The 57671-nt window shown below is 46.8% G+C and carries 58 protein-coding genes, 1 tRNA gene, 1 pseudogene and 1 riboswitch (1 of these 61 running past the window's edge); of the genes and pseudogenes, 15 read left to right on the forward strand and 45 right to left on the reverse strand.

Going from position 1 to position 57671, the window contains the following annotated elements; all coding sequences use genetic code 11:
* Positions 1–246 precede the first annotated feature (246 nt).
* Positions 247–1629: a DUF2254 domain-containing protein gene (locus ACTTK6_RS11715; protein ID WP_462833511.1), complete on the reverse strand. Its 1383-nt coding sequence runs from the start codon at positions 1627–1629 to the stop codon at positions 247–249.
* Positions 1630–1811: 182 nt separating this feature from the next.
* Positions 1812–2264: a universal stress protein gene (locus ACTTK6_RS11720; protein ID WP_462833512.1), complete on the reverse strand. Its 453-nt coding sequence runs from the start codon at positions 2262–2264 to the stop codon at positions 1812–1814.
* Between the two features lie 327 nt (positions 2265–2591).
* Here ACTTK6_RS11720 and ACTTK6_RS11725 point away from each other — a divergent pair, with 327 nt between their 5' ends.
* Positions 2592–2948, forward strand: a complete 357-nt coding sequence (locus tag ACTTK6_RS11725; protein WP_462833542.1) for a thiol-disulfide oxidoreductase DCC family protein — start codon at positions 2592–2594, stop codon at positions 2946–2948.
* A gap of 61 nt (positions 2949–3009) precedes the next feature.
* Here ACTTK6_RS11725 and ACTTK6_RS11730 read toward each other — a convergent pair whose 3' ends face one another.
* The 5 genes from ACTTK6_RS11730 to ACTTK6_RS11750 form a co-directional block, all read right to left on the reverse strand.
* Positions 3010–3993 (reverse strand): aldo/keto reductase, encoded by a 984-nt coding sequence (locus ACTTK6_RS11730; RefSeq protein WP_462833513.1) that lies wholly within the window; start codon positions 3991–3993, stop codon positions 3010–3012.
* 96 nt (positions 3994–4089) lie between these two features.
* On the reverse strand, positions 4090–5910 hold the full coding sequence (locus ACTTK6_RS11735; RefSeq protein ID WP_462833514.1) for a UbiD family decarboxylase: 1821 nt from the start codon (positions 5908–5910) through the stop codon (positions 4090–4092).
* 101 nt (positions 5911–6011) lie between these two features.
* Positions 6012–6944 carry a DMT family transporter gene (locus ACTTK6_RS11740; RefSeq protein ID WP_462833515.1) on the reverse strand — a complete coding sequence of 311 codons (933 nt, stop codon included), beginning with the start codon at positions 6942–6944 and terminating at the stop codon, positions 6012–6014.
* A gap of 144 nt (positions 6945–7088) precedes the next feature.
* Positions 7089–7997 carry a proline dehydrogenase family protein gene (locus ACTTK6_RS11745; RefSeq protein ID WP_079475648.1) on the reverse strand — a complete coding sequence of 303 codons (909 nt, stop codon included), beginning with the start codon at positions 7995–7997 and terminating at the stop codon, positions 7089–7091.
* A 147-nt stretch (positions 7998–8144) separates the two neighbouring features.
* On the reverse strand, positions 8145–9548 hold the full coding sequence (locus ACTTK6_RS11750; protein WP_079475647.1) for a sigma-54 interaction domain-containing protein: 1404 nt from the start codon (positions 9546–9548) through the stop codon (positions 8145–8147).
* 410 nt (positions 9549–9958) lie between these two features.
* Here ACTTK6_RS11750 and putP point away from each other — a divergent pair, with 410 nt between their 5' ends.
* A complete protein-coding gene (gene putP / locus ACTTK6_RS11755) occupies positions 9959–11440 on the forward strand; it encodes a sodium/proline symporter PutP (RefSeq protein ID WP_462833516.1) in 1482 nt (493 codons plus the stop codon).
* Positions 11441–11493: 53 nt separating this feature from the next.
* Here the strand turns inward: putP and metK are convergent, their stop codons facing one another.
* Positions 11494–12708: a methionine adenosyltransferase gene (gene metK, locus ACTTK6_RS11760; protein WP_079475645.1), complete on the reverse strand. Its 1215-nt coding sequence runs from the start codon at positions 12706–12708 to the stop codon at positions 11494–11496.
* 152 nt (positions 12709–12860) lie between these two features.
* A riboswitch (SAM riboswitch) is annotated at positions 12861–12968 on the reverse strand.
* A 47-nt stretch (positions 12969–13015) separates the two neighbouring features.
* Complete coding sequence (locus ACTTK6_RS11765) at positions 13016–13411, reverse strand: thiol-disulfide oxidoreductase DCC family protein (RefSeq protein ID WP_079475644.1); 396 nt, start codon at positions 13409–13411, stop codon at positions 13016–13018.
* A 178-nt stretch (positions 13412–13589) separates the two neighbouring features.
* Here ACTTK6_RS11765 and pckA point away from each other — a divergent pair, with 178 nt between their 5' ends.
* The gene (gene pckA / locus ACTTK6_RS11770; RefSeq protein WP_462833517.1) at positions 13590–15173 is read left to right on the forward strand and encodes a phosphoenolpyruvate carboxykinase (ATP); all 1584 of its coding nucleotides are present in this window, start codon (positions 13590–13592) and stop codon (positions 15171–15173) included.
* Between the two features lie 84 nt (positions 15174–15257).
* Here the strand turns inward: pckA and ytkD are convergent, their stop codons facing one another.
* From ytkD to ACTTK6_RS11790, 4 genes are all read right to left on the reverse strand, one after another.
* A complete protein-coding gene (gene ytkD / locus ACTTK6_RS11775; protein WP_079475642.1) occupies positions 15258–15749 on the reverse strand; it encodes an RNA deprotection pyrophosphohydrolase in 492 nt (163 codons plus the stop codon).
* A 55-nt stretch (positions 15750–15804) separates the two neighbouring features.
* Positions 15805–16275 carry a YwpF family protein gene (locus tag ACTTK6_RS11780; protein WP_079475641.1) on the reverse strand — a complete coding sequence of 157 codons (471 nt, stop codon included), beginning with the start codon at positions 16273–16275 and terminating at the stop codon, positions 15805–15807.
* Positions 16272–17459, reverse strand: coding sequence for a MalY/PatB family protein (locus tag ACTTK6_RS11785; protein WP_233133424.1), 1188 nt, complete (start codon positions 17457–17459; stop codon positions 16272–16274). Before ACTTK6_RS11785 ends, ACTTK6_RS11780 begins: the two co-directional genes overlap by 4 nt.
* Before the next feature lie 90 nt (positions 17460–17549).
* On the reverse strand, positions 17550–18314 hold the full coding sequence (locus ACTTK6_RS11790) for a C40 family peptidase (protein ID WP_462833518.1): 765 nt from the start codon (positions 18312–18314) through the stop codon (positions 17550–17552).
* A gap of 83 nt (positions 18315–18397) precedes the next feature.
* Between ACTTK6_RS11790 and ACTTK6_RS11795 the strand changes: the two genes are divergently transcribed.
* Positions 18398–18937 carry a dihydrofolate reductase family protein gene (locus ACTTK6_RS11795; protein WP_462833519.1) on the forward strand — a complete coding sequence of 180 codons (540 nt, stop codon included), beginning with the start codon at positions 18398–18400 and terminating at the stop codon, positions 18935–18937.
* A gap of 167 nt (positions 18938–19104) precedes the next feature.
* Here the strand turns inward: ACTTK6_RS11795 and ACTTK6_RS11800 are convergent, their stop codons facing one another.
* The 9 genes from ACTTK6_RS11800 to yugI form a co-directional block, all read right to left on the reverse strand.
* The gene (locus ACTTK6_RS11800; protein ID WP_462833520.1) at positions 19105–19959 is read right to left on the reverse strand and encodes an aminoglycoside 6-adenylyltransferase; all 855 of its coding nucleotides are present in this window, start codon (positions 19957–19959) and stop codon (positions 19105–19107) included.
* A gap of 15 nt (positions 19960–19974) precedes the next feature.
* Positions 19975–20298, reverse strand: a complete 324-nt coding sequence (locus ACTTK6_RS11805; RefSeq protein ID WP_462833521.1) for an aspartate 1-decarboxylase — start codon at positions 20296–20298, stop codon at positions 19975–19977.
* A 146-nt stretch (positions 20299–20444) separates the two neighbouring features.
* Complete coding sequence (locus ACTTK6_RS11810) at positions 20445–20858, reverse strand: DUF3942 family protein (RefSeq protein ID WP_079475636.1); 414 nt, start codon at positions 20856–20858, stop codon at positions 20445–20447.
* A gap of 45 nt (positions 20859–20903) precedes the next feature.
* Positions 20904–21521, reverse strand: coding sequence for a hypothetical protein (locus tag ACTTK6_RS11815; protein ID WP_079475635.1), 618 nt, complete (start codon positions 21519–21521; stop codon positions 20904–20906).
* 97 nt (positions 21522–21618) lie between these two features.
* A complete protein-coding gene (locus ACTTK6_RS11820) occupies positions 21619–21855 on the reverse strand; it encodes a hypothetical protein (protein WP_079475634.1) in 237 nt (78 codons plus the stop codon).
* Positions 21856–22215: 360 nt separating this feature from the next.
* Entirely contained in the window at positions 22216–23013 is a 798-nt protein-coding gene (locus ACTTK6_RS11825; RefSeq protein WP_462833522.1) for an SGNH/GDSL hydrolase family protein, read from the reverse strand.
* A gap of 674 nt (positions 23014–23687) precedes the next feature.
* Positions 23688–23763 (reverse strand) — tRNA-Ala (locus ACTTK6_RS11830).
* A gap of 132 nt (positions 23764–23895) precedes the next feature.
* A complete protein-coding gene (locus tag ACTTK6_RS11835) occupies positions 23896–25254 on the reverse strand; it encodes a glucose-6-phosphate isomerase (protein ID WP_079475579.1) in 1359 nt (452 codons plus the stop codon).
* Between the two features lie 172 nt (positions 25255–25426).
* A complete protein-coding gene (yugI, locus tag ACTTK6_RS11840) occupies positions 25427–25858 on the reverse strand; it encodes a S1 domain-containing post-transcriptional regulator GSP13 (protein WP_079475578.1) in 432 nt (143 codons plus the stop codon).
* Between the two features lie 150 nt (positions 25859–26008).
* Between yugI and ACTTK6_RS11845 the strand changes: the two genes are divergently transcribed.
* Positions 26009–27361, forward strand: coding sequence for a sodium-dependent transporter (locus ACTTK6_RS11845; RefSeq protein ID WP_462833523.1), 1353 nt, complete (start codon positions 26009–26011; stop codon positions 27359–27361).
* 24 nt (positions 27362–27385) lie between these two features.
* Here ACTTK6_RS11845 and ACTTK6_RS11850 read toward each other — a convergent pair whose 3' ends face one another.
* The 3 genes from ACTTK6_RS11850 to ACTTK6_RS11860 form a co-directional block, all read right to left on the reverse strand.
* A complete protein-coding gene (locus ACTTK6_RS11850) occupies positions 27386–28819 on the reverse strand; it encodes a DUF2254 domain-containing protein (RefSeq protein ID WP_179124064.1) in 1434 nt (477 codons plus the stop codon).
* Positions 28820–28962: 143 nt separating this feature from the next.
* Positions 28963–30141, reverse strand: a complete 1179-nt coding sequence (locus tag ACTTK6_RS11855) for an aminotransferase (RefSeq protein WP_079475575.1) — start codon at positions 30139–30141, stop codon at positions 28963–28965.
* On the reverse strand, positions 30138–30632 hold the full coding sequence (locus tag ACTTK6_RS11860) for an Lrp/AsnC family transcriptional regulator (RefSeq protein ID WP_143745416.1): 495 nt from the start codon (positions 30630–30632) through the stop codon (positions 30138–30140). The genes ACTTK6_RS11855 and ACTTK6_RS11860 overlap by 4 nt, the downstream gene beginning before the upstream one ends.
* A 227-nt stretch (positions 30633–30859) precedes the next feature.
* Between ACTTK6_RS11860 and ACTTK6_RS11865 the strand changes: the two genes are divergently transcribed.
* The gene (locus ACTTK6_RS11865) at positions 30860–31483 is read left to right on the forward strand and encodes a cysteine hydrolase family protein (protein WP_079475574.1); all 624 of its coding nucleotides are present in this window, start codon (positions 30860–30862) and stop codon (positions 31481–31483) included.
* Between the two features lie 108 nt (positions 31484–31591).
* On the opposite strand, the gene ACTTK6_RS11870 is transcribed toward ACTTK6_RS11865, so the two are convergent.
* The 4 genes from ACTTK6_RS11870 to ACTTK6_RS11885 all read right to left on the reverse strand — a co-directional run bounded on the left by ACTTK6_RS11870 (position 31592) and on the right by ACTTK6_RS11885 (position 35199).
* Positions 31592–32068 carry an S-ribosylhomocysteine lyase gene (locus ACTTK6_RS11870; RefSeq protein ID WP_094908777.1) on the reverse strand — a complete coding sequence of 159 codons (477 nt, stop codon included), beginning with the start codon at positions 32066–32068 and terminating at the stop codon, positions 31592–31594.
* A gap of 122 nt (positions 32069–32190) precedes the next feature.
* Positions 32191–33261, reverse strand: coding sequence for a TRAP transporter substrate-binding protein DctP (gene dctP, locus ACTTK6_RS11875; protein ID WP_462833524.1), 1071 nt, complete (start codon positions 33259–33261; stop codon positions 32191–32193).
* A 91-nt stretch (positions 33262–33352) separates the two neighbouring features.
* Positions 33353–34627 carry a TRAP transporter large permease gene (locus ACTTK6_RS11880; RefSeq protein ID WP_079475571.1) on the reverse strand — a complete coding sequence of 425 codons (1275 nt, stop codon included), beginning with the start codon at positions 34625–34627 and terminating at the stop codon, positions 33353–33355.
* A gap of 29 nt (positions 34628–34656) precedes the next feature.
* The gene (locus tag ACTTK6_RS11885; RefSeq protein WP_079475570.1) at positions 34657–35199 is read right to left on the reverse strand and encodes a TRAP transporter small permease; all 543 of its coding nucleotides are present in this window, start codon (positions 35197–35199) and stop codon (positions 34657–34659) included.
* Positions 35200–35644: 445 nt separating this feature from the next.
* Here ACTTK6_RS11885 and ACTTK6_RS11890 point away from each other — a divergent pair, with 445 nt between their 5' ends.
* Positions 35645–36124, forward strand: a complete 480-nt coding sequence (locus ACTTK6_RS11890; protein ID WP_079475569.1) for a divergent PAP2 family protein — start codon at positions 35645–35647, stop codon at positions 36122–36124.
* Between the two features lie 86 nt (positions 36125–36210).
* Here ACTTK6_RS11890 and ACTTK6_RS11895 read toward each other — a convergent pair whose 3' ends face one another.
* Positions 36211–37413, reverse strand: a complete 1203-nt coding sequence (locus ACTTK6_RS11895) for an NAD(P)/FAD-dependent oxidoreductase (RefSeq protein ID WP_244897360.1) — start codon at positions 37411–37413, stop codon at positions 36211–36213.
* A 384-nt stretch (positions 37414–37797) separates the two neighbouring features.
* Here ACTTK6_RS11895 and ACTTK6_RS11900 point away from each other — a divergent pair, with 384 nt between their 5' ends.
* A complete protein-coding gene (locus ACTTK6_RS11900) occupies positions 37798–38787 on the forward strand; it encodes an NAD(P)/FAD-dependent oxidoreductase (protein WP_079475567.1) in 990 nt (329 codons plus the stop codon).
* Positions 38788–38822: 35 nt separating this feature from the next.
* Here ACTTK6_RS11900 and ACTTK6_RS11905 read toward each other — a convergent pair whose 3' ends face one another.
* Complete coding sequence (locus tag ACTTK6_RS11905; RefSeq protein WP_079475566.1) at positions 38823–39293, reverse strand: hypothetical protein; 471 nt, start codon at positions 39291–39293, stop codon at positions 38823–38825.
* 107 nt (positions 39294–39400) lie between these two features.
* The gene (locus ACTTK6_RS11910) at positions 39401–39754 is read right to left on the reverse strand and encodes a HesB/IscA family protein (protein WP_079475565.1); all 354 of its coding nucleotides are present in this window, start codon (positions 39752–39754) and stop codon (positions 39401–39403) included.
* 174 nt (positions 39755–39928) lie between these two features.
* Here ACTTK6_RS11910 and ACTTK6_RS11915 point away from each other — a divergent pair, with 174 nt between their 5' ends.
* On the forward strand, positions 39929–41554 hold the full coding sequence (locus ACTTK6_RS11915; RefSeq protein ID WP_244897381.1) for an aryl-sulfate sulfotransferase: 1626 nt from the start codon (positions 39929–39931) through the stop codon (positions 41552–41554).
* 223 nt (positions 41555–41777) lie between these two features.
* Positions 41778–42875 carry an aminofutalosine synthase MqnE gene (mqnE, locus tag ACTTK6_RS11920; RefSeq protein ID WP_094908773.1) on the forward strand — a complete coding sequence of 366 codons (1098 nt, stop codon included), beginning with the start codon at positions 41778–41780 and terminating at the stop codon, positions 42873–42875.
* 36 nt (positions 42876–42911) lie between these two features.
* Here the strand turns inward: mqnE and dapF are convergent, their stop codons facing one another.
* The 3 genes from dapF to ACTTK6_RS11935 form a co-directional block, all read right to left on the reverse strand.
* Positions 42912–43769, reverse strand: a complete 858-nt coding sequence (gene dapF / locus ACTTK6_RS11925) for a diaminopimelate epimerase (RefSeq protein ID WP_094908772.1) — start codon at positions 43767–43769, stop codon at positions 42912–42914.
* A complete protein-coding gene (locus ACTTK6_RS11930) occupies positions 43766–44020 on the reverse strand; it encodes a hypothetical protein (RefSeq protein WP_462833526.1) in 255 nt (84 codons plus the stop codon). Before ACTTK6_RS11930 ends, dapF begins: the two co-directional genes overlap by 4 nt.
* A 66-nt stretch (positions 44021–44086) precedes the next feature.
* On the reverse strand, positions 44087–44323 hold the full coding sequence (locus ACTTK6_RS11935) for a YuzB family protein (RefSeq protein WP_022794141.1): 237 nt from the start codon (positions 44321–44323) through the stop codon (positions 44087–44089).
* Positions 44324–44576: 253 nt separating this feature from the next.
* On the opposite strand from ACTTK6_RS11935, the pseudogene ACTTK6_RS11940 reads away from it, so the two are divergent.
* From ACTTK6_RS11940 to ACTTK6_RS11950, 3 genes and pseudogenes are all read left to right on the forward strand, one after another.
* Positions 44577–44744: pseudogene (locus ACTTK6_RS11940) on the forward strand (TetR/AcrR family transcriptional regulator); the annotation flags it as partial.
* Positions 44745–45146: 402 nt separating this feature from the next.
* Entirely contained in the window at positions 45147–46226 is a 1080-nt protein-coding gene (locus ACTTK6_RS11945) for an NAD(P)/FAD-dependent oxidoreductase (RefSeq protein ID WP_371862275.1), read from the forward strand.
* A gap of 241 nt (positions 46227–46467) precedes the next feature.
* Positions 46468–47925 carry an alkaline phosphatase gene (locus ACTTK6_RS11950; RefSeq protein ID WP_462833527.1) on the forward strand — a complete coding sequence of 486 codons (1458 nt, stop codon included), beginning with the start codon at positions 46468–46470 and terminating at the stop codon, positions 47923–47925.
* Between the two features lie 68 nt (positions 47926–47993).
* Here the strand turns inward: ACTTK6_RS11950 and ACTTK6_RS11955 are convergent, their stop codons facing one another.
* Positions 47994–48317, reverse strand: a complete 324-nt coding sequence (locus ACTTK6_RS11955) for a DUF1462 family protein (RefSeq protein ID WP_094908771.1) — start codon at positions 48315–48317, stop codon at positions 47994–47996.
* Between the two features lie 177 nt (positions 48318–48494).
* Here ACTTK6_RS11955 and ACTTK6_RS11960 point away from each other — a divergent pair, with 177 nt between their 5' ends.
* Positions 48495–48737, forward strand: a complete 243-nt coding sequence (locus ACTTK6_RS11960; protein WP_022793950.1) for a NifU family protein — start codon at positions 48495–48497, stop codon at positions 48735–48737.
* Positions 48738–48806: 69 nt separating this feature from the next.
* On the opposite strand, the gene thrB is transcribed toward ACTTK6_RS11960, so the two are convergent.
* From thrB to ACTTK6_RS11985, 5 genes are all read right to left on the reverse strand, one after another.
* A complete protein-coding gene (thrB, locus tag ACTTK6_RS11965; protein ID WP_233133419.1) occupies positions 48807–49736 on the reverse strand; it encodes a homoserine kinase in 930 nt (309 codons plus the stop codon).
* The gene (gene thrC / locus ACTTK6_RS11970) at positions 49729–50796 is read right to left on the reverse strand and encodes a threonine synthase (protein ID WP_462833528.1); all 1068 of its coding nucleotides are present in this window, start codon (positions 50794–50796) and stop codon (positions 49729–49731) included. Before thrC ends, thrB begins: the two co-directional genes overlap by 8 nt.
* Positions 50797–52098, reverse strand: coding sequence for a homoserine dehydrogenase (locus ACTTK6_RS11975; RefSeq protein WP_462833529.1), 1302 nt, complete (start codon positions 52096–52098; stop codon positions 50797–50799).
* A 142-nt stretch (positions 52099–52240) separates the two neighbouring features.
* The gene (locus ACTTK6_RS11980) at positions 52241–53011 is read right to left on the reverse strand and encodes a TIGR01457 family HAD-type hydrolase (RefSeq protein WP_079475554.1); all 771 of its coding nucleotides are present in this window, start codon (positions 53009–53011) and stop codon (positions 52241–52243) included.
* 15 nt (positions 53012–53026) lie between these two features.
* Positions 53027–53485 carry a DUF86 domain-containing protein gene (locus ACTTK6_RS11985; protein ID WP_079475553.1) on the reverse strand — a complete coding sequence of 153 codons (459 nt, stop codon included), beginning with the start codon at positions 53483–53485 and terminating at the stop codon, positions 53027–53029.
* A 151-nt stretch (positions 53486–53636) separates the two neighbouring features.
* Between ACTTK6_RS11985 and glpX the strand changes: the two genes are divergently transcribed.
* The gene (glpX, locus tag ACTTK6_RS11990) at positions 53637–54608 is read left to right on the forward strand and encodes a class II fructose-bisphosphatase (protein ID WP_462833530.1); all 972 of its coding nucleotides are present in this window, start codon (positions 53637–53639) and stop codon (positions 54606–54608) included.
* 28 nt (positions 54609–54636) lie between these two features.
* On the opposite strand, the gene ACTTK6_RS11995 is transcribed toward glpX, so the two are convergent.
* The 4 genes from ACTTK6_RS11995 to ACTTK6_RS12010 all read right to left on the reverse strand — a co-directional run.
* Entirely contained in the window at positions 54637–54957 is a 321-nt protein-coding gene (locus ACTTK6_RS11995; protein ID WP_462833531.1) for a YutD family protein, read from the reverse strand.
* A gap of 89 nt (positions 54958–55046) precedes the next feature.
* The gene (gene lipA, locus ACTTK6_RS12000) at positions 55047–55970 is read right to left on the reverse strand and encodes a lipoyl synthase (RefSeq protein ID WP_261763981.1); all 924 of its coding nucleotides are present in this window, start codon (positions 55968–55970) and stop codon (positions 55047–55049) included.
* A 220-nt stretch (positions 55971–56190) separates the two neighbouring features.
* On the reverse strand, positions 56191–56295 hold the full coding sequence (locus ACTTK6_RS12005) for a methionine/alanine import family NSS transporter small subunit (protein ID WP_079475549.1): 105 nt from the start codon (positions 56293–56295) through the stop codon (positions 56191–56193).
* A gap of 1 nt (position 56296) precedes the next feature.
* A protein-coding gene (locus ACTTK6_RS12010) for a sodium-dependent transporter (RefSeq protein WP_079475548.1) crosses the window boundary here: on the reverse strand, positions 56297–57671 show its 3' portion. The gene runs 137 nt beyond the window's last position; only the last 1375 of its 1512 coding nucleotides appear in the window; the start codon falls outside the window, past its right edge; the stop codon is at positions 56297–56299.

Raw genomic sequence — 57671 nt, forward strand, 5'->3', positions numbered from 1 at the left:
GAAAACAAGCTCGTGGATCCGTTCAGCGGCCAGGAGCCGCGCCCGGAATTTCTGGCCAACCGCCAGGACACTTCCGCTATTGAGCCAACGTCAGAATCTCTGACTGAAGGCACAAAATCCTTTAAATAATTCTTACACCTTTATCGGGCCGTTTCTATTGCGGCCCGATTTTTATATCATTATTGGCATTTCATGGTTTATTAATACATAAAAAAACCCGATCCAAATAAGTGGATCGGTACTGTTTTATCCCGTTTCCTGTTTTCTCCGGTCTACCAGTTTTTTATCCAGCAGCTCTTTTTCTACAAAATCGTTAAGCATCTCGTAAAATTTATCTTTGTCTCCCACAGAGCCTGAAAGCTGCTCCAAATGGTTCATAAAAGTAACCTGGTCATAGTCCTGGGGAAGCTTGCCGGAATAATTACGGGCAATACTTTTGCCGTAATGCCAGCAACAGTTTTTGTCCTTTGTCTCCAGCGCTTTTGATAAAATAACCAGTGCTTCAAGAAGCGTCAACGTTACTCCCGGCTTTTCTTCTGCGTACGACGCAATATACGTAAATGCAGAGTAAACATAGTAAGAAAACTGTTCATCTTTCATGATCAGCCGGAGTGTATCATTATCATCGGTTAAATATGAAGTAAAGCGTGTAACCTTGGAAATAGAAAAAACGAGGTCTGTTAACTGATAAATCGCATCCTGGGCGGTCATTGGCTCGTCGTTTCCAAGCGCTTTAATCGCAATTTCAGTCAATTTCCGGATGCCAAACTCGATGTCCTGCACTTCTGTTTTACTTTTCCCAAGATACATCAAGTTACGGTACTTTTTTTCATTAACCGGCAGGTCCGGTTCTTCATTCGTTTTCCAATAAGAAAATATTGGAATACCTTCAAGTACAAAATCCCCAATTCTTCGATCCAAGCGTACTACGATGCCATCCCTGGCTGCTTCTTTTACAATTTTGCCGAAATCTATGACCTGGATAAAACCGGTCGTTTCACTTGCAACGACATGCGGTTCTCCTTCGGTCTTCGGTTCGTGTACCTCACTTTTACTCTTAGCGCGATGTGCTTCAAGGTCATACAGCAGCGTGTTAAGAATGCGCTGTTGCGATTCTTCTTTCATGTTCGTTGTAATGCTTGGCACCTGCATCCATTTCGTTGCATGGTTGATAAACAATATAAAGTTTATCACCGATACGGCAGTAGCCAATACGCCGAGCACCGGAAATACCGTGTACTGCTCCATCGAAGAAGTCAAAAAGAAAAACCCGATCAGCAGGAAAAAGAAACACAGGTTAAAGACTCCGATGGAATGCTGGGTTCTGCGATCTGAAATAAAATTAAACAAAACCCGGGGCGTAAACTGGCCGGAAAAACTCGTCAAAACGACGAGAATGGAGTTAAATGTAAATGCGTTTAACGTGAGTACACCTGAGAGAAGCGTACTGTACATTGTCTGGGTTAAAGAATACCCAGTAGATAAGATAGGAGCCATGGCAAACGCAGGCTCGAGGCCGAATTCCACGTAGTACGCCCCAATGGCTAAAAGCACAGCCAAAACAATATAGATGGCCGGCAGCACCCAAAGACTCGAGCGGAGTTCATACCACCGCTGTCTTGAGGACATGCTTTTAATCTGCCGTAATTTTTTTGGCATTAATTGATGTAGATAATATTTCAATTTGTTCACCTTTCTGTTGTTTTAATCAGCTGTTTGCAGCATTCATTATGGGCCCCATACATGGAGCCTCCCTCTGTACATACAGGAGGAAGGCTCAAGAGCAATCATGCTGCTTTAGCTGGTAATTTCTATTCCCTTACTGCCTCTTTGGTTGATATGACCTTCACGTCACACTTTGCTTTTTTCTGAATGGCTTTGGCTGTGTTCCCGAGAAAGATCCGGTCCACTTTAGACGTGCCCGTTTCCCCGACAACAATCATATCTACATTATATTTTTCACATAGGTTTTCCATTTCTTTTTTCGGAATTCCTACTTCAAGCACCGTTTCCACGTCTTTGAGTCCACTCTCTTCGGCCATTTCTTTATAGCCCTTCAGCCGTGTTTCCGCCTGTTTTTTCAATCTTCTGAAACCATGCGGATCCATCCGTTCCAGGGAGGCATAGCCGTTTTTGTCCATAACAAATGCGATGATAAGCGTGGCATTATTTTCTTTTGCCAGCCCTTTCGCTTTATCAAATGCATCATGGGAGGAGCCTTCGAGAGCTTCTACTCCTACGAGTATACGATTAATTTGCGCCAATTTCATCTTTCCTTTCTTTTTCTAAATTACTTGGCTCAGCTTTCTGCTTCAGCTTTCACAAAATAGCCTGTGTTTCCTCCGTTTTTCGTCTGTTAACTTTGCTTACTATCTAAAAAAATATAAAAAGCCAGAAAAAGAACGATCATCCTTTTCCTGGCTTATGTTCTGGCTTTTATATCCATTCATTTCCGCCGCATATGAAATTGTCGTCCTGCCACACCCGGACGTTTTTGTTTTTATGGCGTTACTTAAAATTTACCCGTACAATATATGTATTAAACGTTAACGCATAAATGCATTCGAAATCTTTTAAAGGACAGATGCCTTATTCATTATTTATTTTTCGACAAATACTGCCCGCCCTGTCTTGCAGCCGTTCGCATTTTTCAATTTCTGGACCCGCATCAGCACTGCGAGTGGATTCCCATTCAGGACGCCTGGCTCCACATGGATAAATTCCCCTATTTATCCTCAAGAAACGCTGCACACGAGCTGCATATGTTTACAAACCAGGGGGTCGTCCTCCATGGTTTTTACGCCTTTCGCCGGTTGCTGCTTGCTGTTCCGGCCAGTTTCCTTCCAGCTATCGTACTTTATCTTCCGTACGCTGACCGGGTTGGCGTACCATTGTACAATGCCATTTCAAAAAGCCGTCTAAAACATATTTCTTTTAAGAATAGTTAGCTTCCACAGAGACAATAAGCCCAGCTGTCCAGGTATCTTTGGACAGCTGGGCTTGTTTTTATTACCGATTCACCGTTTTCATTCCTTCTTCAGGGTACCGCATGCCTGCGGCAGCACCTTTAGGAGCAATATCATCAATTGCTTTCATATCGGCCCTCGTAAGTTTAAGCTGCAGACTATTAATATTTTCTTGTAGGTACGTACGCCGCTTAGTCCCTGGAATCGCTATCACGCCTTGCTCCCTCAACCAGGCCAGGGCCAGCTGGGAAGCTGTGCATTCTTTTTCTTCAGCTAATTCCTTCATTTTATCCACGAGCTCAAGATTTTTGTTGAAGTTTTCTCCCTGAAACCTTGGAGAAAAGCGGCGGAAATCATCTTCTTCCAAATCCTCAAACTGCTTGATTTGTCCGGTTAAAAATCCTCTCCCCAGTGGGCTGTAAGCTACAAAGGAAACTCCGAGGTCTCTGCAAAGCGGCAGAATTTCATCCTCCACGTCCCGGCTCCATAATGAATATTCTGTCTGCAGAGCCGTAATTGGATGCGTTTCATGAGCCCTGCGAATTGTTTCCGGAGCGGCTTCCGACAAGCCCAAATACCGGATTTTTCCGGCGTCTACGAGTTCCTTCATCGCACCTACCGTTTCTTCAATTGGCACATCCGGGTCCACCCGGTGCTGATAATATAAGTCAATGGTATCAACGCCGAGCCGCTTCAAGCTCGCATCACATGCCTGCTTTACATACTCTGGCCGGCCGTTTACTTCTCCTGTGAGTTCACCCTCATTGCTGTACACGTTCCCGAATTTTGTAGCAAGCACTACTTCTTCCCGACGGTTTTGAATCGCTTCACCAACCAGTCTTTCATTAGTCATCGGGCCGTACATATCAGCCGTGTCGAGAAAATTAATCCCATGATCAAGTGCTGTGTGTATCGTTTTTTTTGACTCTTCATCGTTTAATTTTCCATAAAAAGCGGACATCCCCATACACCCCAGGCCAATAGGGGAAATATGCAGGTCACTGTTGCCAAGCTGTCGTTTTTCCATTACAGGTATTCGTCCTTTCTGGATTAATGACTCTGCTTTTTCAAACAGGTGTCTTTCTGTTCACGCTTTTGTTCCACTTTAAACATTTTCAGTAAACTATTTTTTTCTTAAGCCAGCCCTTTTTATAAGATCATCCACCCGGCGCTCTACATTTTCGTCCGGAAGCAGCGGCGGAGCATGGTGAGGCTTGATGCGGGCATCGATGATCATGCTGTCGCATCCCCAATGCTTGTTTTCATAAAAGCTGTTCACCCCATAAATATCGTGCGAAGGATTGCTGCGTGTGAAAACGGCCCATAGGAAATTGCGCATCGTCTCACTGACAAAGCTGCTGTCATCGCAGATGATAATCATTGGGGTTTCTTTAACGTCCCACTGCTCATCGAGACGTTCAGCGAAAGCGAATATTTCTTCAGCCGCCTGCCTGTAACTGAAAAACTCTGATGCTTCCACCGCTATTACACCCGGCATCACAAGTTTAGGCGAATGCATCGAACTGTCAGCTGGGAATCCTTCCGGCACGCGTTGACAAAGAGCCCGCTTCACGTCTCCATAAGCCGCGATAATTACCTTGCTTCCTTCATTCAGCCCTTCTCCGCTGTAATCAAGCGTATCAATCGTCGTTTTGGTTTGAAAGTGAAGGTCGCGGCGCAGATTAATCCGCTCAAGCATGTACGTGAAAAAATCCTCCTCCTGATGCGTATCGAGTTCTCTTTCCTGTTCCGCTGTAATAAATAAATATTTAGCCAGGCTTAACTGTCCTGTTCCGAGAATACGATTAGCAATTGTTAACAGCTCCGCCGGCTGCTTCACGCTTTGGAACGGCGTATACCGTTCACTGCCAATAGCCAGCAGAAGCGGATGCACCCCTGCAGCGTCTACAGCATGAACTTCCTTAACTCCGGTAATTTCCTGCTTAATCGCTTCCCCTGTCATTTCGTGGATCACCGCGCCAAACGACGTATCCTCCTGCGGCGGCCGGCCGACTACGGTAAACGGCAGAATAGCCTTGTCTTTGGCATACACCTTATGGACCTTCATGACCGGAAAATCATGCGTCAGGCTGTAATAGCCCAGGTGGTCGCCAAACGGCCCTTCCGGCTTCGTATCATCTGGATAAATATCACCGGTAATAACAAAATCAGCGTCATGATTAATGCAGTAGCCATCTTCATAGCTGTACTGAAAACGACGCCCTGACAGCATGCCGGCAAACATCATTTCACTCAGCCCCTCCGGAAGCGGCATCACAGCTGAAATAGTATGCGCTGGAGGACCGCCGAGAAAAATACTAACTTTCAAGGGCCCCCCCTTCGCCACAGCCTTCGCCTGATGTACCCCAATTCCCCGTTGAATCTGGTAATGCAGGCCCACTTCTTCATCAGGAATAAATTCATTGCCGCTTAGCTGCACCCGGTACATGCCCAGGTTAGCATTCATCGGCCCTGGTTTCTCCGGGTCTTCCGTGTACACTTGAGGCAGTGTGAGAAATGCGCCCCCATCCCGAGGCCAGTGCTGAATCATCGGCAGGTCACTGATGCTTACCTCCCGAAAGTTTTCCGTGCCGCTTTTCTTTTTCTTTGGAAGTGCTTTTACTGCCGTCAGTCCGCTGCTCATGTTGTGGAGTGGATGCTTCAGCGCCTGCACCGGGTCATTTCTCATCGCAATAACATTTTGAACCTGCTTCCAATTCTTGCGGAAAATGAATTTGCTGCGTTCGACGCTGCCGAACAAATTAGAAACAGCCTGGAACGGGCTTCCTTTTACGTTTTCAAATAAAATGGCCGGCCCTTCCTGTTCATAGACCCTTAAATGAATCGAAGCCATTTCCAGGTAGGGATCGACCTCTTCCTTGATTCGTACTAAATGGCCGTGCTTCTCCAGATCTTCTACGCATTCGTTGAGGTTTTGATACATATACAGTGCTTCATCCTTCCGAATAGTATTTCGCTTCTTTTCCTATCTTAGTACATTTTACCTTCCTGCTGTATTTATTCATCTTTCAGCCACTATTTTATTTATGCCGATGCAGGCTTTGTCCGCTGCTTTTGCGGCAGTGATAAATAAACGACCATCCCGAGTATCAGGCAGGCTCCCAGGCTCTGGTAGAGTCCAAATGGCACATGCAGCCACCATACCGAAGCCAAAATAGCTGCCAAAGGCTCCAGGCAGCCTAAAATACTAGTTTCCTGGGGTTTTAAATACTTTAGGCTTTCAAGATAAAACCAAAAAGCAATCATCGTACCGAAAATAACGACAAAAATTACACTCCCGGCCACGCTCCATGTCCAGCTTTCCCACTCGGCGTCCCACGGAGCATGCAAAAAGCTTACAGCTGCCCCTCCGATCGTCATCGCCCAACCGATGACGTTCATAGACCCCCACGCCGCTAAAAGAGGGCCGGCGTACAGCGTATAGAAGGCAAGCGCCATTCCGGAAAGAACACCCCAGATTACCGCTGCCGGCGGCACGGATAATCCGGCCAGCTGACCATTTGTCAGCAATAGAAATGTGCCAGAAAGTCCCATTAATACGGCACCTGTGTCGCGTATATTCCAATATGTATGCCGGACGGCAAGCAGGTATGCAAGAATGAACACCGGTGCCAAATATTGCAGCAGCGTGGCCACTGCTGCGTTTCCGCTTTCAATGGAGGCCATATATGTATACTGCACGGCAAGCATACCGAACAAGCCGAATATAATCACGGATACAGCACTCTTTTTCTGCTGCCAGATCCCGGTTACTTTTCCTTTATTTCCAAGCATTAAAGAAATGGTTAACAGGAGCAGGCCCGAGAGAAGCAGTCTTACAGCCACCAGCCATTCCACAGGCAGGTGGTGCGTTTCAAAAATATACTGCGACGCCGTACCTCCAATCCCCCAGAGAGAAGCACCAATTATTACCAGAAAAAAGCCTGCCGTCCGTCTTTTCTGTTCTGTTTGCATCATTTTTGTCCTTTCTATTGGCCATATTAGCTTTATTTTCCTGCTATTATACGCCGGAGTTCATCCTAATAAAATCATTCCCGGGTTTTCGTCTGCCAGTATATCAAAAAGCCGCCCCCTTTTCGGGAGCGGCGCTGTATGCACTTTTTATTTCGTAATCATTCCTTTAGCTACGGATACGAGGTTCTGCGGGCGTTCCGCCAGCCTTCTCATGAAATACCCGTACCATTCTTTGCCAAAGGGCACGTAGACTCTGACATTGTAGCCTTCCCGCACGAGCTGCAGCTGCAGTTCTGTTCGAAAGCCATACAGCATTTGAAATTCAAATGTGTCATAAGCTATATTCTGGTCTTCCACAAACAGCTTAACCGCGTTAATAATGCGGTGATCGTGCGTGCCGATAGCGGTAAATCCTTCCTGCAGCAGATGTTTTTGAATCATCAGAAAATAATTGGCGTCAACTTCATGCTTGTCTTTAAAAGCGACCTCTTCTTTTTCCTGGTAAGCCCCTTTTACAATTCGGAGGGGCACCTCTGCGAGACTGTCAAGGTCATCGAGTCCCCGCCTTAAATATCCCTGAAGGACAGTGCCTACATTATCATATTCCTTCCGGAGCGTTTTCAGTACCTTCAGTGTTTTTTCATAACGGGAATAGTCTTCCATATCGATGTTCACGAAATTTTGTTTTTCTTTGGCCGCCTGGAGGATTTCCTTCATATTCTCTACGCAGTAGTCCGTATCTATATCAAGACCGAGCTTCGTTAATTTCACTGTCAGCTCTGACTGTACGTTTTTCGCATGGACACTCTCTATAATCTCGATGGTTTTCTGCTTAGCTTCTTCCACCTCTGATTTTTCTGTTATAAATTCACCAAGATGGTCAATGGTCGCTAACAGCCCCTGCTCGTTCATCGATTGAATGGTCGTTAATGCTTCATCAATATCTTCTCCAGCCACTACTTTTGAAGCTCCGAGGTGAATGCCCCACTTTTTGGCGCCCTTTGTCAGCGTCTTGTTTTGGGAAAGAAATATAAAAAACGAACGTGAAATTGTCATAGGTGCACCCTCCTGATCTTTTCAGTACTACACCTAAGTGTTGCAAAATACGTGCCAATATAGCTGGGCCGTCCCCCTTAGGGTTGACCGTAAAAAAAAGCTTTTATTCATCACAACTGCAAAAAATTTTGCACTATATGCAAAAAATCACAAATGAAATTTACTCATCCGGTACTGCAGACTCTGCCGGCTGATTCCAAGCTCCTTAGCTGCCTGCATTACGTTACCGCCGCTGTGCTGAAGCGCCTCTTTAATTAGCGCAAATTCCATTTCAAGCAGACGTTCCTTTAAAGTTCCTTTGCCGCTGTTTGCCCCGGCTGGACCACTTTTCTCCATCTCTCCTGCTTCCAGAAGGTCTGTCCGTTTACGGAAATGGTCCGGCAGGTGGCTTTCCTCGATCACTTCCTCATCGAGCATCAAATTCATTGCTCCTTCGATAACATGTTCAAGCTCCCGGATGTTTCCCGGCCAGTGGTAAGATTCCAGCCTTGCTTTCACCGATGGGGAGACGCGTCCCACTTCCATTTGAAAGACCCGGTTGTACTTTTCCAGAAAGGTCTCCACCAGCGGTTCAATATCTGTTTTTCTTTCCCGGAGCGCTGGAACATACAGGGTGACGACGCCAATACGGTAAAAAAGATCTTCACGCAGCTCGTTGTTTTGAATAGCTTCTGCCGGCTCTTTGTTCATAGTTGCAATAATACGGACATTGATAGACTGCTCTTTGTGTGACCCTAAGCGTGTCACCTTTTTTTCCTGCAGAACACGCAGCAGCTTTGCCTGCAGGGCCACTGGCAGTGTATTAATTTCATCAAGCAAAAGCGTGCCGCCTTCAGCTTTTTCAAAAAGCCCCGCCCGTTCCGAGGCACCGGTAAATGCCCCTTTTACCGTACCAAACAATATGCCTTCAATTAGCGTTTCCGGAAGCGCCGCGCAGTTTTGTGATACAAACGGCTGCCCGGCCCGCTCACTTTCACTGTGAATACTCTGGGCAAACAGTTCTTTCCCTGTTCCTGTCTCACCTACAATCAATACTGAGGAAGACGTTCTTGTTGCACGTTTTGCGTTCTGAACGACCCCTGTAATTTCAGCAGAACGTCCAATGATTTGGTTAAATGTAAAAAGGCCGCTGTCCGCTTTTTTCTGGTTTTCCCGGACCAGCTTTTCCATACGGGTCACATCCTTTGCGATCTCCGCCGCTGCCACGATCCGCCCGCCTGAATAAATCGGAAAAATTTCATTAATAGTGGTAATATTTTTTCCCCGGCTGTTTGTATAATGCTGCTTTTTTTCTCTCGTTTCCACTCCTAGTTTGATGGCCTGAAGCAGCCTGCTGTCCTGTTCATGCTCGAAAAGAAAAACATCCATCATGCCTTTGTTGTCAAAGTCTTCATATGTCATGGATTCAATTTCGCGCATTTTATCATTATAAATAATTAAATTTTCATCTACATCAATGACACGAATCCCCTGATCCATTTTCACCATTAAATGATCAAATACATCGTTCAGTTCAGGATAGGATAAAGACTTTGTTCCTTGGTATCCCATAGGCCCACCCTCTTTATAATTTATTCTTGCTTTGATTTTATCATGAAGTGTGGAAGCTTCGTACGTAAATCCCGAAACTTGGGAGTGCAAAATTTTGCACTATATGCTTCTTAATTTTTCTGATTATGGTTCTATCCGGAGAAGTATTCAATTATAATAGATATTTCCGTTGATTTTCAGCATCGTTTTTTCACCATTTTTCTTCTGCCCCGCCTCCCGGCTGTATTCGTGTCTGCCGAAGTTAAGAATATTGGCACTATTCTTGCAACATATGGAAGTACATTCAAGAGGAGGTGTACTGAATGGAAGGAATAACACTACTCACATGGCTGCTAATATTAATACCTATGCCGCTTACTGTAGTTTTAGCAGCAATCAGTTATGTTAAATCAAAAAAGGAGACCACCTAAATGGATATTTCCGTACCTACAATTGTGACATTTATCGTTTACCTTGCTGTAATGCTTGGTATTGGTTTTTTATTCTACAAGCTGACCAATAACCTTTCGGATTACGTTTTAGGCGGACGTAAATTAAACGGTCCTGTAGCTGCACTCAGTGCCGGAGCGTCCGATATGAGCAGCTGGCTTCTGCTCGGCCTGCCCGGTGCCATGTATCTGGGCGGGATGAGTGAAATATGGCTGCCTATCGGCCTTACCATTGGCGCTTATTTAAACTGGCAGTTTCAGGCGAGACGACTGCGCAGATACACAATCATCGCCAATGATTCGATTACGATACCCGACTTTCTAGAAAACCGGTTCCATGATAAAACCAAAGCACTGCGTATCGTTTCGGCATTATTTATACTTATTTTCTTTACCGTTTATACTTCCTCCGGCCTGGTCGGCGGCGCCACTCTGTTCGTCAGCTCTTTCGGTCTTTCCTACCAGGCAGCCCTTTGGATCGGCGGCGCTGTTATTATTACCTATACATTCCTTGGCGGCTTTATGGCCGTCAGCTGGACGGACTTTCTTCAGGGGACTCTTATGTTTTTGGCTCTCGTCGCTGTTCCGATCGCCGCCGTCATTGAAATTGGCGGCTGGGAGAATTCTGTTCAGACTGCAGCCTCCATTAATCCGGAGGCGTTAAGTGCGTTTACGAATGTGAGCGTTATTTCAGTCGTTTCCCTGCTTGCCTGGGGGCTTGGCTACTTTGGGCAGCCACATATTATTACGAGGTTTATGGCGATCCGTTCCGAAAAAGAAATTCCAATGGCCCGGCTGGTAGGTATGAGCTGGATGGTTATTTCTCTTCTCGGTGCTATTTTCACAGGGTTTATCGGCATTGCTTACTTTTCAGGGGACGCCCAGCTCGGGGAAGGCAACCAGGAGACAGTGTTTATACTGTTTACCCAGGTACTGTTTAACCCATGGGTTTCCGGGGTACTGCTCGCAGCGATACTTGCTGCTATTATGAGCACGGTGGACTCCCAGCTGCTCGTATCTTCAAGTGCTCTCGCGGAGGACTTTTATAAAGGCCTGCTCCGGCCGCATGCTTCTGACCGGGAGCTTGTCTGGGTGGGAAGATTCGGCGTTATTGCCATCGCCCTCGTTGCTCTGCTGCTTGCCTCCACTCCAGGCAGCACGGTGCTTGAACTCGTGAGCTATGCCTGGGCCGGATTTGGTGCTGTGTTCGGGCCTGCGATGCTTTTCTCCCTTTTCTGGCGCCGTACGAGCAAGTGGGGAATTCTTGCCGGCATGATTGCCGGCGGGACAACTGTGATCATCTGGGTCCAGCTTACCGGCGGCCTGTTTGATCTATACGAGATCGTACCGGGCTTTTTGATCAATGTTCTAATCATCATTGCAGTCAGCCTGCTCGGGCCGAAGCCTTCAGACAAAATTAAAACTGAGTTTGACTCTGTCAGCACGTACAAGGAAAAAAGCTGAAAAACTAAAAAATACCCGCTTCCTGAATAAAACAGGAGCGGGTATTTTTGCAGTTATTGTTGTTTTTCAGTGAACGCCTGTTCCTGAAGCGCTGCTGCTTTATCCGTGCGTTCCCACGGAAGGTCAACATCATGGCGTCCAAAGTGACCGTAAGCAGCTGTCTGCCTGTAAATCGGCCGGCGGAGATTGAGCATTTTGATAATGCCGGCCGGGCGCAGATCAAAATGCTCGTTAGCGAGCTTTACGAGCACCTCTTCTGAGACTTTCCCTGTACCGAATGTGGCAATCGAAATGGAAACCGGCTGCGCCACGCCGATTGCATACGCAAGCTGAACCTCACATTTATCTGCAAGTCCTGCTGCAATAATGTTTTTTGCTACATAGCGCGCGGCATATGAAGCGGACCGGTCGACCTTTGTCGGGTCTTTGCCGGAAAACGCCCCGCCGCCGTGACGGGCATAGCCGCCATACGTATCAACGATAATTTTCCGTCCGGTAAGTCCGGCGTCCCCCTGCGGTCCGCCAATGACAAAACGGCCGGTTGGATTAATGAAATAATTGGTTTCAGCATCCAAAAGCTCTGCCGGCACGACCGGCTCGATAACGTATTTATGCATATCCTCTTCAATCTGGGCTAGCGTTACCTCATCGGAATGCTGGGTGGAAATAACGATCGTTTCCACCCGAAGCGGTTTCCCATCGTCTCCATATTCCACCGTTACTTGCGTCTTTCCGTCGGGACGCAGATACGAAAGATTACCATCTTTGCGAACTTTCGTTAACTGGCGTGCCAGCTTATGCGCAAGAGAAATCGGCAGGGGCATGAGCTCATCGGTTTCATTATCTGCATACCCAAACATCAAACCCTGGTCCCCCGCTCCGATTGATTCCAATTCGTCCTCGGTCATCGAGCCTTCACGAGTTTCAAGCGCTTCATCAACGCCCTGGGCAATGTCGGCTGACTGTTCATCTATTGACGTCAAAACCGAGCATGTTTCGTAATCAAAGCCGTATTTCGCCCGGGTATAGCCAATATCTTTCAAAGTTTCCCGGGCAATTTTGGGAATATCCACGTATGTAGATGTCGATATTTCACCTGCTACTAACACGAGCCCCGTGTTCACTACTGTTTCCGCTGCCACACGGGCATTCGGATCATCCTTTAAAATTGCATCTAAAATCGCATCGGAAATCTGGTCACATACTTTGTCCGGGTGTCCTTCTGTAACAGATTCCGACGTAAATAAACGTCGTCCAATTGTAGACACGCTGCTGCCTCCTTTTTAACTGCCTGCTACGGGTGTACTCTCCTATTCTCGGGGTAGACGAAAAGAAAACGGCAGTAGGCCGTTGTGTACAAGAAAAGCCCCTTGTCCCAAAAAAATTGAGGGAAAAGGAGCTGTCAGTTCAGCTTTTTCGCCTCTTATCTTTCAAGGCGCCTATCCGCCTCTCCAGGTTAGCACCTTTCCGTTCCCGGATGGTTGCTGGGCTTCTCAGGGACTGTCCCTCCACCTGCTCAGGATAAGAGTATCCGTTCGTACAAAATCGTAACGCAAACCCTATTTGATGTCAAACTTAGTGCCCTTCCCGCTGGCAGGTGCTGCTATCACAAAGGAAATGAAACCACTGGTACCGGTTTGTTGATACCGTGTGGTACAGCTTCCGGCCAAGCGCCTCTACTCCCGGCAGCAGAAACACTGCCTTTAACGGCTTTAATGCTGGAATAGTATAGCACAATTTTTTCACAGTAAAATATCCGGCATACACATACGTGCCATCTTCTACACTATGCATCTGCTCTTCAAGCGGCTCTCCCTTGAGCATCGGGTATTTTTCGAATAAATCCTCATCATATATAGATTTCCAATCTACTGTATCCGTTTTATCTATCGCTGAAAGATAAGTATGGAACCTGGTGCATAACGGACAGTCGCTATCGTAAAACACAATAAATTCCGATTGTTGTTCCATAATTTTCCCCTTTCCTTGCTTTCTTACATCTTTTCCCTCTAAACACTGAAAATATTCATGAACTTTTTGCACAATAAGTATGTACTATTTAATTAATTGTGTTACACTATTTTATATTATATCCATCATTAATGATGAATAAATCCAACTTCCCCCCTCATTAAAGGAGTGATTGTTTATGAAGCCACCGTTCGCTTCCAAACCTGAAACGAATCTATTGAATGAAGCGCACGTCCAATGGAACCTCTCTGTCCCTGCGCTTGTGAAGCGCTCGCTGGCACTGCAGGAGGGGTCACTCACAGCTGAAGGCGCTCTTGCTGTGAAAACAGGCAAATATACCGGCCGCTCGCCAAAAGATAAGTATATTGTCGACGAGCCCGGCAGTTCTCCTTCTATTGATTGGGGAAATGTAAACAGGCCAATGTCCGAAGAAGTATTTAAACAACTTCACAACAAAGTGATGGCTCATTTAAACAATCAGAATGAAGTCTTCGCAAGTGATGCCCTTGCAGGTGCTGATCCAGACTACCAGCTTCCCGTCCAGGTCATTACCTCCTATGCCTGGCACCAATTGTTCGCACGGCAGCTGTTCATTCGCCCTGATGGAAGGGAAACCCCTTCCACTCAACCCTTCACGCTTATAGCTGCACCAGAATGCAAAGCAGATCCCGAGGTTGACGGCACCTTATCGGAAACATTTATCGTCATCAGCTTTGCAAGACGCATAATTTTGATTGGTGGAACAGAATACGCCGGTGAAATGAAAAAATCAATCTTTTCTGTCATGAACTACCTGCTCCCTGAACAGGGCGTGCTTCCAATGCACTGCTCGGCAAATATAGGAAGCGACGGAAAAAGTGCACTGTTTTTCGGGCTTTCCGGCACCGGGAAAACGACGCTTTCTGCTGATTCTTCCCGGCTCCTGGTTGGCGACGATGAACACGGCTGGTCCGAAAAAGGTATTTTTAATATTGAAGGCGGATGCTATGCAAAATGTTCGAACCTGTCCAGACAAAAAGAACCTCAGATCTGGAACGCTATCCGTTTTGGGGCCGTACTTGAAAACGTCGGCCTGGACGATGCCAGTGGGAAAGTCGACTACACTGACACGCATATTACCGAAAACACCCGGGCGGCTTATCCCATTGAACACGTCGAGGGAATTGTACCTTCTGGCACAGCCGGACATCCGTCAGCAATTATTTTTTTAACTGCAGATGCCTTCGGCGTTCTTCCGCCGATCAGCCGGCTGACGAAGGAACAGGCCATGTATCATTTTCTCAGCGGCTACACAAGCAAACTAGCCGGAACGGAAAGAGGCATCACTTCTCCAGAAGCTACATTTTCCACCTGCTTCGGAGCACCGTTTCTACCACGCCAGGCTTCTGTATATGCAGAGATGCTCGGGGAAAAAATTGATGCACACAATGTGCCTGTTTTTCTGGTGAATACCGGTTGGAGCGGCGGCGGCTACGGTGTCGGCAGCCGTATGGATCTTTCGTACACCCGTGCTATGGTGCAGGCAGCTCTAAGCGGCGAACTCACCAACGCAGCCACTGTGGAGGATCCTATATTTGGGCTCCATATTCCGGAATCCTGCCCTGGCGTTCCGGAAGATATGCTCCAGCCGAAGAAAATGTGGGCAGAAGCCGGAGAGTACGAGGTCCAGGCCCGTATGCTCGCCCGCAAGTTTGCAGAAAATTTTAAGCGGTTTTACGATGTGCCCGGTGAGATCTCAAAAGCCGGACCGACGCAGCTGTAGACGGAATTCTCCGCATAGCCATAAGCCGCATCCACTATGATAAAAAGGAACCGGTATCTGTATAGTCACAGACGCCGGTTCCTTTCATTTTAAGGTAATATATCCTGCCTCCTCGGCATATTTAACCGAACGGGGAAGTACTTCGTCTTTCATAATAAAGCTGTAGCCGGGATGTTCACGGATATTGCTTGGAAGTGTTTCTATCAGCACCGGGCCATCCGTTTCCATATAATCCTCGTGAGAAACCAGCGAATCTACAACCGCAATGTATATATTTTTTATTACATCTTCACTCCGGCCCACCACCTTATACTGGCCAAGAGAGCGTATGACTTCAATGCGGCCGCCGGTTTCCTCATCAACTTCCCGTACAGCTGCTTCTTCAGGCGTTTCTCCCTCTTCGATTTTCCCGCCCGGAAACTCCAGCCCCCGTTGGGAGTGACGGGTCAGGAGCCACCTGCCGGCATACAGGCATATCACCCATACATGTCCCGGCTTGTCTGAAAACGGGAAGCCATTTAACGACAATTCTACTTCGTTATTGTAGTAGTCCCGGAATTTGTAGCAGGTTGTCATATGCCCTGATCCTCACACATACGTATCACTCCACTTCTCTCATCTCTCCGGGGAATTATTTTTCCTGGCGGCTGTATAACCGTGCGGCCATCGCCTTGGACCAGGAGCGCTGATCGTTCTTCCGCTCGTGAAACTCCTCCAAAAGCTGATCGCCTTCATATCCTTCGGTAATCAGCTCCTGTAATATCAATTCGGTGATATTTTCATCTTTTCCAGCCATGTACGCCTGGATTAACACACCAAGAGAGTGTTCCAGGCGCGTGGTTTTTTTCACAACTCCTCTCAAAAGAGCTGGAGCATTATCAGGATGGGTGATCACTGCTTCCATCAGCATTTCTTCTTCATGCTTTTCCCACTCATGAATAATACCTTCATATTCTGTAGGTATGACCGCATCGAGCAGCCAGGACTTATCAGGTTCTTCCCGATTGATGATGAGGCCTTCCTTCATTTTTATCTCATGCATTTCAATCACGTCCCCGTCTTTTTCAAACAGGCTGAGGCGCATAAGGCGGAACGTCTTCATGATTTACGGCCGGCAAGTTGAATGGTGCGTTCATACGCTTCTTTTAGACGGCGCACGCCCTCATCGATATGCGAGCGGGGGCAGGCGACGTTAATGCGGACAAATCCAGCGCCTTCCTCCCCAAAGATATGCCCGTCGCTCAATGCTACGCCTGCTTCTTTACGCAGCCATTCTTCCAATTCTTTTTTATCCATGCCAAGCTCCCTAAGATCAATCCATACAAGATACGTTCCTTCCGGCTTAATAACATGTGCTTCCGGAACAGCCGATTCCAGTTGTTCCTTTAAGTAATCGACGTTTTCCCGCAGGTGCACGAGCAGTTCTTCCAGCCATTCGGAGCCATGACGGTAGGCAGCTTCTGCAGCAACTGTGGCAAAAGGGTTGTCAATTCCAACAAAATTGCGTTGCAGATGGGCTTCATATGCTTTCTGCGAAGCTTTTTTCTCAAAAACTACGTAAGACAATTGCAAAGCTGCAAGATTGAATGTTTTGCTCGGCGCCATGCAGGTAATGGTTTCAACATCATAGCCATCCGCCGCTTTCGAAAATGGCACGTGTTCACCGGACAAGATAAGGTCAGCGTGAATTTCATCGGAGACTACCAGAACGTTGTATTTTTCTGCAAGAGCGGCAATCTGCTGCAGTTCTTCTTCAGTCCACACCCGGCCGATAGGGTTATGGGGACTGCATAAAAGAAGCATTTTCGCGCCGGCCTTCATCTGTTCTTCAAGGTTTTTTGCATCGATAGTAAACCCTTCGTCTGTTTCTTTCAGCGGATTCTTGTACAGCTTGCGTTCATTATTATTCACAAGCGCATAGAATGGATAGTAAACCGGCGTCTGTAGAATGACTCCATCGCCTTTTTCAGTAAATGTTTGAATCAGGTGACTGATCGCCGGCACAACGCCCGGGGTAAAGACAAGCTGCTCATTGCCCACATCCCATCCATGGCGCGTGCGGATCCATTCAGTAGTGGCATCTTTCAATGATTCCGGACGACGGTGATAACCGAAAATTCCGTGGTCCAGCACCTCCTGCATTGCATCAAGGACAGGCTGCGGAGCCTGAAAGTCCATATCCGCCACCCACATTGGCCAAAGCTCCGAGGAACCGTAGCGCTCAGCGGCGAAATCCCATTTCATTGAATTTGTATTTTTCCGGTTTAATACTTTGTTAAAATCCATGCTAAAAAAGCCTCCTCGTTTCATCTTCCCATGTCTATTCCGTTCTTTATTTTATCACTTTCCTTTTAGTAAGACGAATCCAAACGGCTTTTAACCGATAAATCGTTTTGTATTAACCACTGATTCCCTCCAGTAATCCGAAAAATCAGTATAACCTACACCATCAGATTCTGTGGCGTGAAACAGTGTGTCATTAGAAATATACATGCTTACATGGTTGATACTGCCGTCTCCAGTCGTGTCGAAGAAAATGAGGTCTCCCCGTTTCCAGTTTTCTTCAGCAACATTTCGGCCTTCCTGCGCCTGATCCTCCGACACCCTCGGAAGATCAATATTTTCTTCAGCATATATCCGCTGGGTAAAGGATGAGCAGTCGAAATACTCGGTCGTGCTTTCGGAGGCTCCCCATTTGTATGGTGTTCCTGTATACTCTTCTCCTTTTTCAATTACCCTGGCGATTCTTTCCTGTGCCGGGCTCCACAACTGGGCTGTATAGCGGCTTCCGGTGTCTTCCTCTTCGAACGAGAGTTCTTTAGCAGCTTCCTTTACCGGAATATAAGCCTCACCATTCCAGTCAAACCAGGCCGGGCTCTGCTCAAGCTCCCCTTCCCACGAAGCGTCATTTACCGATAAACGGACAGAAGAGCCTGTTTGTTGCAGCTGCGCTCCGTATAAAGCAGCCGCCGTTTCCGGACGAAGGTACAATTCTTCTTCCGATTTTCCTCCTTCGATGTACCAGCTTTTGTCATTGCCATCAACGTTCATTATTAAAACGTGCCTGTCAGCCCAGTAACCAGCGCCCCCTGCCATAACAGCCGCGACAGCAATACTTCCCCACTTCCATGATTTTTTCATACTTTGCCTCCTTTCTATGCAATTGTTCCGATAATTCTTTCTTTTCATGCTAAAATGAACATATCAACGGAGGGAGGGGCATAATGAAGCCGGTAATCCTGTTTATAGCTGCAAGTCTTGACGGTTATATCGCTGATGAGAAAGGAAATATCGACTGGCTGACCAGGGCTGAAGGCAAAGGCGATAATGGCTACGATGAAATGTACCGCCGGGTGGATACCGTGATTATGGGAAGAAAAACCTATGAGCATGTGCTTCTTTTAATGGAATTCTTCCCTTACAGCGGCAAGGAATGCTACGTTTTTTCCACCAGCCGCACGGGAAGCGACAGGCATGTCTCCTTTGTTCAGGGCGACGTGGCAGAATGGATTCAGAGCAAACAGCAGGAGTCTGGTAGTGGTATATGGATAGTCGGAGGCACTGACATTATCGCTCCTCTTCTTGAAGCAGAAATGATCGATGAATACATTATTACCTTCACCCCTGACCTTTTAGGGCATGGAATCCCTTTGTTTAAACCAAGGGCCGGGCAGCCAAAGCGGCTGTATCTTCACGAAGTGAAAGCCCTGGGGGAACTGGCCCAGCTCCATTACAAACGATCCGACGGCCTGGAAAGACACTAGTTTAGGCCTAAGTGCTTCTGTAGGTAAAAGCACTATTTTTTCTGAAAAGTGTGTACTTTTTTTACTCTTTAGGCAATAATAATCATATAGAGTAGCATTCGTCCAATTTGTTGCTCTTATCCCATATTTCATTTTGCTCCTGCTGATGGCAGGAGTCTTTTTTTATTTCACTGCACTCGTCCGGCCTCTTTAATGTATCGCTGCACTCCTGCTGCTTCCTGTTCATTCAGCGTAAACCCGCATTGGCTCGCCACAGAAGCAGATTCCCGTGCAAACATTGCCATCGCTGCCTGTAACGAAGCCCAGATGCTTTCGTAAGAACCAGCGGCATAAGTAGCTGCTAGTTCTCTGATGTTCTTCTCTTCGAGGTATATTTCCAGGTGTTTTGCCTCCTGCCCGAAGTTTACCGGGATCTTTTTTTCGAGTACGACCTTCCACTGCAGCATCTGTATCAGCATAAGGCGAACGATATGCAGATGAGCCTGGGCGTAGAGCATCTCTTTTCTCTGCCAGCCTTTGACTACATATACCGCCACCCACCAGAATTCATTACAGCACTGATGAAAGAAATTCTCTTCCGGCATACTTGTTTTGTAGCCCACGTCTGTGGGAGAAGGGAAATCAGAGGCAGGGTTATCTTTGTCCAGCAGGCAGCGGGTCAAGCCATCCTGCTTCCAGTGCAAATACCTGCTGTCCGCAGGCTTTAAGGTTAGATCAATACGATTGCCGTCCCGAAAAAGCATTAAAAAAGCAAACGACTCTTCTCCCGACGGTTCTCCGTATAAATTCATTTCATCCGGCGTCTGTACAATCAACGGCTCACCAAATACCTTCAGCCAGGCCCGGTTCTGAATCATTTGGTCTATATTATCCACAAAATAAATAATATCAAAATCACTGAAAAGATCTGGACTGCTGGTGCCGGCAGTCGCCCGGGAGCCACTTAGGGCCACAGCCCGCACCCGTTCATCAGCCTCGGCAGTCTCCATTATTAATGCCATAACAGCTTCAGCTGTTCGCACTGGCAACTCCTCCTTTTATTCCCGTGTCGTCGAAGCAGGCTCAGAAGACAGCATCTGCTGAATACAGTTTTGCCTGTCATGCACAGCAACCGCCGGTGTGAATTCCTGGGCCATTTCATTTTCCACCGAAGCGTACGCAATAATTATTACTACATCACCCGGCTGAGCCCTCCTTGCCGCTGCACCGGTTAAACAAATCACTCCGCTTCCGCCTGCAATCGCATACGTTTCCAAAACTGCCCCGTTCGTATTATTGAATACCTGCACTTTCTCGTTCTCCCCTAGCTCCACTGCCTCCATCAGATTCTCGTCAAGTCTGCTTTTTTCACAAGTATACAAGTCTCGCTCTTCTCTATTTTGAATACGCCGCTATGTATTTACACATGTTTATTATCTGACGACATAGAGATTTATTCAACCACAGTGACTCCATTTCCATTAAAACTTTCCTAAACAACATAAAAAAATGCCCTTTTAACAGGGCATTAATAGATATTGCTTAGGTCTAGGGCATCTCCAAATGTCTGAATTAGATATCTCCGGATCAAATCGCGGCTGAAGGGGGTTTCGTCTGCCTCGCTCCGGGCTTCATCGTTTTTGGCAATAATATGGTCAATATGAGCTTTACTGCCATTCACTTTTTGAATAATAGTAATACGGTGAGAAGGGATATGCTTCAGTTCAAAAGTAAGCTTTCGTTTATTAATTTTAATATAGTTTTCATGAAAACCCGCTTCGATATGAAATTTACGATCATTTATATTTTTAAATTCCTCTTCAAGGTCCATAAAGTAATACATGATCTCCCTGGCCGTAGATTCAATCAACTGCTGCTCGGGCTGGGCGTCAATATTTAAATATTTACGGGTTTTGGTGGCAAATGTATTTTCAAAACTCATCGATTTCTCCCCTTTCCGTCACGTGCTGATATACGATGATTTCGCTCACATTCCAGGCCTGAAGACCTTTATTTTTGTCTGGACTCTTCCATTAACCGCTTCCGGAAACGCCTCGGATGCCCTCCGGATAAACCATCCAGCTGATTCCCGGACTTGATCTGGAGTAATTGCTTTTTTATCGAGTTTTTCGTCCAGCTTTTTTCGAAATTCGATTACTCCCTCTTTGTCTTCCCCAAAATACGCATGATTGACCTCCGGCACCCGGCGGTCGAACGTGTGGGGGTCGAACTGGCGGTCTCCTTCGTCTGTGCCAACATGGCAGAACGCTACCTGGGGATTTCCGCTTTCGTCAAACTGCATAATAGCAGCCGTCATATTTAAGCCCAGTTCTTTCTTTCTGTCCAGACTTTCGTTAAATAGCAGCTGCATCTTTTCATTAATTGGCAGTTTTTTATGCGAGGCCAGAATATCTACGAGCCGGGAGCGGTGGTCGTCTGTTGCCACCCCGCTTACAGCAAGCAGCGCATTTCCAGCATTAAAAACCTTTTGTGCCTTTTCGTCTGCAGGCCCGCCCTCAAGGCTTGCCCCCTTCGAATCCGTGGCGATCATTACAAACGGGGCCCCTTTAGGGGGAACCGCGCTTAACAACAGTCCGGCGGTCATACTTTCACCTCTTCTATCAATCCTTTTACCTATTGGTAATTACCCTCTGAGCACACCCGCAAACGTCTCGACGGTGCTTTGTCAGTTTGTTCGCATTTCACAAGCCATTATCTGTGTTTTTGTTTTCTGAAAAATCGGCTTTAAATTTTTCATAGCAGAGCCTCCAAAATTCCTCCACACTCAGCATATCAGCGTTAAAATGAATATTCCTTTTTCCGGCCGAGGGAAATATCGATACGGCCACTAGTTTTGGTTCACACTGGTACAAATACGAAACCCGGCTCCAGCAGTTAAATGTTTGGCTGAAAACCAGGTCGCTGGCATTGTAGTCCATAAAAAAAACTCCTTCCCGCCTCTTCTGCCTCTGCTTTCGTTTATTGAATACACCTTACCTTACCCAATAATCAACGGCGGCGATCTGCTTTCTCGTTTTCTTCCCAAAACAGTACTTTTTGCACACATCTTTCGGCCGCAAAATCCCAGGAATTTCTCTGAATCTGGACCTACATATTCCCAAAATTCTATCCAGAGCCCACGGCTATTACTTTGTTTTTCATTTCCTTATTTATGCAAGAATGCGGACGCCCCCTTTTAATCTACTAATTGCATTTGTAAACAATTTTAGGGGGGGCACATAAAAAAACACGCTGCGACTGCAGCGCGCTATATATTTAGATAAGCTTACGGGAAAGCCCTACTGTGCTTGCTGTATATGTGTTTTTTCAAAATACGCGTTCACGTGCTCATACCAAAGCTGGTATCCCTCGCTGTTTGGATGAATGCCGTCACCAATATACTTTTCCATCTCCCGGCCGTTATCTGCTTTTTCATAAAAAGGCATAGAGGCATTTATAAATAAGATACCTTCTTCACGCTCCAATTCTTCTGCAATTTGGCCCGCGAAATTCTGGTACTCTGTATCCAACTCCGGCTCTCCATTTTCATAAGCAATCGCCGGGTTGGGATTCATAACTATTACTACGGCGTCCGGAGCCTCTGCCCTTGCCTGCTGAATCAATTGGTGAATGTTGTCAATGCTGCTATTCGGAGAAATGTTCCGGTAAAAATCATTTAATATTCCCGTCTCAATAATTACAAGGTCCACTTCTTGAGAAAGCTCGGCTTCGACCACTCCCCGCTCCAGCATATCCTCGGAGGAATAACCATCTACTCCATGATTGTTTAACTCTACATGCTGCTGCTCATCAGTAATGTGCTGCAGTCTTTCCTCCAGACGCCCGGCCCAGGATTCGCTGTAGCGATCCGCACCGGTACCGGCAGTTACACTTGAGCCAAAAACTGCTACAGTAGACGCATGATATGTATGCAGGCGGTGTTCTAGAAACGAATACACATCCATTTCATCCAGTTCAGAAAGATCCTCATCCGGTGCTTTTGTTTTTTCTGGGGCAGACTCTTCGTTTGAAGAAACAAGCATCCAGACGCCTCCAGCTGCAGCTGCTGCAATCAGCAGTATAAATCTTTTTCTCATCTGTCGCACTCCTTTATGCCAGTTTCGATAAAGAATTGAATACAGCATAATACATCCAGAGCCCTCCTACAAGGTCCAAAGAATCAGTTATTCTCATTTATCACATTTTTCTTATAACAGAAGTTATAACCGCCCGGGCGCCGGGAAAACTATTTAAAAAGCGAGGTGAATAATCAATGTTAATGGTAAAATGCCCCGAATGCGGACATGAAAACACAGCCTCCATTCAAATGCCGCCTGAAACGTTAAGCACTGACTCCAGCGTTCCCGGAAATGAACAGCCATGCGAGAATTGTCATGCGTCGATTCCGCTGTCCAATGAAAACTTATACTATAAATAAGCTGAGTATGCCAGCCTGAGCGCATACTGCTAAAATAAAGAACGACGCCGGGCCGAGGATTATCCCTCAAACCGGCGTCGTTGGCGTGTTATGTATCTTGGAATGAATATATAATACCTTACCCGGTTTCAAACAGCAAGTTTTGTAACTAAAAAAAGTAATTAAATAATAATTAGCGGTTACATTGTAATAATTTTTTCCTTTTCTTCCCCTTTTTTTAAAATGGTCCCAACCTATAAGAATACGTGTATCTTTCCGTTTTATCTAATAACAAAAAGCGACGCCTGGCATGAGAATAAAACCTCAAATCGGGCGCCGCTGATGTAGTATGTATGGTGGAGCCTAGCGGGATCGAACCGCTGACCTCTTGGCTGCCAGCCAAGCGCTCTCCCGGCTGAGCTAAGGCCCCATTTTTTGTCGTTGAAATATCAGCCGACAAAAATTATTGTACCCTGTCTGCTTCTGCCTGACAAGCCCTTTTTCATGTTTTATGCAAATTTATAAAAAAGCCAGCCTGCCCACCGGCAGGCTGATTTTCTGCTTACTCTTCATTCAGACGCATTTCAAGCGCCGTCTGGCGTTCTTCAAACCCAGGCTTTCCGAGAAGCGCAAACATATTCTTCTTATATGCTTCCACGCCCGGCTGGTCAAATGGATTGACGCCGAGCATATAACCGCTCACGGCACACGCCTTTTCAAAGAAGTATACGAGGTAGCCGAAATAGTATTCATTCCATTCCGGAATATCAATAACAATATTCGGCACGCCCCCGTCAGTATGGGCAAGAAGTGTTCCTTCAAAGGCCTTCTCATTGACAAAGCCCATCGTTTCCCCGGAAAGATAATTTAAACCATCCAGGTCATCCTCGGTATTTTTTAATTCCAAATCGTTTTCTGCATCCTGAATATGAAGTACTGTTTCAAGCAGATGCCGTCTTCCCTCCTGGATATACTGCCCCATCGAGTGCAGATCTGTTGAGAAGTCAACCGCTGCTGGGAATAACCCTTTGCCGTCTTTGCCTTCGCTTTCCCCGTACAGCTGCTTCCACCATTCCGATACAAAGTGCATGTGCGGCTCATAGTTTACTAGCAGTTCAATAGCCTTACCTTTCTGGTAAGCAGCGTAGCGAATGGCAGCATAGCGATAGGCTGAATTTTCTTTTACGCTCTGAAGCTTGCCTGCCTCCATGGCAGCGGCCGCCCCGTCCATCATTTTTTCCACATCAAGGCCTGCCGCTGCGATTGGGAGAAGACCTACGGCTGTAAGCACGGAATAACGCCCGCCGACATCGTCCGGCACGACGAATGTTTCATAGCCCTTTTCATCAGCCAGCGTCTTTAAAGCTCCCTTGCTTTTATCCGTTGTAGCGTAAATTCTTGAAGCCGCTTCTTTTTCCCCGTATTTATTTTCAAGCCAGTCCCGGAACACCCGGAATGCAAGAGCCGGCTCTGTAGTAGTGCCTGATTTAGAAATGACGTTGACCGACACGTCTTTACCTTCCACCATTTCAAGAAGATCATGCATATAACGTTGGCTGATCTGATGGCCGGCGAAATAAATTTCAGGCCCCTTGCGTTTAGAGGCGTCGATCTGGTTCCGAAATGAATGGCTTAAACTGTCAATGGCCGCCTTCGCACCAAGGTAGGATCCGCCAATACCAATCACAATAAGCACATCCGAATCCTTTTTAATTTTTTCTGCTGCCTGCTGAATTCGTGCAAACTCCTCTTTGTTATATGTATCAGGAAGATCCACCCATCCCAGGTATTCCGAACCGGCACCAGTTTTCTCATGGATCATGCGGTGTGCTGTTTCCACCATTGGCTGCAGCTGCTCGATTTCATGCTCTGATATTTCCTGAGAAATATTTTTACTGTTTACTTCAATTTGCTTTGCCATACTATTATTGCCTCCTTGAAATAGTTTGATCATGTTCGCCCGCATCCATATTTCTTCTTCATTATAAAGAAAAACCAGTACGCCCGCAAAACGTTCTTTCAAGTACCTGTACCCGTTATACGTCCATAAAAAAACCGCCGCTCAAAAGCGACGGTTTTAAAAACAGGTACGATTATTTCCGCACTCGTTTGTTTAAATCAGCCTGGATTTCATTGGACTGCTTCAACCAGTCTTTTAATTTATCTTCAAGAGTGTTGAATCCCTGAGTGTCGTTATTGCTCTGCTGGGCTGGACGGCCGCTGCTTTTGCTTTGGCGAGGAGCCTGGCTCTGTGGGCGGCTTTCACTTTTTTCCGGTGCCGGAAGCGTGTCCCGGATAGAAAGAGAAATCTTTCCTGATTCCTGATCGACGGATTTGATTTTCACCTTAACTTCATCGCCTACCGACAGCGCTTCGTTAATATCTTTCACATAGCCGTGGGCAATTTCAGAAATGTGAACCAGTCCCTGTTTATTTCCGTCGAGCGCAACGAACGCGCCGAATGGTTTAATCCCCGTTACTTTCCCCTCGACGATTGCGCCTACTTCATATTGCTGTACTGACATTCAAACAACTCCTATAACTTTTTATTAACTTTCAAATTATAGCATTATTTTCGGGATTCGGCAATCGATAAACTCGTGGCCTCTTCTTGACAAAAGTCCCGCATGTTCGGTACTTTAAAGGAATAAATTAATTTTAAGGAGGATCCTAACATGAGCCAACCACGTGAACAGTGGGGGACGAGGCTTGGGTTCGTATTAGCAGCAGCCGGCTCTGCTATTGGCCTGGGCGCTGTATGGCGTCTGCCGTATGTCGCAGGAACCAGTGGCGGCGGGGCTTTTTTTCTGATTTTCGTTGCTTTTACACTCATTCTCGGGACCGCTTTATTAATAGCTGAATTTGTTGTTGGGCGCCGTACCCAGAAGCCGCCGGTTCCCGCCTATAAAACCATTGCACCGAATACTCCATGGTTTTTCAACGGTATTATAGGCATGATCTGCGCTATTTTAATTTTATCTTTTTATTCCGTTGTCGGGGGATGGATTATTATTTACTTTGTCCGGAGCCTTGGCGGCCTTGCAAGTGGAGGCACAGACTACGAAGCCCTTTTCGGTTCAATTATTTCCAACCCATGGGAAGTAGGTATCGCTCATCTTGCTTTTATGCTGATTACGATTCTTGTCGTGCAGGGCGGTGTGCGTAAAGGCATCGAACGGACCACCAACTGGATGATGCCTGCACTGTTTATTTTGTTTATCGTGATTGTCATTCGATCGCTCACCCTTGAAGGAGCCGGGGAAGGGATTGCTTTCTTTTTGCAGCCCGACTTCAGCGCAGTGACAGGCACTACAATTCTATTCGCCCTCGGCCAGGCGTTCTTCTCGCTTAGTCTTGGTAACTCTGTGATGGCTACATACAGCTCTTATCTTCCAAAAGAAAAGAGTCTCATCAACTCAGCGTTTTCCATTGTCGTATTAACAATTATTATTTCACTGCTTTCCGGTCTTGCTATTTTTCCGGGAGTGTTTGCTTTTGATATCCCTCCGGATGCCGGTCCAAACTTGATTTTCATTGTACTGCCGGCTGTATTTGAGCAGCTCGCGCTCGGTTCACTATTCTTTACGCTCTTCATGCTCCTGCTTGTATTCGCCACGTTGACTTCGGCATTTTCACTGCTCGAAATCATCGTATCCTCTGTGTCTTATAAACGACCGGACAGTCGCGGCCGGACAGCCTGGATCGTCGGTATATTAATTTTCAACCTCGGCATACCATCGAACCTGTCATACGGCCTGCTGTCTGACTGGCTTATTTTTGGCAACACATTTTTCGATTCAATCGACATTCTGACAAGCAATTTTCTGCTCCCTCTCGGTGCATTGATCGTGTCTCTCTTTCTTCCGTTAAAAATGAAGAAGGCAGATCTTCGTGATGAAGTAATGCGCGGATCCGCAATGGGAAATGGCCTATTCCTTGTTTGGTTTACTGTCATTCGCTATATTGCTCCCGTTGCGATCATTATCGTTTTCATCAACTCCCTTATCGGCCTATTCACAGGAGCCTAAAAAAGCAGCCCGCGGGCTGCTTTTTTAATCTTTATACTGACGTTCGGGAATATGCTTCTCCTGAATAACGCCGCGGTCAATGAAATCGCGGACAAAGCTCCGAAATGATTCCTTGTCATCCGAGTTTTCCGAAAGAGCTTCAATATTGTTCACGAATTTCAACTGGTCATAATCATATTTAAACTGGCCGGTAAACCCGCGTGCAATTACTTTTCCGTAATGCCAGCAGCAGTTTTTATCTTTCGTGTTCAACGCTTTTGATAAAATCACTAACGCCTCAAGCAGGCTGTTTGTCACAACCGGATCATTTTCAGAGTACGAGGCGATATGGCTGAAGGCTGAGTATACATAAAAGGAAAATTCTTCATTCTGCATAATCAGGCGTAGCGTTTCATCATCATCCGTTAAATACGGGGTGAATTTTGTAACTTTGGAAATTGAAAACAAAAGGTCTGTTAATTGGTAAATGGCATCCTGGGCAGTCATGGGCTCATCGTTCCCAATCGACTTGATCGCAATTTCGGTCAATTTCCGGATACCGAATTCCAGGTCCTGCACTTCCGTTTTGCTGTGGCCCAGGTATAAGAACTGACGGAATTTCTGTTCATTGATAGCCATGTCTGCGCTGCTGTCCGTTTTCCAGTATTTAAATAACGTAATTCCTTCCATTACGAAATCACCAACGCGCCGCTCCATTTGAATAACGATCCCATCTTTTCTGGCTTCTCGTATCAGCTTACCGAAATCCACCACCTGGAGGAAACCGGTCCGTTCACTGGCCACTACATGAGCTTCACCGTGCGTTTTTTCGCGAAAAACCCGGTCTGGATCCTGCGGACGGTACGGTTCAAGGTCATACACGAGCGTATTTAAAATACGCAGCTGCGATTCTTCCTTCATAGAATTTGTAATACTTGATACCTGCATCCATTTCGTCGCATGGTTGATAAACAAAATAAAGTTAATAACGGAAATAGAAGTCATTATGACACCGGAGATAGGGAAAATCACGTATTCACTCATGCTTGAATCAAGGAAAAAGAATACAAACAGGAGAAAAAAGAAACATAGGTTAAAAATCCCGATCGAGTGCTGGGTCCTTCGGTCAGCAATAAAGTTAAAAAGCACTCTTGGCGTGAACTGACCCGAAAAGCTCGTCAGCACGACGAGTATCGAGTTAAATGTAAAAGCGTTCAAGGTGAGTACACCCGAGAGCATCGTGCTGTACATCGTCTGAGCCAGACTATATTCAGTCGAAAACACCGGCAGCGAATTGAACGCCGGCTGCAGGCCGAATTCTGCCCAGTAGGCCGCTACGGAAAGTATGGCCGCGAGCATGATGTAAATAGCCGGCAGCACCCACAAGCTCGAGCGTATTTCATACCACTGCTGGCGGTAAGACATGCTCATCATCTGCCGAATTTTTTTCGGCAGCATGCGTCTAATAGCGTTTTTCAATAAATTCATCCTCTCTATACGAACAAAACATACGTATGTAAACCCCAGTGTTAGTTTCCCTTCTGTTCATGATTTAAACTGAATAGATATACTTCCACCTTACATGAAAAAACCGGCAGAGAAAACCTGCCGGTTTGTACTTCTTATCCGTGCCGTTCTATAAAGCGTTTAAACCGATCCATCGCTTCTACAAGCGACTCCAGCGAAGTAGCATACGAGCAGCGGACATGCCCTTCTCCCCCTGAACCGAAAACTGTTCCTGGAACCACCGCTACCTGTTCCTCCGTCAGAAACGCCTCGGCGAATGTTTCGGCATCCATACCCAGCTTTTCAATCGAAGGAAACGCATAGAAAGCACCAAGCGGCGTGTGGCACTCGAGCCCCATTTCCGCAAAAGTCTTAACTAAATAATTGCGGCGCTGCCGGTAGCTTGCCACCATTCTTTCCACGTCTGCACGTCCATTTTTCAATGCCTCCAGGGCACCGAACTGGGCAGACGTAGAAGCACACATCATCGTATACTGGTGAATTTTAAGTACTGCAGCCATGATATCCTTCGGACCGCATACATACCCTACTCTCCATCCAGTCATCGCAAACGCTTTGGAGAATCCCGAAATTAAAATTGTACGCTCGAGCATTCCAGGAAATGCGGGCAGGCTGGCATGCTCATGATCATAGCTGAGCTCGGCGTAAATTTCGTCCGATACAGCGAGCAGATCGTGGTCTTTAATTACTTCCACAATCGGCTCCAGCTCTTCCTTCGACATATGGGCCCCTGTTGGGTTGTTCGGATATGAAAGAAGCACCGCTTTCGTCTTTGAAGTAATAAGGTCTTCGAGATCTCCAGCCTTAATTTTAAAATCGTGTTCTTTTGTTGTTTCAAGCGGCACCGGTACTCCCCCGGCCATAGTGATAATCGGTGCGTAGGAAACGAAGCAGGGCTCTGCGACAATTACTTCATCCCCAGGGTTAATGATCGCCCGAAACACTGCATCAATACCTTCACTTGCCCCTACAGTAATCACTATATCTGATTCGGGATGATACGAGACGTCAAAAGAACTTTCGAGATAATATGATACCGCCCTCCGGAGTTCAATCAGGCCGGCATTTGCTGTATAGGATGTGAACCCCCTTTCCATCGAAACGATGCTTGCTTCCCTTACATTCCAGGGAGTGACAAAATCCGGCTCCCCTACACCTAAGGAAATGACGTTATCCATCGTTGAAGCTAAATCAAAAAAACGCCGGATGCCTGAAGGCTTTAACTGCTGTACAGTCTCAGACAGTCTATGCTGTTGGGTCGAGGAAGTATTCATGGCGAAACCATCATTCTGTGGTCTTCATCGTCGTCACCAAACACTACTCCGTCATGCTTGTACGTTTTCAGCCGGAAATGGGTCGTCGTGGAAATAACCGAATCCAGGGCCGATAGTTTTCCCGAAACAAACGAAGCGATTTCTGACATCGTTTTTCCTTCAATGACCACCTGCAGGTCATACGTGCCTGACACTAAATACAGAGCTTTGACTTCCGGGAAACGATGAATTCTTTCCGCTACTTCATCGAACCCAACGCCCCGCTGCGGAGTCACTTTTACATCAATCATTGCCGTCACGCCATCATGGTTGTTGACTTTACTCCAGTCCACGACAGTCGCATACGTAACGATTACTCTATTTTCCTCTAATTTTTTCAGCATTGCTTCTACTTCTTCTTCGGTCTGGTCTATTAATTTGGCAATTGTTTTAATATCCATTCTGGCGTTCTGTTCCAGTAAATGCAGAATCTCCAATTCTTTTTCGTTCAAGAACGGCAGCCCCTTTCTCTCTCCTTGAATTACATCTCCTGTGCACTATTGTACACTAAGAGAGGACACTAAACGACATGTCCTTCTCTTTTACACTACTTTTTTTATTGGTATATAAAACATTATCAAGCTTTCCGCAAAAATTTTCAAACAAGGCTTCAGTTTATCTAAAAAAAGCCTTTTAATTTTGAAGCAAAAAAGGAATCAGTAACAATGGAGGCGATAAGATGGCAAAAGAAAAATCCCATGTAAACCAACAGTCCAGCGTGGCTTTCGTAGTATTAGATATGATCAATGATCTGGATTTTCCGGACAGTGACGATTTACTCCCGCATGCCCTCGATGCCGCTGAGAGTGTTAAAAATTTAAAAAAACAGGCAAAAGAAAAAGACATCCCTGTTATTTATGTAAACGACAATTACGGGCGCTGGCAGAGTAACTTTCCTGATCTGGTGGAATACTGCAGACGCGACGACGCCCCAGGAAAACCGGTAGTAGAAAAAATCCTTCCCGACGATGATGACTATTATATACTCAAACCGCAGTTTTCGGGATTCTTTGCTACTCCATTGGAATTACTATTAAATAATCTGGAAGTCACGACGATTATATTTGCGGGCGTAGCCGGCAATATGTGCGTGCATTTCACAGTAAACGACGCTTATATGCGTGGATATAAATTAATGGTGCCGCAGGACTGCACCGCATCCAACAGCATGCAGGCCAATGAAGAAGCAATCAATTTGATGAGTAAGGTTCTTGGAGCTGATACAAGGGACAGCACCGAATACGATCTGGAAAAAATCATCCAGGAAGCCCAGGAGCTTCCTCAGCCTTCTCATTCTTCCTAAACAAAAAAGCTTCCGGGGGTCCGGAAGCTTTTTTACCTACTTATATTCAAGCAGTACAGGAAATCACAAAAAATCCTTCCGGAGCAAAGGCCGGAAGGATTTTTATCGTTATGCTTCAAATACACGTTCGAGTGAAGATTTATCCTGGTTGAGCCAGCTGCGGAATACCTGCTTGGCATCTTCAAGGTCATGAAGCTTCGCCTGACCGCACTGCAGTTCAGTAGCTGCAGGAACCTCAGTAACTTCCACGCCGTCTTTCATCGTTTTCTCAAGAATATCAATGATCTCACTTACCGCCGGCTCCCCGTTCATGATCAGATAAAATCCTGTCTGGCAGCCCATCGGTGAAAGATCTATAACTTCAAAGTGGTCATAGTCTTCAGCATATTCGCGAATATTCAAGGCAAGCAGATGCTCCATCGTATGAATCGTTGGCGGTTCGAGGCTATCTTCATTCGGCTGGCAGAAACGAATATCAAATTTTGTGACGATGCCGTCGCTTCCCACCTTCTGAACCCCTGCCTGACGGACGTATGGAGCAACTACTTTCGTATGATCGAGCTCAAAGCTTTCTACTTTTGCCATATCGTTACGTTCACTCCTTTATTATTTTCTTGTGCCCATTGTATCGTTTCCCGCACACAATTCCAAATTAAACAATTCCGCTCAAAAAAGCCCCGGCCTTTTGGCCGGGCCTTAAAAGCCTGTTATTCAGCTGATTCACCAGTAATTTCTTCGATTTCGCCTTCAAGTGTTGTCAAAATTTCTTCAGCGTCACCGCCGACTTCCTCTACATAGTAATCACGCATTGGCATAGTTACTTCCCGGAATTCAGCGCGCTGTTCCTCGCTCAATTCCACTTGTTCAATATCAGATTCACTGGTCATCGTCTCTCGGGCCTGTTCATTCTGCTCAACCTGTTCGTCATACACCCAATCCTGCATTTCTGTTACCGTCTCATCGAAGGTTTCTTTCAAGTCGTCCGGAAGTTCATTATAGAACTGCGGGTTCACTGTTGTCATGGCTACGTACGAATTCTGGTTTGAAATCATCAAATGGCTCTGTACCTCGTCGTAAGAAGAAGCTTCGATAAAGAACAATGGATTCTCCTGGCCGTCCACTGTCCCGTTATCAAGAGAAGTGTAAAGCTCTCCGGCGCTCATTACCTGCGGATCTGCCCCGTATTCACGATAAGTCTGCTGAAGCAGCGGAGAGTTCTGCGTTCTCATTTGAAAGCCATTGAAGTCGTCTGGAGACTCAATTGCCTTATTTCCTGTCCACTGCATTGCTCCCTCACTCCAGAAGGAGAGCGGCATAATGTCTTCTTCCTCATATCTCGCAGCTAACGTATCGTTTAATGCTTCGCTTTCATTCAATACCTGCTGCACGTCTTCCTGATCATTTGGAAGTAAAAACTGCAGGGAGAACACTTGCCCTTCCTCTACCATTGTTCCAGTAAATCCCGGAGAGACCACAGCCATTTCAACCGCCCCCTGCTGGAGTTGCTCCACCTGGTCGACTTCACTGCCGAGGCCGCCGAATTCCACCGGCTCAATCGTTACCTGGCCGTCTGTCTTTTCATCCATCCGGTCAGCGAATTCCTGTGCATATTCGTACTGTACCTGGCCTTCGTTTTCCTCAGTCACAAAGGTCCATTCATATGTTTCTTCACCATTGCCGCCACCACCACTTTCGTCACTGCCGCCACCGCAGGCTGCGAGTACTGCTGCTGCAGAAAGAGTTGTCCCCGTCAACAAACCAAGCTTTATCTTTTTCATGTACAAATTCCCCCTTATCAGTAGTAAAACGAATGATCCGGCTGTCGGAGAGGCGGCCATCCGCCACCACCTTCCTCATCCAGCCCCCCTGTTAATTGTCAGGGAGTAAAAACGTTGAAATAGGTTCAAAAGCTATAAGCAGTACTGCAATAACGAGCATCATCACAATAAACGGGGGCGTCCCCCGAATGGTATCGAGGTACGATCGGTTAAACACCGCACTCGCGGTAAATATATCTACACCAAATGGCGGTGTAGCGGAGCCAAGCGCTGCCTGGAAGGTAATAACGACTCCTAAATGCACCGGGTCTACTCCCGCCTGAATTGCGGCTGGGTAGAAAATCGGGGTCAAAATGAGAATAACTACAATCGGATCCACAAACATACAGCCGATAAAGAAGAAAATGGATACGATAATTAAAACGTAAATTGGTCCCGGGTCTCCGCCAAGGAAGGTGTCTGTAATCATTTGCGGAATACGGGCAAACTGAATAACCCATGCAAACACCTGGCCGCCGGCTACCAGCATAAAAACAGCCGACGTTACAAGCCCCGAGGATAAAGCGATGCTGAACATTTGTTTTAGCTTCACTGTACGGTAGACGATAACTTCTAGTATAAATGCGTACACCACTGCCATTGCCGCTGCTTCCGTCGGAGTAAAAAGGCCCGAATAAATTCCTCCGATAATAATAACTGGAAATAGAAGAGGGAAGACCGCATCAAACGTCATTTTTCCGCGTTCTTTCCATGGAATTTTAGCTGCAAGCGGGATACTGTAAATTTTGGCATGTATGTATGCATAGAGAGTAAAGAAAATAAATACGAGAAGGCCCGGGCCAATGCCCGCAATAAACATATCGCCAAGGGACGTGCCAGAGATTAAAGAATACATAATCATCCCTATGCTCGGTGGTATCAAGAGCGCCACATCACTTGCGTTAATAATAAAAGCAATAGCCGTTGAGTCTTTGTATCCTACTTTTAACAGCCGCTGTCTCATCGGCCCGCCAATCGCTACTACTGTCGCCTGGGTCGAGCCGGAAATCGATCCGAAAATTGTGCAGGCGGCCGCGGTCGTAATCGCGTAACCACCCCGGAGGTGGCCGACAAAAGCGCCAATAAAATCAAGCAGCCGCTTTGATGTGTGTCCCTGCGACATAATGTCCGCTGCAAAAATAAACATCGGAACTGCAAGAAGCACGTAGCTTGATATTCCTTCAAGCATCTGCTGGAGCATAATAAATGGATCGACTGCATCAAAGAAAAACAGCACAATCACAAGTGGAGCCAAAATCAATGGAACCATCATAGGGAAACCGAGAGCTAAAAAGATGACCATTATCGCAAGTAATGTAAAAAGCATAATTGTTTCCTCTCATTCTCCGGTATATTTTATAGTTGATTGGATTCTTTCGCTTCTTGCTCTGTGTCATAATCTTTTCGTTCTGCTGCGATGTATACGTCTTTGTTTCTCACGTTTACCCAGAAGTTCCGTAAAAACTGAATACCTCCCAACAAAAAGCCAATAGGCGCCCATACCACCATCCATACATAGGAAATCCTAAGGTAATTGGTGACCCTGTTTTGTGAAGCCAATACGTAATCATACGAGTAATATGCCAGAGCAAACAGCACAAAAGCTGTAACTAAAGGAATAATAAGAGCTAACGCTTTACGGTATTTGTACGACACATTATCAAACAGCGCTGTCATACTAATGTGTCTGCCCTGTCTGGCCACGTAGCCCAGCCCAAGGAACGTCGCCATATAAATCGCAATCTGACTTATTTCTTCTGCAAATGCCCATCCGCCGAGGCCAAGGTTCCTGCTGATGGTATTGCCTGACACCATTACCGTTATCGTTATGATAGCAAGCGATAGGACTGCTTCTTCAGTACGCTTAAGACCTAGATCAAGCCATTTGAATATTTTCAATTTTCAAACACCCATTTCTGCATTTTTTCCAATTTTTAAAAAATAATGGCCGCAATTTAATTTAGATGCAGACCTGCCATTCACAGTATATGTATAAATAGAACTTTTTTATAATAAGTTAGTGTAAGTATACTTAACATATACATTTCTTGCAAATGGTTTAGGTACATTTTATCCCTTTCTTCCTTTATATACTAGCACCTAATCCTTACTAATTCGTGCTGACGCCTGCTTTAGTCCTAAAATCCTCTGAGATGGCAATTTTCCTGGGCTGAATCTTTCTTTTCGACTCTCTTTTTCTCTATTTCTTTCCTGCTTTCTTTGAGCCTCGGCACCACGAACCTAATGCCATATGATAAAATATTGTTGCCTGTACTTATATTTATCATAATGTGGGCGGTTCCTTATCCTTACTAACTGCAAAATTCAGAAAGGACGTTCGTGAATGGAATTACTGCAGAACTTCCCACTCCTAGTGGCATTATCTTCTATCTTATTAGCACAGGCGATTAAAATACCTCTTGGTTTTATTGCTGCCAAAACCTGGGACGCTTCACTTATTACAAGCACCGGCGGTATGCCAAGCTCCCACTCAGCAGCCGTCACTTCGCTATCTACTGCCATCGGTATTGAGCAGGGCTTTGACTCGAATCTTTTTGCCATCTGCATCGTTTTCGGCGTTATTGTAATGTTTGATGCTACCGGCGTCCGGCGGCATGCGGGCTATCATGCTACCGTATTGAATCAGCTCGTTAATGATTTTAACCGCCTCGTAACAGAAGCCCGGTCGTGGCAGCAAAAACGCGAACCTGAAAAACGCCAGGAACTGAAAGAGCTGCTTGGCCACCAGCCGATTGAAGTTATTTTCGGAGCTATTTTCGGAGTAGCTGTCACGTTCGCTGCTCATGCGATTTTTATCGTGTGATCAGCTTTTGGTTCGCATGATATATAGAGAAAGTCCCCGGCACGAATGCCGGGGACTTTCTCTATATATTGTAACTTATATTCAGTTTAAAACGGGTTCTGGCCTTTGCGAAGAAGGAAGCCAAAACCGCCAAGAATCCACAAAGCACGATTTTCGATCACTTTTTTCATGAAGAACGCCGGACGGCCATAAAGCTTCTTCGAGCCTACAACACCGATGGCTTCTTTTCCACCAAGAGAAGCTACAGTACCTTTAATATCGGCAGCAAAAGCTTCTGTTGGGCGCCCTTCTATCAATGCTTTAATGTTATTAGCAGCCGTTTCGCCTTGCTGGAGAGCTATTTGCGCTGTTGGCGGGAACGGGCGATCAATTTCTGTATTGATAATAAGAGAACAGTCGCCGATAATAAATTCGCGTTCGTAGCCTGGAGCACGAAGATCGTCATCCACTTTTACCCGGGCACGGTTGTTTTCAAATCCGGACTCCTCGATAAGCGGATTGCCACGAACACCAGTTGCCCAGATCACTGTCGACGTTTTTACGGATTCCCCAGTGTTCAGCTCCACGCTGTTTTCCGTTACTGCTTTAATCGGGGAATCGAGCTTGAATTCTACTCCACGGTTTTCAAGTAAATTCATCGCATACTCTACAAGCTCCGGATCAAAGCCTGGAAGAGCTGTCGGCATCGCTTCGATGACGTACATTTTGACTTTGTTGCGAGGCACGTCATACTCTTTACAAAGCTTAGGTACGCGTTCGCTCAGCTCGCCTATAAATTCCATACCGGTAAAGCCGGCGCCTGCTACAACAAATGTCAGATCTTCTTCTTTTGCTTCATCACTGTGATAGCGGGCAAACATGTATTCAATGCGGTCTTTCATCTGGCGCGCCCCGTCTACTGTCCACCGGTGGTAGGAGTTTTCGTAGACGCCTTCGATACCGAACGTTTCAGAAATAGCACCAACGCCTACAATAATGTAGTCATACTGCAGTTCGCCGCCGGAAGCAAGCGTCACTTTCTTTTCTTCTGTAACAACCTTAGTTGCTTCATCCTGAACGAAGTTTATTTTATTTAAATCAAGAATTTTGCTGATTTTAATGCGGGTGCGGTCATGGTGAAGTGTTCCCGCAGCCGGCTCATGCAGCCAGGTCGTCTGGTAATGATAATCGTGCCTGCTGACCAGCGTAATGTTTGCATTGTCTGTTCCTACTTCTTTTGCCAGCTTCGAAGCGGAAACGAGACCAGCATAGCCAGCGCCTAAAACAACAATATTTGTTTTCCCTGCCATGTCAATCACTTCCATTTTTAGATTTTGTTAAAAGCAGCTCATGTATGTGATTTATTTCACGTACATAACTATATCAAACCAGTTTTTCTTTAAGATAAAGGAAAACCTGCTTCATTACCTGCTTTTAATGCGTTGCATTTTGTAAAAAAATAGACACAAACCCCGTACTTAATATTATGGGTTTTGCCGTAATATTTCAACCTTTTTCCCGATTTTCACCTTTTTTCATCTCTTACCCTCAAGCGCGGCAGGGGAATACCCTTGGCATTGATTTTGCTTATGTTACAATGTAACTCTTGAAACAATTTCTCAATTGGTTTCTATTTTTCTCAATCAGTATTATAATGGAATGAAATTTGAAAAGATTTTTGGAGGTGTACCTTAGTGGTATTAGAGTCAGATATATACGATGTGACCATTATAGGCGGCGGTCCTACCGGTTTATTTACCGCATTTTACGGAGGGATGCGCCAGGCTAAAGTTAAAATCATTGAAAGCATGCCACAGCTCGGGGGCCAGCTTGCTGCCCTCTACCCGGAAAAGTTTATATATGACGTGGCAGGATTCCCGAAAGTCCGGGCCCAGGAGCTTGTAGATAATTTAATTGAACAGATGAATCCCTTCAACCCGGAGGTAGTCCTTGAACAAAGCGTAGAAAATGTCATCCGCAATGAAGATGACCTGATTGAGCTTCATACGGATAAAGGGGTGCATTATACCCGCACTATTATTATCACTGCTGGAGTAGGCGCTTTCCAGCCACGGAAACTTCAAATTGACGGCATGGAACCATATGAAGAATCCAATCTTCACTACTTTGTTAACGATCTCCAGGCATTTGCCGGAGAAAAAGTGACTATTCTTGGCGGCGGCGACTCAGCTGTTGACTGGGCAAATATGCTTGATCCAATCGCAGACGTCACTCTCGCCCACCGCCGGGACAAATTCCGTGCCCATGAGCACAGTGTCGAACAGCTTAACCAGTCGAACGTGGATATTCTCACCCCATTTCAGGTTAAAGACGTACTCGGAGACGGCGAACGTATTCAGCAGGTCGTTTTTGAAGAAGTGAAAGGTACTGTTGAGCAGGTCGTCGACGTTGATTCCCTGATCGTCAACTACGGCTTCGTTTCTTCTCTCGGCCCGATTAAAGAATGGGGACTCGATATTCATAAAAATTCCATTGTTGTAAATACAAAAATGGAAACAAACATCCCCGGCGTCTACGCAGCAGGGGACGTTACTTCCTACGAGGGCAAAGTAAAACTAATTGCTACCGGCTTCGGGGAAGCTCCTACGGCAGTGAACAACGCAATGAATTATATTAATCCAAAGGCAAAAGTTCAGCCGGGACACAGTTCCCATATGTTTTAATAAAAAAACGATCCGCATCCGGGATCGTTTTTTTGCTATTTAAAGCTGATTTCTTCTCCGGTCTTTTTCTGCACAGTTTCAGCGAAATTGTTCTTTTCCTTTTCCGCCTGTTCAAGCACCGGGTTAATATTTTCTTCAACCGACTGGGCCAGGTTCTCTGTGCTCATTAACTCTTCTGCAACGTATACGTATTGATTCGCATAGGAAACGTGAGCGTTATACACTGCCTGCATATCTTCGCCCTCCGGTACGCTGATCGTTTCAACGTTATCTAATGCCGTGACGAAGATATCTTCCTGCATGCTTTGAAGCTCTCCGCCTGCCCCTTCTTTTTCATCTTCTACGGCGTTTACAGCTTCTGTAAGATGTGTGTCCAGCTGCTCAAGCTCTGTGGCGCTTTCGTCCACTTCTTCTATGTATTGCTGTTCTTCGTCTGATAAGCTGCTTCCACAACCTGTCAGCATTATTGCGCTTAATACTCCTACAAAGATCGCTTGCCTTTTCATAACTCCACCCCCTTATCACTACATTTTACAAATTGTGCCTATACGTGACCAGAGAAACATAAAAAAAGCAGCTGTCAATACACAGCTGCTTTTTCAAAACTACTCTCTTAGCATTTCTCCGGTGTGCCTTCCTTGGTTGCGGTCTTGAACGATGCGCCGCAGCCGCAGGAGGCGATGGCGTTCGGGTTGTCGATCGTAAAGCCGCCGCCCATCATGTTTTCTTTGAAATCAATGTTTACGCCCTGGAGAACTGGAGCACTCTCATTATCAACAACGATAGGAACGCCTTTAATCTCAAGTACCTGATCCGTTTCTTCTACTGTAGAATCGAAACCCATGCCATAGGATAGGCCCGTGCACCCGCCACCTTTTACGCCTACACGCATATATAATGAACTGTCGCCTTCTTCTTCAATCATATCCAGCACGCGCTGTGCTGCTGCATCCGATAATACTAACATTAGTGTTTCCTCCTTTGTGTATCTGAGGCTCATTTATATTATAGACTCTATTCCTCCGTTCTTCAAATATTACCCTTCTGATTTTTTATCCAGTTGTTTTTGTGGGCAAATACATGCGCTTTACTTATACTTGTAATAGAAATATTAAAATAAGGAGGCGATTTTTTGAAAGTCATGACTCTACTTATCCTTGCCCTTGGCGTTGGATGGATTATTGTTGCGGAAAACACAAATCAGACTGTTTCTTTTTCAGTTTTCCAAAGTGCTTCCACGACAAATAGCGAAACTGATTTAATCGAAGAACAGAAAAAAATGGAAAAATCGTGGCAGCAGGAGTACATGGCCGGAAACTATACTTTTGATAACCCAATGATCATACAGGACCCTTACGGCGAGGCGCCGCTGACTGCCCTGGCTAAATTCCGCACTGAACAGCCAAGCCGTATTACTGTCACCGTAGCCAGCCGCAGTGAAGCGCAGGATATCACTCATACATACTCTGCCTTTAATCAGGAGCATGAGGTACCCGTTCTTGGCCTGTATCCAAGTACCGAAAACGAAGTTACTATTGAAGCTGAAGACCGGCAGGGAAACGTCCAGGTGAATACTGTTTCTATAGAAACCAGCGATACTCTCGCCTCCGCTCATGACCGGGAGATAGTGACAAGCTCCCCGGAGGAAATGGAGCCTGGGCTCACCTTTTTAATCCCTGGTAAATCCAACGTTTATGGCGTGGACGAAGAAGGAGACATCCGCTGGTATTCTTCCCGTACCGGAGGCTTTGTTTTTAAGCGTCTCTCCAATGGAAACCTGCTGCTCGGGGCATCCGAGTCAGCGGACAAGCGCAATGATTATCTGTTTGAGACAGATATGCTTGGAAAAGTCCAGCACCAGTATAAAATTAATTTGCCCAATTACGAGGACACTAACGTAATTCACCATGATGCCATCGAACTGCCAAATAACAATCTTTTAGTTACCGTCCACGATAACAGCAATGCCTACGAAGAGGATACTATGGTCGAAATTGACCGTAACACCGGTGAAACGGTAGAAACGCTTGATTTAAAAGACATCTTCCCTTCTGAAGCATATGAAGAATATTCCGGGCCGAACGAAAGTGACGGTGACTGGATGCATCAAAACGCTATTTGGTATGACGAAGAAAACAAAAGCATTCTTGTATCCGGACGCCATCAGAGTGCCGTGCTCAGCCTAACCTATCCCGATATGAATATTAACTGGATTCTTGCTGCCCCGGAGGGATGGTCAGAAAGCATGGCAGATAAAGTACTCGAACCCAAAAGCGAAAATTTAAAATATCCCGGTGCCCAGCACGCCCCGATGATACTCCCGGACCAGGATAATAACCCCGCCACGAAAGATGTTCTGCTGTTTGATAATAACAGGGCAGTTACCCGCGGCGATGATTCCCTCAGCAGAGATTTCAGCCAGGGAATTCAATATCGGATCAACGAAGAAGAAGGCACCGTGCAAACCGTTTGGAATTATGGTGAAGAGCGGGGGAAGAAATTCTTTTCCAATGTCGTCGGGGACGCTGACTTTTTGTACGAAACCAACAACCGCCTGTTGACCTCCGGCTATCAAAAAGTAGAAGACGGCTACCAGGCTACTGTCGTTGAAACTGCCGGCGATACGCAAAACGTTGTATACGAGCTCGAACTTTCCGGCATTAAAAAAGGCGACGGCCGGGTTGTTTACCGGGCAGAGCGGATGCCGCTCTATCCAGAAGCATGGAACTTCTCTTCCGCTTCCCCGGGCCCCGCTTCTTCTGACTGAGGAAGAAAAGTTGGTTTGGGCGTTGTTACTTTCCTTCCGGAATACCACGATGTATAATAAGAAATTGAGCCCCGGAAATTCTTGTTAGCTTGATGTCTTTCCCTGGCAGCATACCTTTTATATACCTATACCACAGATAAGGCTCTGCACGGCGGTACGGAAGCCGCCTGCAGGACCGCTGGACTTTACAGTATTTCTTGTACATCGGAAAGGAAGGATTATTATGGCGATCACCTTGAATCGCGACGCCGACATGCAGCGCATTGCCGACAAAGTCCGAGAAGGAGAACGGTTATCCATCGAAGACGGCCTCTACCTCTATGAAACAGCGGACCTATTGACCGTGGCCCAGTTGGCAAATGAGGTGAACGAAAGAAAAAACGGGGATAACGTTTATTTTATCGAAAATATGTACATCAACCCGACCAACGTATGCGAAGCCAGCTGTTCATTTTGCGGATTTAAACGCAAGCCCGGCCAAGAAGGCGCGTATACAATGCATGAGGAAGAACTGCTTGAATACGTTGAAAAACGCTGGAATGATAACATTCGCGAATTCCATATCGTTGGCGGCCACAACACGGATGTGCCTTTTGAGTATTATTTAAATACTGTGCGCGTATTGAAAAAGCATTACCCTCAGGCGAAGGTTAAAGCTTATACTGGGGCCGAAATCGAATTTTTCGCCCGCCATGCAGGAATCAGCATGCGCGAAGTCCTCGTAGAGCTGCAAAAGGCAGGCCTCGACACGCTTCCGGGCGGGGGCGCTGAAATTCTTACTGAAAATTACCGTGCAAAAATGAGCCCGGACAAGGCGACGACGTTCGAATGGCTCGAAGCTCACGAACTCGCTCACGATCTTGGCATGCGTACGCACGCCACCATGCTGTACGGGTCAATTGAATCGAAGGAGGAACGGCTTATTCATATGGACCGTGTCCGCGCCCTTCAGGATAAAACCAACGGATTCATGGTCTTTATCCCGCTGGCCATGCAGCCTCGCAAGCTCAATGCCGGCCTGCACCAGCGTACCTCGGCATTCGATGACCTGAGGACCGTGGCAATTTCAAGACTGATGCTTGATAACTTCGATCACATTAAAGCGTACTGGATTAACATCGGCGCCCAGTTGACCCAAATGGCCCTCACCTTTGGCTCTGATGACATTCACGGTACCCTGATCGAGGAACGAATTTCCCACTCCGTTGGCGCGTTGACGTCCCAGGGCATCACCCGCAAAGAATTAATCCATTTGATTAAAACAGCTGGAAAAACACCGGTGGAACGGGATACGTTCTATAATATTGTTAAATCTTATTAAACACAAAAAGAGAGCGGGCATCCGCTCTCTTTTTCTTTATACCGAGGCCCGTCTCGTTTCATAATCTCCAGTGCAGATGACCTCAGCATTCCCTGTCATGAGAATATTACCCGAGGACTGCCAGGTAATGTACAGATCGCCGCCGGGAAGGTGTACAGTCACTTCTTTATCTTTTTCGCTTTTCCCAGCTGCGACTGCAGCTGCCACTGCCGCACAAGCGCCGGTTCCGCAGGCCTGTGTAATACCGGATCCGCGCTCCCATACCCTGAAATCCATCACATCGCTGCGGCGCATATGCACAAATTCAACGTTAACTCCTTCCGGAAAGGCTTCATGCGTTTCCAGCTCCGCTCCTGCCTTTTCCACCGGGGCCTGCTCCACGTCATCCACGAAAATCACTGCATGCGGATTACCCATGGATACAGGCGCCAGCTGCCAGGAGCTTCCTGCTGCTTCAAGCACCAGCTCATTTTTTCCTGTGCCCTTTACAGGGATGTCCCTCCAGTTAAACTTCGGCGCTCCCATATCAATCGTCACCAGACTGACCGTCTGTCCTGTATTATCGGGGTGTACAGTGGCCTTCATTGTGCCGCCGAGTGTTTCGATCGTGAAACGTTCTTTACTTACATACCCGTGTTCGTAAGCATATTTTGCCGTGCAGCGCAGACCATTTCCACAGTTCTTCGCTTCCGAACCGTCCGCGTTAAACACCTGCATTTTTACATCTTCATGTGTCGACGGCCCAACCAGGATCAGCCCATCCGAGCCGATTCCTTTGTTTTTATCGGCTACCTGGCGGGCAAGCCTCGGCAGTTCATGCTCTTCAAGCGTTTCTTCAAATACGTCAACATAAATGTAGCTGTTGCCCAGTCCGTGCATTTTTGTAAATCTCATGACTTTCTCTCCCTTCGTCTCAGCGGCTCTGTTGTCCAGAAGTAGTCTTCATCTGCAAACACAATATGCATGCGCTTATGACAGCACGGCATATTGATATATGTTTTTATTTCCTCTTTAGCCCATTCTAAATCTTTTAATTTCATTGGCGTTAGTACGCTTCTCGTGCCGCAGTATGGACATTCATTAATGTAAATATCTTCGCCTGTTCTATCGTATGGCCATGTATTTTCAAACGGAATAATATCCATTTCTCTCCTCCTCTTTAAACGTTGAGAAAAAAAGCGCCTTCCCTTCTGCAGAAAGACGCTTTTGCATTAAAACATTGGGTTTTCTTCAAGGTGAGTATAAATATTGGCAAGAAGGTCTTTTTCATCTTCCCCTTCTACCGGCTCCCCGTTCACAAGTGCATACATGTTCATAGAGCAACGGCCGCAATAGCCTAAGCATATATCTTCAATAACATCCAGATTCGGATCTTTTTCAAGTTCTTCCATTGCCCCGTGAGAGCCGTTCGCCAAATTACTCATGCAAAACTCAATAATCGGCCTCATCTTTCATCACCTCTTCCCGGGTTATACGAGTTTATATTAGTCGTCTGCGGCCGCTTCGTCAACCAATTCGTTTGAATGAGCCGTTCACAAAATTGTTTGATATTTTTAAAATTGGTTGCCAAAGCAGCTGTACCTCTCTATAATCAAAATTGACCGCAGTCATTTTTACTGGCTGCATAACGAATCGTTCTCTCTCTATTATATTTTTTCTATTTTTGCAGACGCTTTTAGCTGCGCAGAGGGGGCACATTTTATGAAAAGAACAGAAAAACGCGAGCAGACACGCTCCCGCATTCTGCAGGCAGCCGTACGTTTATTTCAGGAAAACGGCTTTGAGCAGACAACGGTACAGGAAATCACAGCTTCTGCTGAAGTAGCCAAGGGGACTTTTTTTAATTATTTCCCCACGAAAGAGTCGATCATGCGTGCACTCGCAGAGGACCGGCTGCTCAGGGTACAGGAATATATGCAAACATATAAGGTTCGGCGCATGACTCTTACTTCACGTATTCGTGCCTACGCCGGCTATTTTTTAGGGGACTTTCACCTGAACCCTTCCCTGACCAGGCACATCTGGCGGCATGTAGTGGAGCATGACAGTGCTTTATTGAGCACATGGGAACAGCTTCTAGAGAGCGGGGTCCGCCAGCAGGAAATAAATCCTTCTATTTCTCCGCACCGATGGGCACACATTATTAACAGCTATTTTTATTACCAGCTTTCCATCGGTACTGAAACCGAACGCGAAGAACTACTTCACCATTTTATGCAGCTGGTCCACGCGGGTATAGACAGCATGCTACTCAAAGGGGGACAAGAAACAATGGAAAAAATTATCGTATTAGGAGGGGGCTACGGCGGGATGCGTTTTCTCCAGCGCGTACTCGGGAGCGACCTCCCCCAGGATGTTGATATTACATTAGTAGACAAACTTCCGTATCACTGTATGAAGACGGAATACTACGCGCTTGCCGCCGGCACTGAGTCGGACCACGACGTACGTGTTCCGTTTCCGGATCATTCCCGTTTAAAAATTCATTTTGGCACAATCGACCATATCGACATGGAAAATCAGATGGTCGTTATGTCTGATTCTTCCTCGCTTCCCTATGACAAGCTTGTTGCCGGTCTCGGGTCGGTGGACAACTTTCACGGTGTGCCTGGAGCAGAGGAGCATTCCTACAGCATCCAGAGCATGGAAGCAACGCGTCGCACGTACGAAGCCATCAGCAATCTTCCGCCAAAAGCAGCAGTTAGTATTGTAGGTGCAGGCCTCAGCGGTGTGGAACTGGCGAGCGAGCTGCGGGAAAGCCGGGCTGATCTTCACGTACGCTTGTTCGACCGCGGAGAAACTATTCTGCCCATGTTTCCAAAACGCCTGAGTAACTATGTACAGAACTGGTTTGAAAAGCACGACGTGGAAGTAATCAGTAATTCCGACATTACTACGGTAACAGAAGAAGGCCTGTACAATCATGAAGACTGGATTCAGTCTGAAGCGATCATTTGGACAGCAGGAATCCAGCCAAACAAAATTATCCGTGATCTTGATACTGAAAAAGACCGGAAGGGACGCATCATTTTAACCCCTCACCATCATTTAACAAACGATGAAAATATTTTCATCGTTGGAGACTGTGCCAGCCTGCCGCATGCACCAAGCGCCCAGCTTGCTGAAGGCCAGGCGGAACAAATTGCTACGATTATGAAAAAACGATGGAAGAACGAATCTCTTCCGGAAACAATGCCTGAGATCAAGCTTAAAGGAACCCTCGGTTCTTTAGGCAAAAAGCATGGATTTGGAGTTATGGGCGGCACTGCCAAAGCAGCAGTTACCGGCCGTGTAGCCCGGCTGTTAAAAAGCGGCGTGCTCTGGATGTACAAAAATCACTCTGGCGTATAAACAATTTAACGGCTTATATTACCTTTAAAGAAGACCTGCCCGTGTGGCAGGCTTTTTTTGTGTTACCGTAACTTAGTTTTCACTAAGTAAATAATCATGAATAACATGAAAAATTTAGAAATTTTTAGGCACATTGGATTAAAAAAACGTAATGCTATTGACTAGGTATCGTTCTCCATTTACTATTAACTAAAATTTCAAAAAATATAAAATTTTGTGTAATATTATGGGGAGGGTCAGTATGCATTTTAATGGAAAATTAACTGTCGGTGTTCTTGCCGGAATGGTCATCAGCTCAGGGGGGCTTCTTTACGCAAGTGGTTCTGCAAATGATAACGCCAATGAGAATGGTATTGAAAACAGCAGTAAAAATTCTGGGGACCAAGCCCCCGAAAATGTGATAGTGATGATCGGGGACGGCATGGGTATGGGACAGATGGAAATCGCTTCAACGCTTGAGTACGGCAAAGAAGGCGAATTGTTCATGGAATCGCTCGAACATACGGGTATGACCAGCACACATTCTGCCGACAATAATGTAACCGACTCAGCTGCCGCCGGTACTGCCCTTGCTACCGGCACGAAAACCAATAATGGAAGTGTCGGTGTCGATGAAGATGGCAATGAAGTGGACAGCATTCTAGATCACTATCAAGAGGACGGGAAAAAAGTTGGCGTAATTTCTAACAATACCGTCACAGACGCGACGCCAGCCTCATTTACTGCAAGCGTAGCTGACCGTGGAAGTGAAGAGGACATTGCCGAACAGCAGTACGAAGAGAAATACGATGTACTGCTTGGGGGCGGCGGCGAATTTTTCGGAGCTGATGAGGAAGAGAACGAAGACAGGCTCGTGGATGATTTTCAGGAAAGCGGCTATGAGTATGCAACTAATGAAGAAGAGCTTGAGGAGGTTGGCACTCCGGACAAATTGCTTGGTCTGTTTAATGATTCGTATATGAATTATAAAACTGACAAAGACGACGTCGACAGCAAAGAGCCCTCCCTGCAGGCTATGACGGAAGCAGGGCTCGATGTACTCTCTCAGGATGAGGATGGTTTCTTTATGATGGTCGAGGGGGCCCGTATTGACCACGCTGCCCACGCGGCTGATGCCACAGGCGTTTGGCAGGAAATGATCGAATTTGACCAAACAGTGGAACAGGTCGTTACCTGGGCGGAAGACCGCGATGATACACTTGTTGTTGTGCTCTCCGATCACGAGACGCTTGGCATGTCCGCCACAGAATCGATGGATGTGGACGGCCTGAAAGACATTGAAGTATCGCCCGAATATATGGCCCAGCAGCTCGAAGCCCGGGAAGACTCTGACGAATACACTGATGAAAGCATTAAGCAGGTGTTCTCGGAGTACGCTGATATCGATATTACAGATGATGAATTAGAAGCATTCCGTGCAAATATTGAGGACGATGAAGGGGAAGTGTACCCAGAATACCAGGTAGGCTGGGAAATCGGCTCCATCATTGCCGATCACTACAGTGTAGGTTCTCTTGACACCGAAATACGTGCAGAGAGTGATACCGGCGGCCATACAGGAGAAATGGTGCCATTCTTTGCCGCTGGCGCCGGCAGTGACCATTTTACCGGTTATAAGGATAACACGGATATTGTCGGACTTATCGAAGAAGCTTCTGCTGAACAAACTGGTCATGGCAAAAAGAATGACCATGATTAATCAGGGCTGAATCTGTTAACAGCTGAAAAGGCCGGCCTGAAGTTCTCCCTCTTCGGCCAGCCTTTTTTCTATTTCGCAGTGGTGTCTGAGCGGTACTCTTTTGTTTTGTCGATTTCTTTATAAATGACCTTGAGTCTCGGATTACCCTCAGCTACCACGGTTCCATTCACCGTAACAAGCGGATAAAAGTATTCTTCCTGCCGGACTTTTTCCGCTACGGGGTCCTTCCCTGAACTCCTGTCTTCAATATCAATATGCTCTACTTCAGGAGTGTCTTCCGGGTATTTTCTCTGAATTGCAGCCTCCAGCCATTCTGCTGTTTCACGGCTGGAGGGAAGGTTAACGCAGCTCGGGCATTTCTTTTCCGCTCCATAAACTTTTATCACAATCACACGCCTGCCTCCTTTTCTTTATCATACTATATCTGCGCTTTCTTCACTATCTCTTATGCCCGGTTGATAATGATTGTCAAACAGCACTTGTTCGTAGTAGAATGCATATATACGTGATGACATTTGAACATAACAGCCCAACGGTTTATAATAAAAGTATTGAAAGGAGAGATCAACATGCCACAAACGACAGAAGATATGCATGCACAGGTTCAGGAGGTTCTTGAAAAGCTCCGTCCCTTCCTGCTTCGCGACGGAGGCGACGTAGAACTTGTAGATATTGAAGACGGCATCGTTATGGTCCGCCTTATGGGAGCATGCGGCTCCTGCCCTTCCTCTACAATTACACTGAAAGCTGGTATCGAACGCGCGCTTTTAGAAGAAGTGCCGGGTGTTAAAGAACTCGAACAGGTATTCTAATAGACTGTAACCGCAAAAAGCTCAGGGCATTAAATGCCCTGAGCTTTTTTATATGCTTTGGTTTTCGCTTTAAACCGAACTTGATACCCAGGCCGGCTGATTAACATAGTGTACGCTCGAGCCAAACGGCGCCGGTTTGGCTGTTTCTATACGGAAGCTTGGATAGTCTTCCTGGATCGCCCGTTTCACCTCTTCACCCTTGCCGTTTGGAACAAAGCAGAGAATAGTTGGGCCCGCGCCGCTTAAGGCTGCTCCATAGGCCCCATACTGGCGTATGCCGCTAAGCATTTCCTCGAGGCCGGGTACCATATCGGCACGGTACGGATGATGAAAAACGTCCCGTACCATCATTTCCCCGGCCATTTTCCAGTCTTCTTTTAAGATAGCTGCAACCAGCACATTGCTTACGGCGCTTCCATGAATAGCAGTTGCGTAAGGAAGCTCGGATGGCAGCGCACCTCTTGCTTCTTTTGTTAAAAGCTCATTGTCAGGAATCGCAAGCACAAGATCCACATCCGGTACACCGCAGTGCATTACATGCGTTTTTTCTTCCCCGTATGCACCGACGATCAGGCCTCCATACAGTGAAGGCCCGACGTTGTCCGGATGTCCTTCCCAGCCGCTGGCGAACTGCATCTTTTCTTCCTTGGACCGATGCATGCCACCCATTTCGTCTGCCAGTTCGATACCAGCAATAATTGCCGAAGCACTGCTCCCTAATCCTCTTGCGAGTGGAATATCACTTACCATTTCTACACGGCAGGGGGACAGTTCCACCTCGTATTCAGCCGCATAGGCTACAGCCGCCTGATAAACAAGGTTCTCCTCTTTGTTTGGCAGACCGCTGAGCTCAGACGAATTCGAGAAAAATTCCCACTCGTCCGCCCGGTCGATATAAAGCGTAAGATAGCGGTTGACTGCTAGCCCCACAGAATCAAACCCAGGTCCTAAATTCGCTGAACTGGCCGGCACAGTGATCGACAATCTTTTATCAGCCACGAACGACTCCTCCCTTGATATGCTCCATAAATGCTTCCTCATTATTTGGAATAACCGTTGGTTTCACAGTCACTTTATCAATTGCTGTACTCGGGTCTTTTAGTCCGTTCCCGGTAAGAACACAGACGACCGAAGAACCTTTTTTAATTTTCCCGCTTTCGATCTGTTTTTTCAGTCCCGCCAGTGACGCACAGGAAGCTGGTTCTGCAAAAACGCCTTCTGTTTTGGCAAGCAGCTGATACGCTTCAACGATTTCATCGTCTGTCACCATGTCAATACGGCCGTCTGACTCTTCTGTTACCCGGATCGCTTTATCCCAGCTTGCCGGATTACCAATACGTATAGCTGTAGCAATCGTTTCCGGATCTTTAACGACTTCGCCGCGTACGATGGCGGCTGCCCCTTCTGCTTCAAAGCCAAGCATGTTCGGAAGGCCCGTCTGATGCTGCTCATGGTACTCTTTAAAACCTTTCCAGTATGCTGTAATGTTTCCAGCATTACCAACCGGGATACAAAGGGCATCCGGGGCTTTCCCAAGCGCTTCACAGACTTCATAAGCAGCGGTTTTCTGCCCTTCAATCCGGTAAGGATTCACTGAATTGACGAGCGTAATTGGTTCTTTTTCACTGATGTTCCGGACGATTTCGAGCGCGTTATCAAAGTTGCCCTGGATTTCAAATACTTCAGCTCCGTACATAACAGCCTGAGCCAGCTTCCCGAGCGCAATCTTTCCTTCCGGAATGACAACAATCGTGCGGAGACCAGCTCTTGTTCCATAGGCAGCAGCCGCTGCAGAGGTGTTTCCTGTGGAAGCGCAGATAATGGCTTTGCTTCCCTCTTCTTTCGCTTTTGCTACCGCCATCACCATGCCCCGGTCTTTAAACGAGCCCGTCGGGTTGGTGCCTTCTGTTTTCACATGAATGTTCACGCCCCATTCTTCCGACAGGCGTTCTAGTGGTATTAACGGCGTGTTGCCTTCATTCAAGGAAAGCGCCGGCGTGTTTTCTGTTACCGGTAAAAAATCTTTGTACTGCTTTAAAAGTCCCTGCCAAGCACTCATTTAGCTTCCTCCCTCTACACGGTAGCTGCTTTTAATATCTATTACGACCTCAAGGCTGTGTAATGCCTGTTGCAGCCGCTTGTATACATCAAGTGATGTGGTATGTGTAATAATAACAATTTCTGCGGTGTTTACCATTCCTTCTACCGGCCACTGGACCAGACGTTCAAAGCTCACATCCTCTTCTGCAAAGATTGAAGTAAGGGCTGCAAAGGTACCGGTGGCGTCCTTGACGTGCAGGCGGAGGAAGTATTTTGAAAACACTTCACTGTCCGGCTTGATATGCTTTTCATTCAGCGGCTCTCCCACGTGCTGGCCGCTGACACCAAGGCGCATATTGCGTACAGACGTGACAAGATCTGAGACCACCGCCGTGGCTGTTGGAAGCGCTCCGGCTCCCGGGCCGTAAAACATTGTCTCTCCTACCGCTTCCCCGTAAATATATACAGCGTTGTATTCATTTTGTACCGAAGAAAGCGGATGATCGTTTGGCAGCATCATTGGCTGTACTGCCAGCTCCACCTTTCCATGTTTCCGTTCGGCCAGGCCAATGAGCTTTAACGTATAACCCATCTGCCGGCAGTAAGCCAGGTCATCTGTTGTAATGGAGGTGATCCCTTCTACCGTAACGTCTGAAAGCTCCACATTCATAGAAAAGCCAAGATTGGCCAGGATAGCTACTTTTCTGGCAGCATCAAGGCCCTCGACATCCGCAGTAGGATCGCTTTCTGCAAACCCAAGTTCCTGCGCTTCGAGCAGAACTTCCTGATACGGCCGGTCATCCTGGCTCATCTTCGTCAGTACATAGTTGGTCGTTCCGTTTACGATACCCATCATTTTCGTAATCCGGTCAGAGGCCAGTCCTTCCGTAAGGCCGCGCAGCACCGGAATGCCGCCGGCTACACTTGCTTCATAAAACAAATCACAGTGGTTATCTGCTGCGATTTTCAGCAGCTCCGCTCCGTGCAGAGCCATCAAGTCTTTATTTGCGGTAACGACGCTTTTTCCCTCCTGCAGGGCCTGGGTAATATACTTTCTTGCCTGGTCCACGCTTCCCATTACTTCAATAACCGTGTGTATCTCCGGGTCGCCAAGCACCTCATCCGCCTCCAGCGTCAGCTGGTCTTCCCGCAAATTCACCTGGCCGGTCCGCGGCTTTTCCAAATCACGCACCAGGGCTTTTTTTAAAAACACATCAGCACCAACCTGGTGCTGAAGCTCTTGTTTGTGCTCTTCAAGCAGCTGTGCCACGCCGGCTCCCACCGTTCCAAATCCAAGCATTCCTACGGCAATTTTCTCCATACCTGCTACACTCCTAACTCCCTCTAAAACCTTTATTGCGTTCTTTATTTATATAATGTTTATTTTAGGTAAACAAATGTCTTTCTATAAAGGACATTATAACGATATTATTTTCAACTCGCAACCATTATAGCAAAAAAAGCTATAGATATTCAGCCCACTCTGCCAGTGTTTCCACCTGGCAGACAGGCGGAGTTTCTTTAGCCGCTGCAGCCTCCCTGCTGGTAACTCCAGTATTCACATGAATGGTATCTATTCCCGCCCGCACTCCGGCTAGAATATCGGTATCGTAATTGTCCCCGATTAAAGCTACTTCGTCTTTGGAGAGGCCGAGCGCCTGCATCGCCATGTCCACCATAATTGGCTGTGGTTTACCGATAAATTTTGGGTTTTTCTGCGAAGCTGTTGTGACCACAGCAGTAAGGGCCCCGTTACCTGGATGAAATCCCTGCTCAGTCGGTACAGCGGCATCTTCATTGGTGGAAATAAACATAGCCCCATTTCGAACTGCCTCCGTCGCCTTACTCAGTTTGTCGTATGTAATACCGCGGTCCAGTCCCATAACTACAGCGTCCGGTTCATTTTCCGTAAGCCGGAACCCGTAACCCTCCAGCGCTTCCTCCAGACCCTGCTCCCCTACAACATACACGGAAGCAGCAGGAGTCTGCTCATGCAGATATCTAGCCGTTGCAAGCGACGTTGTCATCACCTGGTCTGCTTCGCACTTCACTCCCATTCCTGCTAGCCGTTCGGCTACTGTTTCGGGGGAGGAGGTAGAGTTGTTAGTCATATATAAATGCGGAATCCCTCTCTCACGAAGCTGATTTACAAACTGTACAGCTTCCGGGATCGGCTCACTCCCCCGGTACATGGTCCCGTCCAGATCAATCAAATAAGCTTTGTACTTTTTCATAACTGTTCATCTCCTCTACTCCTTCTTATCCTTCTCCTCCGGCAGAAAGGCAGATACCGGGCCAAGCTCCTCTTCCAGGTAATTTCTTACCGCCGGGCTTACTTTTCGTACAGCAGGCTCTGCTTCGTCAAGTACCTGCTGGACCTCGGCAAATGGAATAGCAGTAAATTCCTGCACGAGTTTTTTCCGGAATGCGACCAGTGGCTTAAGTTTACGGATCACTTCAGTGTCGAGCACCTCTTCATCTTCAAGGATATCGAGAATATCTTCATAGCTGCCAGGATCCCTCATAATAAAACCATCAATCATCTGGTTCCCAACATCTATCAGTGCTTCAATCCATCCGTGAGCAAGTCTTTCAAGCGCAAGCTGTGTACCGGCTGCCCCTTCCTCCCGGATCTGTCCATACACACGCCCGAGTCTTTCCATATACTGCAGGCGGTCTTCAATTTGCTTTCGGTCTACAAAATACATGCTTCTTCCTCCTTTTCTCAACTTCTATGGTAGCATATCGTGCCGGACCTGCAGTTAAAACTCCACTGAAGGAGGCTTATAAATGTGATAAGATAGATAAGCATTTTGCAGGTTTTACATATACCTCTTCATACAGGAAAGGATGATACTTATGGATAGAGAATTAGCGCTTGAAATAGTACGTGTTACCGAGGCTGCCGCTGTTTCTTCCGCCCAGTGGCTTGGGCGTGGAAAAAAAATAGAAGCGGATGATGCCGCTACGACTTCAATGAGAACTATGTTTGATTCCGTCCACTGCCGCGGGACGGTCGTGATCGGGGAAGGAGAACTCGACGAAGCTCCTATGCTTTATATTGGAGAAGAAGTTGGGGACGGGGAAGGCCCTGAGGTCGATATCGCCGTTGACCCGCTCGAAGGCACAAATATCGTTGCGAGCGGCCGGGCCAACGCTGTCGCTGTTATTGCAATCGGGGACCGCGGCACGCTTCTTCATGCACCGGACATGTACATGGAAAAAATCGCCGTTGGGCCGGAAGCGGCAGGGAGTGTCCGTCTGGATGACCCAATCGAGACTACTATCGATACAATTGCGAAAACAAATAATAAGCGCGTCAGGGATGTAACGGTCATCATTCAGGACCGGGAGCGCCACCAAAAGCTCATTGATCGTGTGCGTGCTAAAGGCGCACGGGTAAAGCTATTCGGGGACGGAGACGTCGGAGCTTCCATTGCAGCTGCGCTTCCGCGCACTGGCATTGATTTGTTTCTTGGCACCGGAGGGGCACCGGAAGGCGTCATTTCTGCTGCCGCTATTAAGGCCCTGGGCGGAGACATGCAGGCTCGTCTTGTGCCTTCAGACGCTGAAGAGGAAGAGCGCTGCATAGCTATGGGCATTACAGACACGAGCAAAGTACTTCAGCTGTCTGACCTCGTTAAAGGCGATGATGCTATCTTTGCAGCGACCGGGGTATCAAGCGGCGAGCTGCTTGACGGAGTTCGTTTTCTCGGTGGAGACCTTGCCGAAACTGATTCAATTGTCATGCGCGCGAAAACCCGCACGGTCCGCTACATTAGAGCCCATCACCATCTTGACTATAAACCCCATCTTCTTGCGGAAGAATAAACGTAAAAACCCCCGGGCCTGGGGGTTTTTACGTTAATGATTCTTTTATTTCTTCCTGCGCTTCTTCCTTTTGTTCCTGGCGCACCTTTTTCAGCACAAAATAGGCGCAGCCAAAATTGCAGTATTCCAATAAATAATCTTCAAGTGTACCAATCTTAAAATCGTGGGGGACTTTTTTGCGGTCGTTTTCAAAAAAACCACGCATGCGGAGCTGCTCGTGCCCCCAGTCCCCGACAACGTAATCATATTTATTCAGCACTTCGCTGTAGCGTTCTTTAAATGCTTCTTCACTCCAGCCGTTTCGAAAGTCTTCAAGCAATTCATACCGCTGCCCCTGAACTCGAATCAATGAGCTCCCTCCTTTGCTGAGCCGGTCCTTCCAAAAGAAAAACCAGCATCCGAAAATAGGAACTGGTTTTTCCAAGGACGGTCTCTCACTTATTGATACTTGCTTGCTTCCATCTGCACCTGTGCTTCGTTCACCTGCTCGTCAGCATGGTAGGAAGAGCGGACAAGCGGACCAGATTCACAGTGGCTGAAACCTTTTGTCATTGCAATTTCTTTCAGCTCCGCAAATTCCTCCGGCGTATAATATCTTTGTACTTTTAAATGCTTTTTCGTTGGCTGCAGGTACTGACCGATCGTCATGATATCCACGTCATGTGCCCGCAGATCGTCCATCGCCTGAATGATTTCCTCTTTTGTCTCCCCAAGGCCGACCATCAGGCTCGACTTGGTTGGAATATCTGGATGAAGTTCTTTGGAATACTGAAGAAAATCGAGGGAACGACGATATTTCGCCCTGGCACGAACCCGCGGTGTTAACCGCTCTACCGTTTCAATATTATGATTCAGAATGTTCGGGCGTGCTTCCATTAAAATGTCCAAATTTTCCGGGGTGCCGGACATGTCGGATGGCAGCACTTCAATTGTTGTGCCCGGGTTTTTTCTGCGCACAGCCCGAATGGTTTCAGCAAACACTTCTGAGCCGCCGTCTTTAAGGTCATCTCTCGCTACGGCTGTAATAACAACGTGCTTCAGTCCCATTTGTTCGACGGACTCTGCGACACGTTCCGGCTCGCCCCAGTCCAGTTCGTTTGGAAGGCCGGTTTTAACAGCGCAGAAGCGACAGCCACGCGTACAGGTATCACCGAGAATCATAAATGTAGCTGTTTTCCTGACTGCCCAGCATTCGTGAATATTCGGGCATCTGGCTTCTTCACATACCGTGTGAAGATTTTTCTCCCGCATCATTTTTTTCAGCCCTTTGTAGGACTCGTTGGTGTTAAGCTTTATTTTCAGCCATTCCGGCTTGCGGATGTATTCTTCCGTTTTTGCCATGATGCTCTCACTCCCAGTTATGAATAATAAAAAGCCTGATTGTGCTCTATCTGTAGTATATGTTTGATTAGACTGGCCAGCTTTTACTGTTTTCCTTTATACTTTAACACGTTCCACAGGTTCAGACAATTCATAGCCGTCCTTCTCTATCACCCGCAAATTCGTTAGCAAAGCGGAAAAGAACACAGTTCAGTATGCAAAAAAGCAGCCCGGCTGCTGTATACTCCCGGGCTGCTTCGTTTTATTTCTGCTTGGAGGCTTTTCTGGCATTTAACAGGCTTGCCACAAGTCCGCCCCATATAATAACCATTCCTACGACCATTGTTATGATTGCTCCGGCTGTCAATTTACTCTGCCTCCTCTTTGGATAAGCCTTTCCAGCGTATGAAGGACATAATGATACCTGCCACTAGCGCAGCAAGGGCAACCGCCCAACCGCTGGCAAAAATAAATCCGTCAGTATACCCGGCATAGTTGCCGTTTTCGGTATCAAACTGTTTCAGAATATTTTGCAGGAACAAATCAATCATCATATAGCCAAGCACAATCGGCGTAATAACGCCAAGACATACTTTCCACCAGCCGCCAAGGCGGATATCGGAAATTGCGTTGGCGTGCTGCTGGAATTCCGGAAGCTTGCGTAGTACCCAGGCGATCAGCACTACTTCCACCAGGCCGAGCAGAGCAACACCGAACTGATTGATAAAGTAATCTGCTGCGTCAAGGAAGTTCAGGCCGCCTCGTGTCGCAAATATAAGTGAACAGAGCGCTGCTGCACCGCCGCCGATACCGACTGCTTTCCCGCGTGTCCAGCCGAATTTTTCCTGCAGTCCTTTAATATACGTCTCGGCGATAGATATAAGTGACGATAATCCGGCCAGGGCGAGTGACAGGAAGAAAAGAACACCAAACAGGCCGCTGAGCGCCGGAAATTCACTGATAATCTGCGGAAAGACAACAAAGGCAAGTCCGACGCCGCCAGCTACGACTTCTTCCACCCCGACATTCAACTGCTGGGCCATAAACCCAAGAGCTGAGAAAACGCCGATCCCGGCAAGCAGTTCAAAGCTTGAGTTACTAAAGCCGGTAATAAAGGCATTGTTCGTAATGTCTGATTTCTTCGGCAGATAACTGGAATAGGTGATCATAATCGCAAAAGCGATGGATAAACTGAAGAAAATCTGTCCGTAAGCAGCGACCCAGACCCCGCCCTGTGTAAGCGCGCCAAAATCTGGTTCAAAGAAAGCCTGGAGCCCCTGGGCTGCACCTGGAAGAGTGACTGCACGAATACAAATGATTAAGAAAATAACGACGAGCGTCGGAATGAAAATCCGGTTCGCCAGCTCAATTCCGCGCTGGACTCCTTTAAATAATATGCCAAGCGCGACCGCCCAGACGATGATTAACGGGATAAGCACCCCAATCGTCATGCCGCCGAACTGGCCGGGAGCTGCCAGTTGAAGGTAGTCGTTGAATAAAAACGCTTCGGTGTCTGCCCCCCAGCTTAAATTAAACGAAAACACCGTGTAGGACAGCGCCCAGGCGATGATAACAGGATAATATGTAGAAATAACAAACGCTACCGCCACGGCCCACCAGCCGATCCATTCCACATTTTTGTTCAATTTTGAATAAGTTCTTGGTGCTGCGCTCCGGTATTTATGACCCATGGTAAATTCCATGATCAGAAGCGGAATACCCGCTGTCAGCAACGCAAATAAG

Source organism: Marinococcus salis (assembly GCF_054971365.1).

Bases quoted from the DNA above. Each gene is read 5' to 3' on its own strand.
- ACTTK6_RS11715 (WP_462833511.1), bottom strand. From the start codon at position 1,629: ATGTCCTCAAGACAGCGGTGGTATGAACTCCGCTCGAGTCTTTGGGTG.
- ACTTK6_RS11730 (WP_462833513.1), bottom strand. From the start codon at position 3,993: ATGGAAAAACGACAGCTTGGCAACAGTGACCTGCATATTTCCCCTATT.
- ACTTK6_RS11735 (WP_462833514.1), bottom strand. From the start codon at position 5,910: ATGTATCAAAACCTCAACGAATGCGTAGAAGATCTGGAGAAGCACGGC.
- ACTTK6_RS11740 (WP_462833515.1), bottom strand. From the start codon at position 6,944: ATGATGCAAACAGAACAGAAAAGACGGACGGCAGGCTTTTTTCTGGTA.
- ACTTK6_RS11745 (WP_079475648.1), bottom strand. From the start codon at position 7,997: ATGACAATTTCACGTTCGTTTTTTATATTTCTTTCCCAAAACAAGACG.
- ACTTK6_RS11750 (WP_079475647.1), bottom strand. From the start codon at position 9,548: ATGGGATACCAAGGAACAAAGTCTTTATCCTATCCTGAACTGAACGAT.
- putP (WP_462833516.1), top strand. From the start codon at position 9,959: ATGGATATTTCCGTACCTACAATTGTGACATTTATCGTTTACCTTGCT.
- ACTTK6_RS11765 (WP_079475644.1), bottom strand. From the start codon at position 13,411: ATGGAACAACAATCGGAATTTATTGTGTTTTACGATAGCGACTGTCCG.
- pckA (WP_462833517.1), top strand. From the start codon at position 13,590: ATGAAGCCACCGTTCGCTTCCAAACCTGAAACGAATCTATTGAATGAA.
- ytkD (WP_079475642.1), bottom strand. From the start codon at position 15,749: ATGACAACCTGCTACAAATTCCGGGACTACTACAATAACGAAGTAGAA.
- ACTTK6_RS11780 (WP_079475641.1), bottom strand. From the start codon at position 16,275: ATGAAGACGTTCCGCCTTATGCGCCTCAGCCTGTTTGAAAAAGACGGG.
- ACTTK6_RS11785 (WP_233133424.1), bottom strand. From the start codon at position 17,459: ATGGATTTTAACAAAGTATTAAACCGGAAAAATACAAATTCAATGAAA.
- ACTTK6_RS11790 (WP_462833518.1), bottom strand. From the start codon at position 18,314: ATGAAAAAATCATGGAAGTGGGGAAGTATTGCTGTCGCGGCTGTTATG.
- ACTTK6_RS11795 (WP_462833519.1), top strand. From the start codon at position 18,398: ATGAAGCCGGTAATCCTGTTTATAGCTGCAAGTCTTGACGGTTATATC.
- ACTTK6_RS11810 (WP_079475636.1), bottom strand. From the start codon at position 20,858: ATGAGTTTTGAAAATACATTTGCCACCAAAACCCGTAAATATTTAAAT.
- ACTTK6_RS11815 (WP_079475635.1), bottom strand. From the start codon at position 21,521: ATGACCGCCGGACTGTTGTTAAGCGCGGTTCCCCCTAAAGGGGCCCCG.
- ACTTK6_RS11820 (WP_079475634.1), bottom strand. From the start codon at position 21,855: ATGGACTACAATGCCAGCGACCTGGTTTTCAGCCAAACATTTAACTGC.
- ACTTK6_RS11825 (WP_462833522.1), bottom strand. From the start codon at position 23,013: ATGAGAAAAAGATTTATACTGCTGATTGCAGCAGCTGCAGCTGGAGGC.
- ACTTK6_RS11835 (WP_079475579.1), bottom strand. From the start codon at position 25,254: ATGGCAAAGCAAATTGAAGTAAACAGTAAAAATATTTCTCAGGAAATA.
- yugI (WP_079475578.1), bottom strand. From the start codon at position 25,858: ATGTCAGTACAGCAATATGAAGTAGGCGCAATCGTCGAGGGGAAAGTA.
- ACTTK6_RS11845 (WP_462833523.1), top strand. From the start codon at position 26,009: ATGAGCCAACCACGTGAACAGTGGGGGACGAGGCTTGGGTTCGTATTA.
- ACTTK6_RS11855 (WP_079475575.1), bottom strand. From the start codon at position 30,141: ATGAATACTTCCTCGACCCAACAGCATAGACTGTCTGAGACTGTACAG.
- ACTTK6_RS11865 (WP_079475574.1), top strand. From the start codon at position 30,860: ATGGCAAAAGAAAAATCCCATGTAAACCAACAGTCCAGCGTGGCTTTC.
- ACTTK6_RS11870 (WP_094908777.1), bottom strand. From the start codon at position 32,068: ATGGCAAAAGTAGAAAGCTTTGAGCTCGATCATACGAAAGTAGTTGCT.
- dctP (WP_462833524.1), bottom strand. From the start codon at position 33,261: ATGAAAAAGATAAAGCTTGGTTTGTTGACGGGGACAACTCTTTCTGCA.
- ACTTK6_RS11880 (WP_079475571.1), bottom strand. From the start codon at position 34,627: ATGCTTTTTACATTACTTGCGATAATGGTCATCTTTTTAGCTCTCGGT.
- ACTTK6_RS11890 (WP_079475569.1), top strand. From the start codon at position 35,645: ATGGAATTACTGCAGAACTTCCCACTCCTAGTGGCATTATCTTCTATC.
- ACTTK6_RS11895 (WP_244897360.1), bottom strand. From the start codon at position 37,413: ATGGCAGGGAAAACAAATATTGTTGTTTTAGGCGCTGGCTATGCTGGT.
- ACTTK6_RS11905 (WP_079475566.1), bottom strand. From the start codon at position 39,293: ATGAAAAGGCAAGCGATCTTTGTAGGAGTATTAAGCGCAATAATGCTG.
- ACTTK6_RS11910 (WP_079475565.1), bottom strand. From the start codon at position 39,754: ATGTTAGTATTATCGGATGCAGCAGCACAGCGCGTGCTGGATATGATT.
- ACTTK6_RS11915 (WP_244897381.1), top strand. From the start codon at position 39,929: ATGACTCTACTTATCCTTGCCCTTGGCGTTGGATGGATTATTGTTGCG.
- mqnE (WP_094908773.1), top strand. From the start codon at position 41,778: ATGGCGATCACCTTGAATCGCGACGCCGACATGCAGCGCATTGCCGAC.
- dapF (WP_094908772.1), bottom strand. From the start codon at position 43,769: ATGAGATTTACAAAAATGCACGGACTGGGCAACAGCTACATTTATGTT.
- ACTTK6_RS11930 (WP_462833526.1), bottom strand. From the start codon at position 44,020: ATGGATATTATTCCGTTTGAAAATACATGGCCATACGATAGAACAGGC.
- ACTTK6_RS11935 (WP_022794141.1), bottom strand. From the start codon at position 44,323: ATGAGGCCGATTATTGAGTTTTGCATGAGTAATTTGGCGAACGGCTCT.
- ACTTK6_RS11945 (WP_371862275.1), top strand. From the start codon at position 45,147: ATGGAAAAAATTATCGTATTAGGAGGGGGCTACGGCGGGATGCGTTTT.
- ACTTK6_RS11950 (WP_462833527.1), top strand. From the start codon at position 46,468: ATGCATTTTAATGGAAAATTAACTGTCGGTGTTCTTGCCGGAATGGTC.
- ACTTK6_RS11960 (WP_022793950.1), top strand. From the start codon at position 48,495: ATGCCACAAACGACAGAAGATATGCATGCACAGGTTCAGGAGGTTCTT.
- thrC (WP_462833528.1), bottom strand. From the start codon at position 50,796: ATGAGTGCTTGGCAGGGACTTTTAAAGCAGTACAAAGATTTTTTACCG.
- ACTTK6_RS11975 (WP_462833529.1), bottom strand. From the start codon at position 52,098: ATGGAGAAAATTGCCGTAGGAATGCTTGGATTTGGAACGGTGGGAGCC.
- ACTTK6_RS11980 (WP_079475554.1), bottom strand. From the start codon at position 53,011: ATGAAAAAGTACAAAGCTTATTTGATTGATCTGGACGGGACCATGTAC.
- ACTTK6_RS11985 (WP_079475553.1), bottom strand. From the start codon at position 53,485: ATGTATTTTGTAGACCGAAAGCAAATTGAAGACCGCCTGCAGTATATG.
- glpX (WP_462833530.1), top strand. From the start codon at position 53,637: ATGGATAGAGAATTAGCGCTTGAAATAGTACGTGTTACCGAGGCTGCC.